Consider the following 55,217-nt stretch of genomic DNA (forward strand, 5'->3'; position numbering starts at 1 on the left):
TTCGTACACGGACGGCTTCAAGACGGCCGAGAGCGTGGGCAGCGCCGCCACGGCGGCGGTGGCCAACGTCAACGACGCGCCCACGGGCGGCGTCACCGTCAGCGGCACGGCCGAGCAAGGCCAGACGCTCACGGCGGTGACCAGCGCACTGGCCGACGCCGACGGGCTGGGCAAGCTCAGCTACCAGTGGCTGCGCGGCGGTACCGCCATCACCGGCGCCACGGGCAGTGCCTACAAGCTGGTGGAGGCGGACGTGGGCCAGGCCCTCTCGGTCAAGGTCTCGTACACCGACGGCTTCAAGGCTGCCGAGAGTGTCGCCAGCACGGCCACGGCCACGGTGAAATACGCCCATGACGTGCTCAATGGCGACGCCAACGGTGCCACCGTCAACGACACGCTCAGCGGCGGCCGCGGCGACAGCGCCCTCGACGGCAAGAACGGCAACGACAAGCTCGACGGCAACGCGGGCAACGACACGCTGTATGGCGGCGCGGGCAACGACACGCTCAACGGCGGCGCGGGCAACGACGTGCTCGTCGGCGGCACGGGGCTGGACCAGCTCACCGGCGGCAGCGGCCAGGACACGTTCCGCTTCACCGGCGCCTTTGCCGGCGGCACCAGCGCGGACACCCTCACCGACTTCACGTCGGTGGACGACAAGCTGGAGTTCGACCACGCCGTGTTCACCGCACTGGGCGCCGTGGGCCAGCTCGCGCCCGGGGCGCTGTGCCTGGGCAGCAAGGCAGCGGAGGCCGACGACCGGCTGATCTACAAGCAGTCCACGGGGGAGCTGTTCTACGACGCCGACGGCAGCAAGGCCGGCGCCGCGGTGCTCATCGCCAAGCTGGGCGCCAACACGGTGCTCAAGGCGGAAGACCTGTTCGTGTTCTGACGGGGCAAGGGCCGGCCCCCGCACGCGCGGCGGGCCGCCTCCGCCGGCCTTGATTTCCCCCTTGTAACAATGGTGTAACGACCGTCGTGGGGGTCGGGCTCCACCATGGAGCCTCGATCTCATGACCGGGCGCGCAAACCCGGTTCCCTCTTGCGAAGACGGTGAACATGAACCAAGACAAGGCACGGCAGTTCTGGACGACGGTGGCTGATCACGGCCCGGACCTGTGCGCGGTGCTCGATGCCTCTGCCACGGCGGCGGACTTCGAGCCCTCGATCACGCGCATCGGCCGCATCGTGGACACGCTGCGCAGCGCGGTGGCCGACATCGATCCGCTGCTGCGCGTGGGCGTGGACCAGGTGCCGGCCAACGACGGTGCGGTGCTGCGCATCGCCATCAGCTGCAACCACAACCCCGAAGGCATAGAGGCCGTGCAGGCGCTGGTGGCCGCGGCGCCGGCCATGCCGCCGCGCATGCGGGTGTGCGCCTTCTCGCAGCCCATTCCGCGCGAGGTGGCGGGACGCCTGGGCCCGCTGGACTTCCTGGGCCACGCGGTGTGCGTACAGGACGTGCGCTTCCTGGCCTCGCCCAACCCCGCGGGCGCGGGCACCTTCGACATCGCCTGCTACGTCCCGGAGGCGGCCGTCACGGACATGGACCCCGACGACGTGCCCGGCGCGCTCTTCGCCAATCTCGCCCTGAGCATGGGCATAGGCGAGCTGCGCCTGATGACGCGGGTGAACACCCTGGGCGTGGTGCTGGGCGACGACCCGCCGGCCACGGCCGTGAACGCCTGGGACCTAGTGGACCTCATGGACGCCGCCTTGGCGCACTGAGATGCCCGCGCGCCGGCATCACTGCGGCGCCCCATCCGGCGGCGGGAGCCGCAGGGTGGGGCGCCGCTGCTTCTTTACGGCGCCGGCATGAACACCACGTCCACCCAGTAGTTGGCGGACAGGTAGCTCGACGACGGGAACGCCACCGAGCTGCCGCCGTAGGCAAACACGCCGTTGCCCCCGCTCACGCCATTGCCCAGCAGATGCACGGGCCCGTTGTCCACGCCGGCGTTGGTGAAGAAGCTGCCGTCGAACGCGTAGCCGCCGTTGGGCGCGCGGTAGGACGCCACGTACACCGTGCCCGCGCTCACCGGGATGGGCGTGGCGAAGACGGCCTCCTGCCAGCCCGTGGCCGTTTCGTTGAAGAAAGTGGCCGTGCCCAGCAGCGTGCCGTCGCTGGTCCACAGCGCGCCCACGTGCGTGCCCGTGTTGGCCGGCCCCTTGTAGAAGCGCACGGCGGTGATGCTGCCGCTCCGGTCCACGCTGAACTTCACACCCAAGTTGACGGTATCCGCATCGTTGGCGCTGGCCGTGCTGGGCGTGGCCGAGGCGGCAAAGCCGCTGCAGGGGCAGGCCAGCGGCGTGACGGTGACGCTGCGGGTGGCCGGCACGGCGGCGAGGTTGCCGCTGTCGTCCACCGCGCGCACCTGCAGGCTGGCCGTGCCCGTGGCCGTGGGCGTCCAGCTGAAGCTCCAGGTGGCGCGGCCGGTGGCCGGATGCCAGGTGCTGCCGCCGTCGGTGGACACCTCCACCCCCGCCACCTGGCCGCCCACGTCCGCGGCCGTGCCGCTGACCGTCACGCTGCTGCCCGCGGCGACGCTGGCGCCGGCCGCCGGGGCGGCGATGGCCACCGTGGGCGCCGTGGTGTCGGTGGAGGCCGTGGCCGCCGCCAGCGGCGAGCGCAGCGCGCCGGGCTGCACGCCCATGTCGGCGAACAGGTTCACGGTGGCCTGCTGCAGGCTCTGGTCCACCGCGGCGTTGGTGCCGCGCGGCAGGTCGTGCGTGGCGTCCAGGCCCCAGCTCCACTGGATGGTGCCGGCGCCGAACACCCGCGCGCCGCCGGCGTGCCGGTACATCGTCAGCGCGTGCGTGAGCGTGCCGTTGCCGAAGGTGGAGCCGTTGTCCTGCAGCACGCCGTTGCTGGTGATGCTGGTCTGCGACAGGCGGAACAGCCCCGGCGGGCGTGCGCCGTTGTCTACGTCGGCATCCCACTCGTAGCCCAGCACGCCCGTGGGCAGCGTGGAGGTGAGCCCCGCCGCCGCCTGCGTGGCCACGGCCGTGTTGCGCCACAGGCGCAGCAGCCCCTCGGCCGGCGGCACGGTGATGCCGTAGTACACGCCGGTGTCGTTGTTCATGAACAGCGTGCCCGTGAGCGCGTTCTCCGGCCGGCCACCGTCGGCCGGGGGCGAGAAGCGCGCGTCGCGCCAGGTGCCTGTCCAGATGCCGGTGGGGTCGATGCGCGCGTTGGCATGCGTCTCCTTGTAGGACACCAGCGTGCGGTAGGGCGTGCCGGAGGCGTCGATGCTGGATTCCCAGCGCGTCTTCCAGAACACCTCGTTGCCGCTGAAGAAGGCCATGTGCATGCCCGCGGCGCGGGCGGCCTCCACGTTGGCGCGCTGCTGCGCAGACCAGTACTCGTCGTGCCCCACCGACAGGAACACCTTGCGGCCCTGCAGCACAGTGGCGCTGCGGTCGGTGTCCACGCCGCTGACGTAGGTGACGGCAAAGCCGTTGGCCTCCAGCCAGCGGACCATGGGGTACTCGTTGGCGAAGATCCAGTCCTGGCCGCCGTCCACCGTGCGCGTGTTGAACGGCCGGTTGTAGCTGACCTTGTAGGCGCGCGACGGGCTGGTGCCCGGCCCGCCCTGGTAGAGGCTGTTGCCGCCCCAGTTGTTGTAGGCCTGCCAGGTGGTGTCGGAGGTCTGGAACACCATGTCGGCGGCCGAGCCGTCGTCGCGCACCACGAAGGCGATGTGGCTGGCGCCACCCGTGTCGTTGCGCACCAGGCGGGCGATGTAGATGCCGGAGACGGCGGTCGAGGGCACGGTCCACGAACCGGAGACGGCCCAGTTGCCGCAGTCGATGAGGCCGCTGCCGGGCTGCGTCAGGCAGGACGGCTGGCTCTGCGGCAGCGTGGCCGACGGGTTGACCGTCGCCACCTTGCGCGCGCCGGCGCCGCCATACCAGCCCAGCCGGTAGATGTCGAAGCGGTAGCTGCTGGCCGTGGTGTTGACCTTGAAGCTCACCGTGCCGCCGCGGTTGACGCTGATGTCCGTGGCAAAGCCCTGGATGCTCGCGTCGCCCGCGCCGCTGATGTCCCATTCCGAGGCCGGGCTGCCCGTGAGGCAGTTCTCGGCCACGATGGCGTTGGCCGGGTTGGTGCAGTTGGCCGAGGGCGTGGTGCCGCCGCCACTGCTGCCGCCCGGCGTGAAGGCCACGTCCACCCAGTAATTGGTGGCCTGCCAGCTCTGCGACGGGAAGGTGGAGCCGCTGCCGTAGGCATAGAGCCCGTTGCCGCCGCTCACGCCGTTTTGCAGCAGGTGCACGGGCGCCTTGTCCACGCCCGCGTTGGCGAAATAGCTGTTGTCGCCCGCGTAGTGGCCGTTGGGCGCGAAGTAGGAGGCGACGTACACGGTGTTGGCCGTCACCGGCACGGGCGTGGCGAACTGCACCTCCTGCCAGCCGCCGGCCGTCTCGTTGCCGAAGGTGGCCGTGGCCAGCCGCGTGCCGTCCAGGCTCCAGAGGCTGCCGACGTGGGTGCCGGTGTTGCCCGCGCCCTTGTAGAAGCGCACGCCGGTGACGACGCCGTCCACGTCCACGCGGAACTTCACGCCCAGCTCCACCGGGCCCGGGTCGTCGATCGAGGCATTGGCGGGCGCGGCGCTGGTGCTCCAGCCGCTGCAGGGGCAGCTCTGCACGTTGGCTGCGGCCAGGGTGGTGAAGCTCCACGATGCGTTGGCCGCCAGGGGCACGCCGGCCGCGTCCTTGATGCGCGGGTCGGCCGCGCCGCCGCGCAGCGTGACGGTGTAGGTGGTGGAGCCCGCCAGCGGCGCCGAGGGCGTGAGCGTCACGGCGCGGGTGGCCGCGTTGTAGGCCACGGTGGCGCTCACCAGGGCGTTGGCCCCGTCGCGCAGCTCCACCGTGGCGGTGGTGACGGTGGCCGCGTCCAGCGCCTCGCTGAAGATGGCGTTCACGCTCGTGTAGACGCTCACGCCCGTGGTGCCGGCCGCCGGGTTGGCGGTGATGACGGTCGGGCCGCCGCTGTCCACGCCGTAGGTGGCGACCCAGTTGCCGCTGTCCGCGGCGAAGAAGGCGTATTCCACGCCCTTGACCACTTTGACGGTGAAGGGCACGGCCACGCCGCCGCGCGTGAGGCCCACCAGCACGTCGTTGCCCGCGCGGCGCGGCAACATGCCCTGCAGCCCCGTGGCCGCGGCGGCACGCGAGACGCCGAAGCTCAGGCTGCTGCCGTTCCAGCCCAGGGCGCTGAAGTAGGAGTCGTTGCGCGCATCCACCCAGGTGAGCAACTGCCGCGCGGAGATGACGGGCACGCCCCGCGCCTGTGCCGAGGCCACCACGGTCTGGGCCTCGGGGATCAGGTCCACGTCGGTGTGTGCGTTGACGACGTAGGCGCCGTAGTAGCCCTCGGTGCCCAGCGCGCGGTCCAGCAGCGTGTCCACGGTGTAGGGATAGCTCTGGCCGGACTCGTCGGTCATTTGCGTGGCGGCCTGGAAGACGTCCACGAAGCTGCCGTCGAGCCTCATGAAGCGCATGGGCATGGCCGAGCCGGTGAAGATGCCCGGCACGTCGCCCACCCAGCCCGGCGGCCAGAAGTAGTAGGTCGTGTCCATGCGCATGCCGTACTTGAGCTGCGTCTCGGCGCCGGTGGTCCAGTCGCTCCAGACGACGCAGTGATGGCGCTGCGTGATGGGCGAGGACACGCCGCCGAAGCGCGCCACCCAGTCGCCGCGCTCGCTGGCGTAGGTGGCGTCCAGCGAGGTGGCGTCGTAGTTGGCGCAGTTGGTGTCCACGTGCAGGCCGACCTCGAAGCCCTCCTGGTCGAACACCATGGCCTGGTAGGGGCTCAGCGGCGTGTCGGAGAACATGTAGGACGTGCCGCGCACGCATTCCCAGTTGGCCACCGAGCAGCCCGCGGGGCTCATGGACTTGAACCAGTTGAAGCGCCCCTCGGTGCCGTTGTTGCCGTGGTCGTCGCCGGTCATGACGACCACGGCCTTGTGCCCGTTGGGGAAGTACCAGAACCGCGGCAGCGGCTTGCGCGCGACGTTCATGGCGTTGATGAGGTTGGCCAGCAGCCGCTGCTGCTCATCGGCCTGCGGGATGGCGACCTTGGCCAGGTCCACCCAGTCGGCCTGCGGGTCGGCGGCGGCGCCGCCGAAGAACTTGTCGTCCGAACGCACGGGCGGCAGGCCGTCGCGTTCCTGCGTGGCCCAGGCCGGGTTGCCCTGGCGGGTGTAGACGATGGAGGTGGCCAGGTCGTAGGTGAAGGCCGCGGCCCGGCCCGCGCCCACGCTGCGCAGCGTCACGGCGGGGTGGGTCGTGGCGGCCGTGGCGCTGCTGTAGAGCGTGGCCAGCGCGGCGGCGCCGCTCAGCGCGTAGCGGTCGGCCACGCCGTGGTACTGCATGGTCTGGCCCGCGATGCCGTTGCCCACGCCGGTGGCGGTGTCCACCTGCAGGTAGGCCTCGGCCAGCGTGGCGCCGGTGGGCGTGAGGCCCAGCAGCGGGGCGAGCTGCGCGTCCGGCGCCATGGCGATGAGGTTGCCGCCGCCGTTGACCCAGGTGCTGAGCGTAGCCACCTGCGTGGCGGTGAGCGGCGTCTTGGCCAGCAGCACCACGTCGTAGCTGGCCAGCGTGGCGGCGGAAACGGTGGAGACGTCCGCGACGGTGAAGAGGTTGAACCCCTCGTTGCGCAGGATCTCGGCGTAGTAGGTGCCGAAATTGGAGGCGCCGTTGGTCAGCACCAGGATGGGCCCGCCCGGACCCTGGGCCGGATCGGCCGCCTGGGCCGGGCGCATCCAGCACAGCAGGCTCAGCAGGCAGGCCGCCAGCAACACCCAGGCCCGACTCATGGCCCGCCGACTCTCACGCACGGAAATGCAGTGCATCGCTTGATTCCTCCCTCGCCGGCTTATTGGTTCGTCGCCGGGCTTGCGCCCGGCAAAAACTCCTGGAACGAATGAAATGGCCCTGGTGAGCCTCCTGGCGTGGCTACAGCTTTTATGTATTTGGGCAAAAAAATCGGGACGAAGGCGTCCCGGAAATTCTCACCCGAATACCTCTCGAATCCCAGCCGGGTCTCGCTTGAATTCAGCTCGACTCCGTTTGAAAATAAATTTGTTACCTCAACGCCGTCAACACCCGCTTGGGCTGGGGAGCGACACCCCGCGGCGGTGCGGAAAAATAAATCGGCATGGAGCGTGGTTGAGAACGGGTTTTTTGGCGAACTCATCTGGTAAGGCTGAAGCACTTCAATATTCATGAGCCTGCCTTGCGGCAAGGGCCTGGCCGACCTATGGGCAGGCTCATGCCCCGGGGAGTTTCTCAGGGGCGACTGTGGAACCCCGGGCCGTCAGAAGGCCGAAACTCTCAGGAGAAATTCAGGCTTTTGCAGCTTGCAGGAGGGTGCACGCCTTGGCATGGTCGTTTTGTCATGCCGGGCTTGGTACTTTTATGGGGCCGCATTTCCCCATTAATTTCCCCATGCGTTGGAGGTATTGCCTAAATTACGGAAAAGCCGGCATGCAGCCTGTTTGCAAAGGTTTCTGCCAGCAAAAGAAATCAATGCGATTTTGTCGCGGGAATCAGCATGGCAATGGTTTGGGCAACAAGCAGGCATGACGTTCGCCGCCAAAGGCGAATGGCGCGGCCGCCGCAGCAACCCACGGGCGCTTTCCCTGGGGCACTGCCTCCATGGGCTTGCGGACTGGCAGCCGCGCGCCGCAGCCGCGACGCTTGTGCCATCGCCACGCTTTTGCAATGCCTTGGCGCGGCCGGGCTGCTGCCAAGCCACTGAAGAAGGACGTACCGACATGCCCTCCGACGCTTTCGATTTCGATTTCCTCAGCCGCCTTGCCCGGGACGAGCCGCAGGCCTTCGAGGCCCACCGTCAGGCACTGCTGGCCGCCGCGCTGGAGGACGTGCCCGCGCCGCACCAGGGTGCCGTGCGCGTGGCGCTGGCCCAGGCCCAGGTGCGCATGGCCGTCGCGCCCAACAGCTCGGCGCGACTGGTGGCGGCCTTTTCAGCCATGGGCGAGTCGCTGCTGGAGCTGCAGCAGGCCGTGGCGGCGCTGCACCGCGAAATGACGGCTTGCGCCGGCGCGCGCGCCGCCGCGGCCTGAGCCGCCGCAGCGCCGGCAAGCTGCTTTCCGACCTGTTCCCGTCTCAGTTTCCGATTCGTCCCCGGTCGGCGAATCGAAGTATCAAAAGCCTGCCCAAAACTGCGGCCGCCCAACGCCTTTTGCGCGGCATTTGAAACTCACAATTGCGGCGCCTGGCGCAGCAGCACGGTTTTGAGCGCGAAGCTGGAGTTGATGTGCGCCACGCCCGGGATGCGCGCCAGCGTGTGGGTGAGGAAGCGGTGGTAGGCGTCCAGGTCCGGCACCACCACGCGCAGGTTGTAGTCGGCCTCGCCCGTCATCAGGAAACAGCTCATCACCGCGGGCTCGGCGGCGATGGCGCTCTCGAACTGCTCGAAGGCTGCTTCCGACTGCTTTTCCAGCGTCACCGAGACGAACACGCTCATGGCGCCGGCCAGCCGCCGCTCGTCGAGCTGCGCGGCGTAGCCCAGGATGTAGCGCTGCTCCTCCAGCCGCCGCACGCGGCGCAGCGTGGGCGTGAGCGACAGGCCCACGCGCTCGGCCAGGTCGCGCCAGCTCAGCCGCGCGTCCAGCGCCAGCTCGCGCAATATCTTGAGGTCTATGCGGTCCAGGGTGTCGCCTTGGTTCATTCGTGCTGCGGCTGCGCAATGCGTGGTTCAAATGCACTATTGTGAACCGCTTGGACAGGCCAGTTTGGCGACATTTTGCGCGGACGTGGTGGAAAAATATTGGCTACGCGCGTTGGGACGGTTTCTGCTGGATTCGCCATATGCCGCCGGCGCGCGGACATTTCCCGCCAGGAACGAGCCATGAATTCGCAGCCCACCCAACAATTCGCCAGTGACAATTACGCCGGTGTTTGCCCCGAGGCCTTGCAGGCCATGGCCGAAGCCAACGACGGCTCGGCCCCGGCCTACGGCGAGGACGCGTGGACGGCCCGCGCCGCGGACGCCTTCCGGACCCTGTTCCAGACCGGCTGCGAAGTGTTCTTCGCCTTCAACGGCACGGCGGCCAATTCGCTGGCGCTGGCCGCGCTGTGCCAGAGCTACCACAGCGTCATCTGCTCGGACTCCGCGCACGTGGAAACCGACGAGTGCGGCGCGCCGGAGTTCTTCTCCAACGGCTCCAAGCTGCTGGTGGCGCGCGGCGAGGGCGGCAAGCTCACGCCGCAGGCCATTCGCGCCATCGCCACGGCGCGGCGCGACATCCATTTCCCCAAGCCGCGCGTCGTGACGGTCACGCAGCCCACGGAAACGGGGCAGCTCTACTCGCTGCAGGAGCTGCGCAACATCGCCGCCACCTGCCGCGAGCTGGGCCTGAGCCTGCACATGGACGGCTCGCGATTCGCCAACGCCTGCGCCGCGCTGGGTTGCGAGCCCGCCGACATGACCTGGCGCGCCGGCGTGGACGTGCTGTGCTTTGGCGGCACCAAGAACGGCATGGCCGTGGGCGAGGCCATCCTGTTCTTCCGCCGCGAGCAGGCCGAGGACTTCGGCTACCGCTGCAAGCAGGCCGGGCAGCTCGCTTCCAAGATGCGCTACCTCTCCGCGCCCTGGGTGCGCATGCTCGAAACCGGCGCCTGGCTGCGCAACGCCGAGCACGCCAACGCCTGCGCCCGCCATCTGGCAGAGGGCAGCCGCGGGCTGCCCGGCGTGGAGCTGATGTTCCCCGTGCAGGCCAACGCCGTGTTCCTGAAACTGCCGCCGGCCGTGGCCGAAGCGCTGCGCGCGCGCGGCTGGCGCTTCTACACCTTCATAGGCGGCGGGGCGCGCTTCATGTTCGCCTGGGACGCCCGGCTGCAGCAGGTGAACGCGCTGCTGGCCGACTTGCGCGACGCGGCGCTGGCAGCCGCGTAGGCCGCGCTCACGCGGCGCGGCGTGTCGCGACGGACAGCCGTAAAAAAATACCGGTCTGTCAATGCCGCGCTGCGCCAGACGGCTTGCTGAGCACGCAAATTTCTTCTTTGGCCCAAGCTCAAAGCGCAAGAAAGTGCTGTGGCATCTGATCTTTTTAGAAGGCGCACTACACTCGCTACCTGAGTCCGGCGCATATTTATTACTTCGTTTACACGTTGCGCGGGGTTTGGGTTCAAGCTTCAGACCGTCGCACAAGTGCCGAAAGCTAGGCACGGAGGGGAGAAAAGTGCAAATCGCTGGTTCCAGCTTACAGCCGCTGTTGACGCAGGCCTCGGGGCCTGCGCCCGGCGTGCGCGAGACGCAGCGCAGCGTCGACCAGCGCTCTGCCATGGCCACCACGGCCGGGCAGGCCTCGGTATCCGTGCACATTTCGGCTGCGGGCCGCGTGGCTGCCGCGGTGATGGGCACGGCCGGCCTGGCCGCCACGGCGCGCACGCAGGGCACGGCGCATGCGCTGTCGGTGGACAGCCATGGCCGCAGCCACGTCACGCTGGCGCCGCAGTCGCAGGCGATCCGCCGCATCGTCGAGCAGATGACGGGCAAGCAAATAGGCGCGTTCAACACCGTGGACCTGGGCGCGCTGGTGCAGACCGCCGGTGGCGCCGCCGCCGCGCAGGCGTCCGCGAGCGGTGAAAGCGCGGCCGCGGCGCAGGTGATTTCACAGCTCAACGCGCTGCTGCAGTTCTCGGCTTCCGGCATGGTCACGGCGCAGGACGGCGCCAAGATCGGGTTCACCGTGCTCATGGAGCTGGAGGACCGGGCCATGACCGTCCGCAGCCTCAAGGTGCGCATCAACCAGTTGGGCATGGCGCCGCCGGAGGTGAGCTATGACGGCCCGGCCTCCGACCTGGCCGGCCACGCCTTCACCTTCGACCTTGGGCAGGCGGCCAGCGAAGGCCAGGAAGGCCCGCAAATCTTTGGCTCCGGCGTGGTGGCTTTCGAGGACATCGCCGACCCGGCCGCCTCGGCATCCGCCTGAAGCCCCTGCTGAAGCGCTTCTCCGCCTGAAACCGGCTCCCGGCTGACGCCGGCACCTGCGCAAGCGGCGCGCCGCCGCCCGCGAGCCCCGGGCCCGGCCCAGGCTTTGCCCCATGTCCCGCCATGGCGCCTGCCCAAAGGCGCCCGCGGAGACACGTCATGGCCGGAACCCTGCCTGCAAGCACCAGCACCGCTTCGTCTGCGCCCGGCGCCAGCGCCGCCATGCCGAGCTACACCGTGCCGCTGGCGGTGCTGACCCTGCTGTTCTTCATCTGGGGCTTCATCACCGCGCTCAACGACATCCTCATCCCGCACCTGCGCGCCGTGTTCACGCTGAGCTACGTGCAGGCCATGCTCATCCAGTTCTGCTTCTTCGCGGCCTACCTGGTGATGTCGGTGCCGGCGGGGCTGCTGGTCAAGCGGTTGGGCTACAAGCGCGGGATCATCGTGGGCCTGACGGTCGCCGGCCTCGGCTGCCTGCTGTTCACGCCCGCGGCCAGCCGCGCCGCCTACCCGCTGTTCCTGGGTGCGCTGTTCGTCCTGGCCTCAGGCATCACGCTGCTGCAGGTGGCGGCCAATCCCTACGTCACCGTGCTGGGCCGCCCGGAAACCGCCTCGTCGCGGCTGAACCTCACGCAGGCCTTCAATTCGCTCGGGACAACGCTGGCCCCCTTCGTCGGCTCCCTGCTCATCCTGGCCGTGGCCGTCAAGCCGGCCGAGGAACTGCAGCGCATGGACGCCGCGCAGCGCGCGGCCTACGCGGCGCAGCAGGCCTCCTCGGTGCAGACGCCCTACGTCGCCCTGGCGCTGGTGCTGTTTGCCATCGCCGTGGTCATTGCGCTGTCGCGGCTGCCGCGCATCGAGGAGCCCGCCGTGCCGGCCGAGGCGCCGCCGGATGCGGGCGGCGCCGTCTACCACCAGCGCGACAGCGCCTGGCAGTACCGCCACCTGGTGCTGGGCGCGCTGGGCATCTTCCTGTACGTGGGCGCCGAGGTCTCCATCGGCAGCTTCCTCGTCAACTTCATGGGCCAGCCGGAGGTGGCGGGGTTGCCGGAGGAGGTGGCGGCGCGCTGGCTGTCGCTGTACTGGGGCGGCGCCATGGTGGGCCGCTTCGTGGGCGCGGCGGTGCTGAAGAAGGTGCGGCCCGGCCGGCTGCTGGCCTTCAACGCGCTGGTGGTCACGGCCCTGCTGCTGCTGGCCATGTTCACCGCGGGCCCGGCCGCCATGTGGGCGCTGCTGGCCATAGGCCTGTTCAACTCCATCATGTTTCCCACCCTCTTCAGCCTGGCCATCGAGGGCTTGGGCCGCCACACTGGCGAGGGCTCCGGCGTGGTGTGCATGGCCATCGTGGGCGGCGCCATCGTCCCGGTGGTGATGGGCTTCTTCGCCGACCGCATCGGCCTGCTGCACGCCTTCTTCGTCCCGGCGCTGTGCTACCTGTACATCGCCTGGTACGGGCTCAAGGGGCATTACGCCGATTTCACCGCGCGCGAGCCGGTGCCGGCGCACCGCGGCTGACGCGCCCCGCGCTGCGTCGCGTGGGGGGTGTTAGACCGTCTAACACCCTGGCGCCGTCCCCGCGGGCCGGCGCGGCTGCACGGACTTCAACGCCGCTGGGCACCATGGCGGCATGATTCCCTTCTCCGTTCTCGACCTCAGCCCCATCGTGGAGGGCGGCGACGCCGCCCAGTCCTTCCGCCACACCGTGGAGCTCGCCCGGCACTGCGAGCGCCTGGGCTTCAAGCGTTACTGGCTTGCCGAGCACCACGGCATGCCCGGCATCGCCAGTGCGGCCACCGCCGTGCTGCTGGGCCACGTGGCCGGCGCCACGCGCTCCATCCGCGTGGGCGCGGGCGGCGTGATGCTGCCCAACCACTCGCCCCTGGTCATTGCCGAGCAGTTCGGCACGCTGGCCACGCTCTACCCGGGCCGCATCGACCTGGGCGTGGGCCGCGCGCCGGGCTCCGACGCCGCCACCGCGCGCGCCCTGCGCCGCGCCCGCGGCGCCGAGGCGGCCGACCAGTTCCCTCAGGACGTGGCCGAGCTGCTGGCCTACTTCGAGCCCGCGCGCGCCGGCCAGGCGCTGCGCGCCATCCCCGGCGAGGGCCTGCGCGTGCCAGTGTGGGTGCTGGGCTCCAGCCTCTTCGGCGCGCAGCTCGCGGCCCTGCTGGGCCTGCCCTACGCCTTCGCCTCGCACTTCGCGCCGCAGCAGCTCATGCCCGCCGTGGAGCTGTACCGCAGCGAATTCCGCCCCTCGCGCCACCTCGACGCGCCCTACGTGATGCTGGGCTTCAACGTCTTCGCCGCCGACAGCGACGAGGAAGGCGCCCTGCTGGCCAGCTCCATGCAGCAGGCCTTCGCCAGCCTGTACGCCGGCCGCCCCGGCCGGCTGCCGCCGCCGGTGGCGGGCTTCATGGACCGCCTGCCCATGGCCGAGCGCGTGTTCGTGGAGCGCTCGCTCGCCTGCTCGGCCGTGGGCTCGCCGGCCACGGTGCGCCGGGCGCTGGAAGATTTCATCGCCCGCACGGGCGCCGACGAACTCATGCTCACCTCGCAGGTCTTCGACCACGCGGCACGGCTGCGCAGCTACGGGATCGCGGCCGAGGTCGCCGGCATGGCGCCCGCCGCCGCCTGACCGCTTTCTCTCTCCCTGGAGATCCCCGCATGGCGCCCATGAAAGTCATCTTCGACACCGACCCCGGCGTGGACGACGCCATGGCGCTGGCGCTGCTGGCGCGCTCGGCCGACGTGGAGCTCCTGGGCGTGTGCACCGTGTTCGGCAACGGCACGCTGGACACCACCACGCGCAACGCCCTGTACCTGGCCGAGCTGCTGTCCCTGCGCTGCGGGGTGCACCGCGGCGCGGCGGCGCCGCTGGATGGCGGCCCGGTGCATCCGCCGGTGGAGGTGCACGGCCGCAACGCGCTGGGCGACGTGCCCTTGCCGCCGCATCCCGCGCGGGCCGAATCCGGCATTGCCGCCAGCGACTGCCTCGTGCAGGCGCTGCGCCGCCACCCGGGCGAGGTCAGCGTGCTGGCCGTCGGACCGCTGACCAACCTGGCGCTGGCGCTGCGCGCGGCGCCGGACGTCGCGGCGCTGGCGCGGGAGGTGGTGGTGATGGGCGGCGCCTTCGGCCACCACGGCCACACCGGCAACGTCACGCCGCATGCCGAGGCCAACATCTATGCCGACCCGCAGGCCGCCGACGAGGTGTTCGCCGCCGCCTGGCCCGTGAGCATCGTGGGCCTGGACGTCACGCACCAGGTGGTGATGGACGGCGCCTACCTGCGCGCGCTACGCGAGCACGGCGGCGGGCTGGGCCGTTTCCTCTGGGACATCTCCCGCGTCTACCAGGCCTTCCACCACGACACGGGCGTGCCTGACGGCTTCTACGTGCACGACTCCACCGCGGTGGCGCGGTTGCTCGTCCCCGGGCTGTTCGGCACGCTGCGCGCGCCCGTGCTGGTGGACCGCGAGGGCGCCACCCGCGGCCGCACCCGGCTCGCGGGCCCGGGCGAGGGCACCGGCCGCCCCGTGCAGACCGTGTGCCGCGAGGTGGACGCCGCCGCGCTGCTGGATTTCTACAACCGGCGCATGCGCGCGGGCGAGGGCGAGAGCTCTTAGCGCCTGCGGCGCCCAATCGGGTCCTGGCGCATGCGCAGGTAGTCCTCCAGCCCGGCCCGGGAGGCCGGCGGCAGTTGCGTGAAGCGCAGCCCGGCGAGGAAGCCGCCTTCACGGCCGCTGAGCACGATGCTGGCCACCTGCGCCTCGGCCGTCACCTCGCGCGCGCCGCTGGGCGAGGCGGGGACGAGCAGGCGCAGCCGGCAGGTGGTGTCCACGGGCAGGTTCAGCGGCAGCAGCAGCAGCATGCCGCCTTCGCTGATGTCCATCGTCCGGCCCTCGACGATCTGGCCGCCGGCCAGCATCAACTGCACCGTGGCCGCGAAGCGGCTGCGGTCGTGGCGACGCGCGGCGGCGCCCTTGGCACCTTTGGAATTGCGGGCAGCGCCGCCAAGCGGAAATGACATTGGGCGGCGAGCGTACTCAATGAGCCGGGAGGACTCCATTTTTTTGCCGCGGCGCCGGGCACTTGTGTCCTGAACGTCAACATCGGCCGCTCCTGTGGCGGCGGCGCACGGGGCGGCGGCAGGCCTGTGGCAGCATCGCCGCGCACGCCGCCTGGGGCGAGTGCTTGAGGTGCTTGGGCAGTCAGGAGAGTTGCAGTTGGTTCCCCATTACGGTCCGATGCTGGACCCGCTCACGCTGCTGTTTTCGTTGGGCGTGCTGGGCCTGCTGATGGCGGCGGTGTTCCTGAGCCTGGCGCGGACCATGCCGGCGCAGGCGCCGGCGCTGCGGACTTGGAGCAAGTCCATGGCCGTGGCCGGGGGCACGTTCGTGCTGCTGTTCCTGCGCGGGCACGCGCCGCCGCTGCTCACCTTCGTGCTGGCCAACGTGGTGGTGTTTGCCGTGCCTTACTGGATGTATCGGGCCCATGCGCTGCTCCTGGACGGCGGGCCGCGGCAGCGCCCGATGCTGGCGCTGTGGGTCCTGGGTGCCGCCGCCGTGCTGGCCACGCATGCCGCGGGGCTGCCGCGCAAGGTGGCCTTCATCACCATCTCCGTCGTGTTCTGCCTGATGCTGGGTGCGACGGCGGCGCTGCTGCTGCGCAGCCTGCGCACTCGGCGCTCGCCCTCGGCGCTGACGGCGCTGCTGGCCTTCGGCGGCCTGTCGCTGGCCTTTGCCGCGCGCGCGGGGCTTGGGCTGCTGGCCAGCGGCGAGCAGCTCACGCCGCAGGCGCAGTCTATGGCCCAGCTCTTCACGCTGGTGCCGGGGGTGGTGCTGATCGTGATCTGCTCGGTGTGCTTTCTCTCCCTGGTCCACGAGCGCCACCGCGCCGGCGAGCTGCAGCGGCTGGCCACGCAACTGCAGGCGCAGGAGGAGCTGGTGGCCCGCCGCACCGCCGAGCTGCGCGCGGCCAACGCGGCGCTGGTGCAGCGCGCCCGCACCATCGTGGACCTCTACGATCGCGCCCCCTGCGGCTACGTCTCGCTCTCGCCCGGGGGCACGGTGCTGCAGGCCAACCAGACGCTGCTGCGCATGTTGGGCCGCGACCACGCCGAGCTCGCCGGCCAGGACCTGGGGGCCCTGCTCACGCCGCCAAGCCGCGCCACGCTGCCCGCGCTGCTGGTGCTGGCCCTGGCGCAGGGCGAGGCCACGAACCGGGAGCTGGACTTCAAGCTGGCCGGCGGCGGCACGCTGCCCGTGCTGTTCAGCGTGGTGGCCGTGCCGCAAGTCGAGGGCGAAGGCGCCTCGCTGCGCGCCACGCTGGTGGACGACGGCGAGCGCCGCCAGCGCGTGCAGCAGATGCAGGCGCTGCAGCAGGAGCTGGCGCGCCGCGCCGAACAGGCCGAGGCGGCCACGCGGGCCAAGAGCGCCTTCCTGGCCCACATGAGCCACGAGATCCGCACGCCGCTGAATGCCGTCATCGGCCTGAGCCAGTTGCTGCAGCGCATGCCGCTGCAGGAACGGGGCCCGGAGTTCGTGGGCCACATCCGCCAGGCCGGCGAGCAATTGCTGGCGCTGACCAACGACGTGCTGGACCTCTCGCGCATCGAGGCCGGCGAGATGGCGCTGGAGCAGCTGGCCTTCGAGCCGCTGCCGCTGCTGGAGTCCGCGCTGGCCCTGGTGCGCCCCCAGGCCGAGAGCAAGGGCTTGCTGCTGGAGCTGCACGTGGCGCCGGAGCTGGCGCCGCGCCTGGTGGGCGACCCGCTGCGGCTGCGCCAGGTGCTGCTCAACCTGCTGAGCAACGCCGTGAAGTTCACCGAGGCAGGCCGCGTCAGCCTGAGCGTGCACGTGCTGGCGCGGCAGGAGTGGCAGTCGCTGCTGCGGCTGGACGTGGCGGACACGGGCATGGGCATCGGCCCACAGCACCAGGCGCGCATCTTCGAAGCCTTCAGCCAGGCCGACAGCTCCATCACCCGGCGCTTCGGCGGCACGGGCCTGGGCCTGTCCATCGTCCGCCGCCTGGTGGACCTGATGGGCGGCAAGCTGGCGCTGCAAAGCCACCCGGGACAGGGCAGCGTCTTCAGCGTGGAGCTGACCTTGGACCACGGCTGACCGGCCGTGCAGCGGCGGGCAACGCCTTCAACTCCGCGTGATATGAAGCTTGCACATACCTGACGTGCAGAACTTTCAATTGCTTAATTGGGTGGAAACCCTAGGATTCATCCCATCGAAGTTGAAGTTCACAAGAGGTACCGACATGACCGCCATCACCGCCTCCGCCTACAGCCGTACCGCTCCCCGTGGTGCCGTGATCGCCGCTGAAGTTTTCGTCCGGCTGCTCGAAGGTGCGCGCGAAGCCTGGGTGCGCATCGCCCGCCGTCCGGCCCCGACCGCGGGTGACCGCGTGATGCCCAGCGCCTTCCCGGCGTAAGGGCACGGCCACGCGGCGCGGGCCGCCCGCCCCTGCAAGGGGCCAGGGTGCGCCGGCCGCGGGTTTCCAGTTCATGTGTTCACGGACCCCTGGCGGGTCCGTTTTTTTGCCTGTCACCGGCGCTGTTTCAGCGCCCCAGGCCGGGAGCCCGGCCGACCGGCCGGGTGCTGCCGCTTACTCCTGGTTCAGCAGTATCCAGACCTTGGGCGCCATGGGCCCGCGGTCGCCGCGGCCGTACTCGTAGGACACGCGCATGCCGGGCGTCAGGCGCTGCGCCTCGCCGGGCTGCAGCGAGCTGAACGGGAAGAAGATATTGTCCCCGCCCGCCTCCGGCTGAATGAAGCCGTAGGTTTCCTTGAGATTGGCAATGCGCCCGCGCTGGACGGAGCCAATATCCGGCGGCGGTACCACCGCGGCGGCCGGCGTACCCAGCGCCGAGGCGTGTGAAACCGGCTGTGCCGTCAGCAGGGCGGATTGGCGATATTCAGGGCGAGCATCCGGCCTGGAATCCGAACGCGGCTCGCTACGGTTTTCCTGGCGGAATTCAGCGCGAAATTCGGGGCGGTGAAACAGGCCGTTGACCAGCGGATCATTCTCATGGTCCGGGGCGTCGATGACCTCGTCCATCTTCACCGGGTAGGTGGCCTCGTTGTAGAGCAGCTGCGAGGTGCGGGTCTCGCGCAGGTTGCCGTTGTTGTCGGTGAAGCTGAAGTCCCAGCCCACCAGCATCACGCGCGTGCCCAGCGTGTTGAGCTTGCGCACCAGCGGCATGAAGTCGCCGTCGCCCGCGATCAGGGCCAGCACGTCGAAGCGCTTGTAAATGGCCATCTCGAAGGCTTCGAGCGCCAGCCACACGTCCACGCCCTTTTCGCCGTCGCGGCCCTTGGGCAGGTAATGGGTGGTGACGCCTTCGTACATGAGCACGTCTTCGAAAGAGCGCTCCTGGAAAAGAATATCCCGCTCCTCGGCTTCCCGGGCTTTCATGCGGCCGCGAAAATAATGCGCGTCCACGATTTGCGTGAATTTCACGTCCACGCCTTCCTCGGCGGCGGCATGGGCACGAATGAAATTGTGCAGCCCCTCGATGCTGATTCTTGCCTTTCTGGAGTGGGCGTTGGAGTAATAATTGCTGACGCGCCTGAAGAAATTGCCGTCGTAGAAAATTCCGATGCGCGAGAGTTTCGAATTGCTGGGTACCATAGAAAAATTTATAAATGGGACATTCAAATAAAGACCGCTGAAGCTGATTTGCAAACCTTTTCAAGCCGCGAGCCGCGCGGCTTGTGAATCGCGTGGCGGACAGCCTAGCGGCCCGCGTACTGGGCCACCGTTTCCCAGAAGCCCTGTACCTGGACGACCACCGAGGCGGCGTCAGGCGCGATTGTCATCCATGACGAGCCACCCGGCGCATACAGGGGCGTTGGCTGCAATGAAAAAAATCCGGCCATGAACATGGTCAGCACGTGAAGTGTCCGATGGGGACGAGCAAGGTGCTTCATCACGGCCTCCACACAGGGCACGCCAGGGCATGAGCCCATGATGGACCGGTGCCCGGCCGGCTCCAAGGTGGTGCGGACCAGGAAAAATCCGGCCATGCCTGGGGAGGTTCCTGGGGGCGTCGCCGGCCGGTGTCGAGGGTGGCTTGGCCCGCGGCTTGCGGACACTGCGAGCGGGGTGCGGACGGCGCGCCGGTGGCCGGGTAAGGTGGGGTGGCCGGGCACGAAATTGGCTCCTGGGCGGCGGCACCGCCGCCGCCATGGGAGCGGCGCTTGGCGGCCGGCACGACATCCATCACTGCCCAAGGAGACAAGCATGACCAACGACGAGTGGGAACAGCGCCTGGTGAATTCCGCCACGCTGCAGGAGCAGGGCACGGGCTGCGCGGCGTGCGCAGGCACCGGCGGCTGGCCGGGCCTGGGCGGTGGCCTGGGCCACTGGGTGCCCTGCAAAGCCTGTGACGAGACGGGGTTGCAGGCCGCGGCGGCAGGGCTGTCGGCCGATGGGCTGTCGGCGCGCGCTTGAACCGGACTTGAGCCGCGGCGCGCGGGCGGCACGGCAGCAAGCTGCCGTGCAATCCGCCGCGCCGTTGGGGCGGGCGGCCGTTGTCCGCCCAAAGCCGCGTTCCGCCGGGCCACTATGCTGGCGCCCCCTCCCGGCGAATCACACATGGAACGCGTTGCTGTACTGGACTTCGAAACCACCGGCCTGAGTCCCGGCATGGGCGACCGGCCCACCGAGGTGGCCATCGCGCTGGTGGAGCAGGGGCGCATCGTGGAGCGTTTCCAGAGCCTGATGAACCCGGGCCGGCCGATTCCCGCCTTCGTCACGCAGCTCACCGGCATCAGCAACGCCATGGTGGCCGCCGCGCCCCCGGTGGCCGAGGTGATGCGCGAGGCGGCCCGCTTCGTGGGCGCGCTGCCCGTGGTGGCGCACAACGCCTCTTTCGACCGCAAGTTCTGGGTGGCCGAGCTGCAGCGGCTGTCGCTGCCGGCGGAGGCCTCTTTCGCCTGCACCATGCTGCTGTCGCGGCGCCTGTACCCCGACTGCGCCAGCCACAAGCTGGGCGCGCTGATTCAAACGCTGGGCCTGCCGCAGACCGGCCGCGCCCACCGCGCCATGGTGGACACCGAGATGGCCGCGCACCTGTGGTGCCGCATCCGCGACGACGTGGCCCGGCGCTGGCGGCTGCCCGCGGTGAGCCACGCGCTGCTGGCGCGCGCGCAGGCCACGCCCAAGGGCAAGCTGGAGCGCTTTTTCGCCGAGCAGCAGGCCTGCGAAGCCTGAGCGGCCGGGTCAGGCAAGCCTTCCGCCCGGGTGGGCGCGGACGGCGGCTTTTGAAAAAATGGCGTCTTGCGCAAGTTCCCTGGAGCGTTTGCCATGACCGAACCCTCGCCGGCTTCCAGCGGTTGTTCCCGCCCGTTCCGCGTTTTCCTGTCGCTGGCCCTGGCGGCCTTGGTCGCGGGCTGGTCCGCACTGCGCCTGAACGGACTGCACGGCGTGCTGCCGTCGCTGGCCACGCTGGCCGCGGCCGGCGCCGCGGGCGCCATGGCCTGGCGGCTGGCCGCGCGCTTCCTGCTGTTCTTCGTTTTGGCCATGGCGCCCGCGCTGGTGCTGCTGGCGCTGGGCGCTGCTGAGCCATTGGCTGCCTTGAGGGCTGCGCGCCGCGCAGTGGGCGAGCGGCGCTTCAGACTTTATTTTTCTCGATGAATTACATCGCAAAAAACGCATTTTCTCGAACAGTCTTCCTGTGAAGAATGGCTTCACCGGCGGACGTTGCGTTCTCAAGCAGCGGCTGCCGGCAAACGGCGCGCCGTGGCCCGCACGGCGCGCTTCACCGACGATGCAAGCAAGGAGCACAGATGGGCCTGTTCGACATGTTCAAGAGCGATTCCGGCGACAAGATGACCCCCCACAAGGCGCTGGCCACCAGCCTGCTCTACATGATGGCGGCCGATGGCGAGATGGACCACGAGGAGATCGGCCACCTGCTGTCCATGCTCGGCGGCCAGGACAACGGCAACGGCACGATCGGCGTGGGCGCCCAGAACCAGGCGCTGCTGGACAGCGCGGTGAAATACCGGCGCACGCACTCCATTGACGAGTTCCTGCGCGAGGCCACGCCGGTGCTCACCGACGCGCAGCGCATGTGCGTGCTGCTCAACCTGCTGGATTCCTCGCTGTCGGACGGGCAGCCCGAGCCCGAGGAGCAGGCGCTGTTCGCCAAGTTCCTGCAGGCGTTCGACGTGTCGGAGACGCGCTTCAAGCCCTTCTTCGAAGTCATCCTGCTCAAGAACGACCGCAGCGTCTTCACGCAGGACAACCACCCCAAGAACCAGCCCGGCTACCACGTACGCCTGAGCGTGCCGGGCGGTTGATCAGGCAACGGGCGGGCGCGCGACCGCAGCGCGCAGCCCGCCCAACGCGAATATCCAGAACTGTTCGGCCAGGACGGCCGCGTCCTGCCGGAACAGCGGCTGCACCGGCGTGGCGCGCTCGCGCCCGGCCACCAGCAGCATCAGGCACGGGGCGATCACGCCCAGCACCAGCGCCGGCAGCCGCGCGTCGCCCGGCAATACGCCGGTGATCTCGCTCACCACCGCCGACAGCAGCTCGAACTTGGGCTGCGCCTCCTCGCGGACGAACTGCTCCCACAGCGGCGAGGGTGCCAGCAGCTCGCGCGCCCACACGCGCATGGGCCAGTTGCCCGCGTCGGCCAGCACGTGGCCCATCAGCTCGCGCAGGAAAGCGCGCAGCTTTTCCTCCGGCGGCAGCCCGCTGCGGGCCAGCTCCCGCAGGAAAGCCAGGCTCACGATGCGCTGGTGCACCTCGCGCAGCACCTCCAGGTACAGCCCGTCGCGGCTGCCGAAGTGGTAGTTGACCGCCGCCATGTTCACGCCCGCGCGCTCGCAGATGGCCTTGCCCGTCGTGTCGGCGTAGCCGCGCTCCGCGAACAGCGCTCCCGCCGTCTCCACCAGCCCCGCGCGCGTGACCGCGCCGTCCGTGCGCGCCTTGCGCTCCAGCCGCGCAGCCTCGGCGCGTGTCTTGCGCGCCGCTTGGGCCGCGGCCTTGCGCGGCGGCCGCGGCGGCGTTGCAGAAGTCGTTGAAGAAGCCATGACGAAAACCAAACCGTAAACGTCCGGCACTTTAATTCAAATGCAAATTTGAATTAGACTTTTCGCGTCGGTGTCCACCCTGATCCTGTTGCCATGGCCAAGAAGAAAGCTGCCTTGCTGGTGCTCTTGTTGCTGCTGCTCCTCGCGGGCGTGCTGGCGTGGCGGCAGGCCCGCGCGCCAGCGGATACGTCCGCGCTCACGCTGCACGGCAACGTGGACATACGCCAGGTGTCTCTCGCCTTCCAGAGCAGCGAGCGCGTGGCCGAGATGCGCGTGGAGGAGGGCGACGTGGTGCAGGGCGGCCAGGTGCTGGCCGTGCTGGAAACGCGCACCGCGGCGCTGCGGCTGCAGCAGGCGCAGGCGCAGGTAGGGGTGCTGGAGCAGGGGTTGCTGGCGCTGCGCCACGGCAGCCGGCCGGAGGAGATCTCGCAGGCCGGTGCGCAGGTGGCCGCCGCGCAGGCCGAGGCCGAGCGCGCGCGGTTGCAAGTGCAGCGGCTCGAAGGCGCCGCCGCCGCCACCGAGGGCCGCGGCGTGAGCCCGCAGGACCTGGACAACGCCCGCGCCCAGGCGCGTGTGGCCCAGGCGCGGCTGGACGCGGCGCGCCAGGCCGAGCGCCTCACGCGCGTGGGCCCGCGCACCGAGGACATCGCCCGCGCCGAGGCGCAGTTGCGCGCCGCGCAGGTCGAGGTCGCGCTGCTGTTGCACCAGATCGAGCTGGCCGAGCTGAAGGCGCCGCGCACGGCCGTCGTGCGTGCGCGGCTGCTGGAGCCGGGCGACATGGCCTCGCCCTCGCGCCCGGCCTACACGCTGGCCCTCACCGACCCCAAGTGGGTGCGCGCCTACGTCGGCGAGCCGCAGCTCGGCCGCCTGCGCCCCGGCATGGTCGCCAGCGTCAGCACCGACGCCGCGCCCGCGCAGCCGGTGGCCGGCCGCATCGGCTTCATTTCCTCGGTGGCCGAGTTCACGCCCAAGGCCGTGCAGACCGAGGAGCTGCGCACGGACCTCGTCTATGAGATCCGCGTGCTGGTGGACGACCCGCAGGACCGCCTGCGCCTGGGCATGCCCGCCACCGTGCGCATTCCTTTGGACGAGACCGCCGCCGCGCCTGCCCAAGCCGCGTCCAAGGCCTCGCAATGAGTGCCGGCGCCCCGGCCGTCCAGGCGCGCGGCCTCTGTAAGAGCTTCGAGGACCGCGCCGCGCGGCGCACCGTGCACGCGCTCTCCGGCGTGACGCTGGACGTGGCCCATGGCGCCATCACGGCGCTGGTCGGCCCGGACGGCGCGGGCAAGACCACCTTCATGCGCCTGGTGGCCGGCCTCATGCGCGCGCAGGCCGGCGAGCTGCGCGTGCTGGGCCTGGACGTGGCGGCCGACGCGCAGGCGGTGCAGGACCGCATCAGCTACATGCCGCAGCGCTTCGGCCTCTACGAGGACTTGAGCGTCCAGGAGAACCTGGACCTCTACGCCGACCTGCACGCCGTGCCGCGCGAGGAGCGCCGCCGCCGCTTCGACGAGCTGCTGCACATGACGGACCTGGCGCGCTTCACCACCCGCCCCGCCGGCAAGCTCTCCGGCGGCATGAAGCAGAAGCTGGGGCTGGCCTGCACGCTGGTGCGCTCGCCGGAGCTGCTGCTGCTGGACGAGCCCACGGTGGGCGTGGACCCGCTGTCGCGGCGCGAGCTGTGGGACATCGTGCAGCGGCTGGTGGAACGGGAGCGGCTGTCCGTGCTGCTGGCCACCTCCTACATGGACGAGGCCGAGCGCTGCAGCCAGGTGCACGTGCTGCACGAGGGCCGGCTGCTGGCCGCGGGCAGCCCCGAGGCCTTGCGTGCCCCGGCGCAGGGCCTGTGCGCCGTTGCCACGCCCGCCGCAGGCGAGCCGGCGCGTACGCTGCAGGCGCGGCTGCTGGATCGGGCCGACCGGGTGGTGGACGCGGTGCCGCAGGGCGGCGAGGTGCGGCTCATCCACCGTCCCGGCGTGGACGCCGCGGCGCTGGGCTTGTCGCCTGATCAGCTTCGCCCCGTGCCGCCCCGGCTCGAAGACGGCTTCATGCGGCTGCTGCGCGAGCGCGGCGATGGGCAGGCCGAGGCGAACGCGGTTGAGATCGAAACCAGCGCCTCCCCGGCGCCGCCGCGTGGCGACGGCCAGCCCGCCATCGAGGTGCAGGACCTCGTGCGCCGCTTCGGCGATTTCGTGGCCGTGGACCGCACCACCTTCAGCGTGCGGCACGGCGAAATCTTCGGATTGCTGGGGCCGAACGGCGCGGGCAAGACGACGACCTTCCGCATGCTCTGCGGCCTGCTGCCCGCCAGCAGCGGCTTGGCGCGCGTGGCCGGGCTGGACCTGCGCCGCGCCCGCGCCGCGGCGCGCCAGCGCATCGGCTACGTGGCCCAAAAGTTCTCGCTCTACGCCAACCTGTCCGTGCACGAGAACCTGCGCTTCTTCGGCGGCGCCTACGGGCTGCACGGGCGGCGCTTGCCGCAGCGCATGGACGCGGTGCTGGGCCAGTTCCAGTTGCGCGGCCTGGAGGCGCAGCCCGCCGGCCAGTTGCCCGGCGGCGTGCGCCAGCGCCTGGCCATGGCGGTTGGGCTGCTGCACGAGCCGGAGATCCTGTTCCTGGACGAGCCCACCAGCGGCGCCGACCCACTGGCGCGCCGCGGCTTCTGGCGCCGCATCACGGCGCTGGCGGCCACGGGCATCACCGTGGTCGTGACCACGCACTTCATGGAAGAGGCCGAGTACTGCGACCGCATCGTCATCCAGGACGGCGGCCGGCTGCTGGCCCTGGGCACGCCGGCCGAGGTCCGCCGCCAGGCCGGCGAGACGCCCGCGCGCCGCCTGGACATGGAGCAGGCTTTCATCAGCATCGTCGAAAACGCCCGCGCGCTGAAGGAAGCGGCATGAGCGCGGCGCCCAAAGCTTCGCCCTCCAACGGCGGCCGCGACGGTTCCATCCGCCGCCTGCGCTCGCTCGTGCGCAAGGAATTCCGCCAACTGCTGCGCGACCGCAGCAACCTGCTCGTTGGGTTGGGTTTGCCCATCGTGCTGATCCTCATCTTCGGCTACGGCCTGACGCTGGACGTGCGCAACGCCCGCCTGGTGCTGGCACTGGAGGACGCCTCGCCCGCGGCGCATGACATGGCCGCCGCCTTCGACGGCTCGCGCTTCATGTCCGCCGTGCGCACGCGCTCGCTGGCCGAGGCGAAGGCAATTTTTGAAGCCCACGAGGCCGATGCCCTGGTGCACCTGCCCGCTGATTTCTCCCGGCGCCTGGCCGCCGGCGACGCGCAGCTCTTCGTGCTGCTGCAGGGCGGCGACCCCATACGCGCCTCCGCCCTGCGCGGCTACGTCGAGGGTGCCGTGGCCGTGTGGGCGCAGAAGCGGCAGGACCGCCTGGGGGGCCGGCCCGGCAACGCCGGTGTCGTCGTGGTGGACCGCCTCTGGTTCAACGCGGCCAACAACAGCACCTGGTACCTGGTGCCGGGCCTGATCGTCTTGATCATGACCCTGGTGGGCACCTTCCTCACCGCGCTGGTCATGGCGCGCGAGTGGGAGCGCGGCACGCTGGAAGCCCTGTTCGTCACGCCCGTGCGGCCCACGGAAGTGCTGCTGGCCAAGACCATCACCTACTTCGTGGTTGGGCTCTTTGGCCTGGCGCTGTGCCTGGTGGCGGCGCGCGGCCTGTTCGGCGTGCCGCTGTACGGGTCGCTGCTCGTCCTGCTCGTGGCCGGCATGCTCTACATGGTGGTGTCGCTGGGCATCGGCCTGCTGATCTCGGCCCTCACCAAGAACCAGTTCGTGGCCAGCCAGATCGCCATCCTCGCCAGCTTCATGCCGGCGCTCATGCTCTCCGGCTTCGTCTTCGACCTGCGCAACGTGCCGCTGGCCGTGCGCATCGCCGGCCACGTGCTGCCGGCCACCTACTTCATGGAGCTGGTGAAGACGCTGTTCCTGGCCGGCGACCAGTGGGCGCTGATCGCCAAGGACGGTGCCATCCTGGCCGCCTACGCCGTGGGCCTGCTGGCGCTGGCACGCGCCGTCACGCGCAAGCGGCTGGACTGAAGGGAGCGCCGGACATGCTTGCCGCTTTCATGGACGGGCTGCGCCGCCTGCTCAACCTGTGCAGGAAAGAATTCCTTGCCGTGGTGCAGGACCCGGCCAGCCGCGTGGTGCTCGTCGTTCCCGTCATCCTGCAAAGCCTGCTCTTCGGCTATGGCGCGACCTTCGACCTGACCAACGTGCCCTACGCCGTGCTGGACCAGAGCCGCGGCGAGGCTTCGATGAGGCTGCTGGCACGGCTGGACGGCACGGGCGCCTTCCACCGCGTGGCCACGCTGCAGGCGCCGCGCCAGATCGCGCAGGTGGTCGATGCCGGGGATGCGCTGCTGGTGCTGCACTTCCCGGCCGACTTCGAATCGCGCCTGGCCGCCGGCCAGGCGGCGCCGCTGCAGTTGATCCTGGACGGGCGCAACTCCACCACGGCGGGCAACGCGGCGGCGCAGGTGCGCGCCATCGTGGCCGACTTCAACGCCGGCCTGCCCGGCGCCGCGCCGCCGGTGAGCGTGGTGTCGCGCGCCTGGTTCAACCCCAACCTGGAGACGCGCTGGAACATCATGCCGGGGCTGATCGCCTCGCTGAGCATGCTGCAGGTGATGATGCTGTCGGCCCTGTCGGTGGCGCGCGAGCGCGAGCAGGGCACCTTCGACCAGCTCCTGGTCACGCCCTGCACGCCGGGGATGATCATGGTGGGCAAGGCGCTGCCGTCCATGGCCATCGGCCTGCTGCAGTCCACGCTCATCCTGCTGGTCACGCGCTTCTGGTTCCACGTGCCCATGGCCGGCAGCGCGCCGGCGCTGCTGCTCGGGCTGCTGCTGTTCACGCTGGCGGTGGTGGGCATGGGCCTGTCCATCTCGGCCCTCTCGGCCAACATGCAGCAGGCCATGCTCTACACCTTCGTCCTGCTCATGCCCCTGGTGCTGCTGTCGGGCCTCGCCACCCCGGTGCACAACATGCCGCAGGCCTTCCAGATCGCCACGTACGTGAACCCGCTGCGCTTTGCCATCGACCTCGTGCGCCGCGTCTACCTGGAGGGCGCGACGCTCACCCAGGTCTGGCAGGACCTGCTCCCCTTCCTGGGCGTCGCCGCCGTCACGCTGCCGCTGGCGGGCTGGCTGTTCCGCAACCGCCTCGTCTGAGCGACTGAAGAAGAGAAGGCCATGAAGATTGCCCGCTCAACCCTCCGCCCGTCCCGCCGCGCCTGGCTGGCCGTGGCTGCCGCGCTGGCGCTGGCCGGCTGCGCCGCGGTGGGGCCTGACTTCGAGCCGCCCGCGCCGCCGGCCCCGCAGCAGCGGCCCAGCAGCGCGCCGGATTTGTTGAGGGGCCTGCCCGTCAACGAAGAAACGCTGCCGCAGCGCTGGTGGACGGTGTTCGGCGATCCGGCGCTGGATGCGCTGCAGGACCGCCTGCTGGCCGGCAGCCACGACCTGCACAGCGCCGCGCTGCGCTTTGCGCAAAGCCGGCTGCAGCAGGCGGTGGTGGCCTCGCAGGCCGCGCCGCACGTGGACGCCAGCGCACGCGCCACGCGCCAGCGCCAGAGCGAAAGCGGTGCCGAGACGCGGCTGGTGCAGGCCCTAGGCGGCGCCAACCGCGCGGCGCTCACCGAGGTGCTCGCGTCGCCCTTTCCGCTGTACCAGGCGGGGTTCGATGCGTCCTGGGAGCTGGACTTGTGGGGGCGGGTGCGGCGCAGCATCGAGTCCGCCGACGCGGGCGTGGAGGGCGCGGCGGCGCTGCTGGCGCAAACGCGCCTGGCCCTGGGCAGCGAGCTGGCGCGCGCGTATTTCCAATGGCGGCTGGCGCAGCGCCAGCAGGCCTTGCTGGCCGAGCAGGTGGCCGCCGCCCGTGACGCGCTGGGCCTGCTGCAGGCGCAGGCTGCGGCCGGGCTGATGGCCGAGGACGAGCCCTTGGCGCAGCGCACCCGCGTGGCCGAGCTGCAGGCGGCGCAGGCGCCGCTGCGTGCGCGCGAGGCGGCCCTGGCGAACCAGATCGCCACGCTCACCGGCGGGCTGCCCGGCAGCCTGGGTGACGCGCTGGCGCCGCTGCCGCTGCCCGCCGTGGACGCGGCGCCCGCGCTGCCGGACCTGTCGCTGGGCCTGCCTTCCGAGCTGGCCCGCCGCCGCCCGGACGTGCGCGCGGCCGAGGCGCAGTTGCATGCCGCCACGGCCGACATCGGCGTGGCCGTGGCCGACCTGTACCCGCGCATCGCGTTGGGCGCCAGCGTGGGCCTGCAAAGCGTGGAAGCCGGCCGCTTTGGCGACTGGGGCTCGCGCACCTGGCAGGTCGGCCCCGTGCTGAGCCTGCCGCTGTTCGACCGGGGCCGCCGCCGCGCCACGGTGGAGCTGCGCCGGCTGCAGCAGCAGCAGGCCGCGGTGGCCTACCAGCAGGCCGTGCTGAAGGCCTGGCAGGAGGTGGACGACACGCTGCTGGACTACGCCGCCGAGCGCCGCCGCCACGCCGAGCTGGCGGCGCGGCTGGACGACCGCCGCGCCGCCTGGGCCCTGGCCCAGGGCCGCCGCGCCCATGGCCTGGGCAGTGAACTGGCGCCGCTGCAGGCCCGGCTGGCCTACCTGCAGGCGAGCGCCGACCTGGCCGAGAGCCGGGCGCGGCTGCACACGGGGCTGGTGGCGGTGTTCAAGGCGGTGGGGGGCGGGGTGGAAAGCGGCTCGTAGGCCGGCCCGGCGTGGCCCCCTGAACGTGGTGTTAGACGGTCTAACACCCCCGTTGGGCGCGGCCGGTCCGTGCGCTGCAGGCCGCGGAACCCGCCGCAGCGGGCGCGCGCCGCCTCAATGCACCAGCTGCCGCGCCGGCACTTCGGGGCCGTGCTTCTCGTCCGCCGCCGCGGTCGTCGCCGGCAGCCGCTCGCGCAAGCGCCGGCGGACGAGCTGGATGTGGCTGCGCAGGTCGTAGAGCTGGTCGGCGTAGGACAGGGGGATCTGCACACGGCCCACGCGGGCCTCGATGTCCTCCAGCTCGCGCAGCAGCTCCAGCGCCGGGCGGCGCTCCACCGCCTCCTCCACGACGCGCAACTGCCCGTACCAGCGGAACACGCGCGAGCGCACGCGGAACTGGTAGAGCGGCGGAACGACCTTGGACAGCGGCAGCAGCACCGCCACGATGGCCACCAGCGCAAACCACATCCGGTCCAGCAGATTGGCCAGCCAGAAGGGCAGGTAGCGCTGCAGCCACGGCGTGCCCGTCTTGTAGAAGCGCTGCGCCTCGGCCGCCAGCGGCCACTCGGTGTTCTGCGCGCTGGGAAAGTCGCCCTTGTGCTGGAACCAGCCCGGCTGCCCGTGCACCTGCTGCGCGGCCTGGACGAAAAGCTGCATCAGCGCCGGGTGCAGCGACTCGCGCGCCACCAGCGTGGCCGTGGGGGCGATGAGATGCACGTCCTGCGCCGGCGTGTCGCTGGCCAGGTCGGCCACGCCGCGCGGCAGCACCACGTGGCTGATGAACGGGAAGCGCCGCGCGTAGGCCTCGGCCTGCGACAGGCTGGCCAGCCGGATGCCCGGCGTGCGCAGCAGCATCTGCACCATGTGCGATTCCGGCGCCGAGGCCATCACCAGCGCGTCCACCCGCCCCGCCAGCAGCTCGACCACGGCCGGCGTGAGCGGCTGCTTCCCCAGCGTGAGCGCCGAGGGCGCCACGCCGTTGGCCTGCAGCAGCCGCTCCATCAGCGGCGGCACGCCGCTGCCGGGGGCGCCGACGTTGAGCTTCCAGCCCGCCAACTGCGCCAGGCTGGTGAGCGCGGGCGGCTCGGCGGCGCCGGACGCGGCACGTGCCGGCTTGGGCAGCAGCCGCCGCGCCGAGTCGTCGCGGTAGAACAGCCACAGCGGCTCGTAGAACACGCTGCCCAGGGACAGCAGCCCGTCGTCCTGCACGTCGGCCGCGCCGCCCTGCGCGAAGCCGATGTCCACGCCGGAATCCGGATCGCGCAACAGCGCGGCGTTCTCGGCCGCCCCCTGCGTGGTGCGTATCTCCACCCGTATGCCGTGCTTCTCCAGCAGCGCCGCGTAGCGGTGGCCGAACTCGGTGTAGGCGCCCTGCGGGGCGCCGGTGGCCAGCGTCACGTGGCGCGGTGGCGTCGGGTCCAGCACCCAGTACGCCAGCGCCAGCAGCAGCAGGCCCAGCAGCAGGAAGGGCCCGGCCGTGATGGCCAGGTCGCGAAGCGTCAATAGCGAGTTCTTGAGGGCAGCGGACATGGGCGCCACCATACCCGGCCGCGTGCCGTGCACCCTTGCCGGTGCCACGCGCCCGCGCCGCCCGCCGCTGGCGGGCAGGCCGCTCACGCGCTAGGCCAGCAGCGTGGCCGCGTGGTGGCGCAGGTGGTCTTCCACGAAGGTGGCGATGAAGTAGTAGCCGTGGTCGTAGCCCTCGTGGCGGCGCAGCGTCAGCGGCTGGCCGGCTTGGGCGCAGGCGACTTCGAACAGGTGCGGGTGCAGTTGCTCGGCCAGGAATTTGTCGGCCAAACCCTGGTCGATAAGCAGGGGCGGCAGCCGCCCGCCCGCGGCGATCAGCTCCGTGGCGTCGTGCGCCGCCCAATCGGCGCGGTTGCTGCCCAGGTAGCCGGTGAAGGCCTTTTCGCCCCACGGGCAGCGCGAGGGCGCCGCGATGGGCGCGAAGGCCGACACGCTCTGGTAGCGCCCCGGGTGGCGCAGCGCCAGCGTCAGCGCGCCGTGGCCGCCCATGGAGTGGCCGAACAGGCCCACGCGGTCGTCGCGCGCGGGGAAGTGGGCGGCCACGAGCTCGCGCAGCTCGCGCGTCACCCAGCTCTCCATGCGAAAGCGCGCGGACCAGGGCGATTGCGTGGCGTCGAGGTAGAAGCCGGCGCCGTGGCCGAAGTCCCAGGCCGCGTCGGCGCCTTCGATGCCGGTGTCGCGCGGGCTGGTGTCCGGCGTCACCAGCATCAGGCCCAGCTCCGCGGCCACGCGCTGCGCGCCGGCCTTGATGGCAAAGGTTTCCTCCGTGCAGGTCAACCCGGCCAGGTAGTACAGCACCGGCACCGGGCCGTTCTTGGCCTGCGGCGGCACGTACACGCCGAACTTCATGGGCGCGCCGATGACGGCCGAGTCGTGCTTGTAGAAGCCCTGGGTGCCGCCGAAGCAGCCGTGTTCGCTGAGCGTCTGCATGGCGCTCAGAACTCGACGACCGAGCGGATGGACTCGCCGCGCTTCATCAAGCCGAAGCCCTCGTTGATGTCTTCGAGCTTGAGCTTGTGGGTGATGAGGCTGTCGATGTCGATCTTGCCTTCCATGTACCAGTCCACGATCTTGGGCACGTCGGTGCGGCCGCGCGCGCCGCCGAAGGCCGAGCCTTCCCACTTGCGCCCGGTGACGAGCTGGAAGGGCCGCGTGGAGATTTCCGCCCCGGCCTCGGCCACGCCGATGATGAGGCTGCGCCCCCAGCCCTTGTGCGTGCACTCCAGCGCCTGGCGCATGGTGGTGGTGTTGCCTATGCACTCGAAGCTGTAGTCGGCGCCGCCGTCGGTGAGCTGGACGATGGCGTCCACCACGTTGCCCACGTCCTTGGGGTTGATGAAGTGCGTCATGCCGAACTTGCGCGCCATTTCCTGGCGCCCGGGGTTCAGGTCCACGCCGATGATCTTGTCCGCGCCCACCATGCGCGCGCCCTGGATCACGTTCAGGCCGATGCCGCCCAAGCCGAACACGACCACGTTGGCGCCCGCTTCCACCTTGGCGTTGAAGAGCACGGCGCCCAGTCCCGTGGTGACGCCGCAGCCGATGTAGCAGACCTTGTCGAAAGGCGCGTCGGGGCGGATCTTGGCCAGCGCGATCTCGGGCACCACGATGTGGTTGGCGAAGGTGGAGGTGCCCATGTAATGGAGGATGGGCTTGCCGTCGAGGGAGAAGCGGCTGGAGCCGTCGGGCATCAGGCCCTTGCCCTGCGTGGAGCGGATGGCCTGGCACAGGTTGGTCTTGCGCGAGAGGCAGAACTTGCACTGGCGGCATTCCGGCGTGTAGAGCGGAATGACGTGGTCGCCGGGGCGCAGGCTGGTCACGCCCGCACCCACTTCCATCACCACGCCCGCGCCCTCGTGGCCGAGGATGGCGGGGAACAAGCCTTCCGGGTCGGCGCCGGAGAGGGTGTAGTAGTCGGTGTGGCAGATGCCGGTGGCCTTGACCTCCACGAGCACCTCGCCGGCGCGCGGGCCTTCCAGGTCCACGGTCTCGATGGTGAGCGGTTCTCCGGCCTTCCAGGCCACGGCGGCGCGAGTCTTCATAGCGGGGTGCTTCCTTGTTCGGGGTTGGGCCGCGACGCGGCGGACGCCGCCGCTTGCCTGGGCAAGGCGGGCCACGTCGTCGGGGACGGCGGCCCATTGTTCGAGACCAGGGCCCGCCTGTAAATGGAAGAATGGCGACTTCAGAATTCCTCAGGCTGGAACAATCTGGCGCGAGCGCCCAGGGGCGGAAACAAGGTGTCGAATCAACTGGAGCTGCTGCGCATCTTTCTCACGGCGGCCGAGTGCGGGAGCTTTCGCGAAGCGGCGCTGCGCTTGGGCGGTTCGCCGCAGACGGTGACGCGCGCCGTCAAGGAGCTGGAGGAGCACTTCGGCGAGCTGCTGTTTCACCGCAGCACGCGGCAGGTGCGCATCACGGCCTTCGGCGAGCAGCTCGCGGCGCGCTCGCGCCCGCTGCTGGCGGACGTGGAAAGCCTGTTCAGCACGCCGGGGCGGGTGCCGGCGGCCTCGCAACTGGCGGGGCGGGTGCGCATCACGGCGCCGCGCGTGCTGGGCCGCGGCGCGCTGGTACCGGCGCTGGCGGGGCTGGCGGCGCAGCACCCGGGGCTGGCGCTGGACGTGCGGCTGTCGGACGTGTTCGCCGATGTGGTGGACGAACAGATCGACGTGGGCGTGCGCATCGGCTTTCTGCGCGACAGCCGCCTGGTGGCGCGCAAGGCCGGCGAGGTGGCCTTTTCGCTGGTGGCCACGCCGGCGCTGGTGCGGCGCCTGGGCGCGCCGCAGCGGCTGGAGGACTTGTCGGCGCTGCCGGTCACGGCCCTGCTGGACCCCAACACGGGCCGCACCTGGAGCTGGTACTTCGCCAGCGGGCGGCAGTTCACGCCGGGCAGCGACACCTTCGTAACCGACGACCCGGACGCGGAAGTGGGCGCCATCCTGGCCGGTCTGGCCGTGGGCCAGTTGCCGGACTACCTTGCGGCGCCGCTGCTGCGCTCAGGCGCGCTGGTGGCGCTGCTGCCGCAGCTCGCGCCGCCGCCCTGGGACGTATGGGTGTACCGGCCGCAGCGCGGCCCGGTGCCCGCGCGGGTGCGGCTGGTGTTCGACCACATCGTGGCCGCCGTGGCCGATCACGGCCGCGCGCTGCGCGAGGGCTGAAGGCCGCCTTCAGCGGCCGAGCTGCGCCAGCGCGGCCTGCAGGCCGGCCACGCCGCCCACGCGCTGGTCGTTGATGAAGATCTGCGGCATCTGCCGCACGGACGGGCCGCAGCGCTCGTAGAAGGCCAGGCGCTGGGCCTCGTCGTCGATCTGTATGACTTCGAAGGGCAGGCCCTTGCTCTGCAGCAGCTTCTTGGCGGTGTCGCACTGGGGGCAGGCGCTCTTGCTGTAGACGACGATCTTCAGGTTCATGGTGCGGGGGGTGGACGCGGAAAAAGGCGGCGAGTATCCCAGCATCCGGCGCGCGCGCAGACCGGTCCGGGCTGCCTAAAGTCGCAGTGCGCGGGGTGGCGAGAAGCCGTGCCGCTGGGCGTGGCGCTCGGGTGGGGCGAAAATACGCGTTTTGAGTCCGGACACCGACGTTTCCTCATCCATGAAGCAGAACCAAGCGCCCGCCGCGCCCGCCCCCGCCGCCGAGCAGCGCGGCCCCAAGAAGCAAGCGATGGAATCGTCGCTGGCCGCCGCCTTCGACCGCATGGCCCAAAAGAGCGGCTTCGACAACTGGAAGCAGCTCGACCGCGAACAGCCCCTGCCCAAGCGCGAGGCTGCGCCCAACCCCCGCTCCAACCCCGACCACAAGCCCGAGCCGCCCAAGATTTCCGGCAAGCAACTGGCCACGGGCCAGAGCGGGGACGTGTCGTTCTCCGACTTCATGAAGGGCACGCAGCCCCTGGGCCCCACGCCCAAAGCCCCGGCCAAGAAGTAAGCCGAGGCCGGCGCCCGCCGCCTCTGCGCGGCGGCAGCGCCGCGCGGCGCGCCTTGAGCCGCCGCTCCACGCGCTCCAGGCGCGGCGCGATGACCTGCGCCATGCGCTGCAGCCGCGCGCGGCCCCCGAAGTTCCACTGTCGCTCCGGCCCGTTGGGCGGCTAAAGTGGCCGCCCCGTGCTCGTGCATGCGGCGCCTTGGCGTACAGATGCACCGAGCGGTTCACCCTGCGCCACGGAGCCGTGATGCCCGTAACCGCGTCTCTTGCCGCCGCCCGCTGGTCCCGCGTGGCCTTGCTGGGCTCCATCCTCGTCCCGGCACTGCTGTTCGTGGCCGTGGCCCACTTTCGCTACGGCGAAAGCTTCAAGGAGGCGCAGCACCGCGCCGCGCTGGCGGCGCACGTGGTGCAGGAGCACGCCGCGCGCGTGGCCGAGACCAACGACGTGCTGGCCCGGCTGGCGCTGGCCGCGGTGGCGGGCTTGTCCAACGAGGAGATCGCCGCGCGGCGCACGGCGCTGCACCAGCAGTTGAAGGCCGGCACACGCGGCCTGGGACAACTGCAGTCGCTGTGGCTGTGGGACGAGCGCGGCGCGCCGCTGGTCAGCAGCCGCGTGGCCGTGCCGCCGGCCTGGCTCAATGTGGCCGACCGCGAATACTTCGATTGGGCGCGCGATTCGGCCGAGGCGCGCGAGGGCCGCTGGTTCGTGTCGCGGCCGCTGGTGAGCCGCACCACCGGCGAGCCCTTTTTCGACTTCACCCTGCGCCGCCAGGACGCGCAGGGCCGCTTCCAGGGCGTGCTGTCGGTGTCGCTCTACCCGGACTACTTCAAGTCCTTCTACGAGGAGATCGCCCGCGGCCAGCCCGGGCTGAGCATCGCGCTGCTGCGTGCCGACGGCGCCGTCATCGCGCGGCTGCCCGCCGTGCCGCTGGGCACGGCGCTGCAGGCCGAAAGCCGGCTGCTGGCGCCCATGCGCGCCGGAGCCGAGAAGGGCACCCTGGCCGGCACGTCCACCATCGACCAAGTGCCTCGCCAGCTCGCCTTCCGCCGCGTCGGCGAGCTGCCGCTGTACGTGGTGGCGGCCTTCGACGACGCCATCGTCGTCGCCGCCTGGCGGCGCGAGATGGCGCTGCTGGCGGCCTTCCTGCTGCCGCTGGCCCTGGGCCTGGCCGCCGTGAGCTGGCGCGCCGCGCGCGGCCGCGGCCGCGAGGCGCGCGCCGTGCAGGCGCTGCAGGACGAGGTGCGCCAGCGCATCCGTGCCGAGACGGCGCTCGTGCAGGCGCAAAAGCTGGAGGCCCTGGGCCACATCACCGGCGGCGTGGCCCACGACTTCAACAACCTGTTGATGGTGGTGCACACCAACAACCAGCTCGTCCGCCGCCTGCTGGCGGTGGGCCAGTCGCCGGACAACGCGTTGTCGGCCATAGACCGCGCCGTCACCACCGGCGCGCAGCTCACGCGGCAGTTGCTCACCTTCGCGCGGCGCCAGCCGCTGCAGGTCATCTCCATACGGCTGCGCGACGCACTGCCGCCGCTGCTGAGCCTCATCCAGACCTCGGTGGGCCGCCCGGTGCAGGTCAGCGGCAACGTGGGCGCCGACGTGGGCTGCGTGTTGGCCGACCGCGCGGAGCTGGAGCTGGCGCTGATCAACCTGGCGCTCAACGCCCGCGACGCCATGCCGCAGGGCGGGCGGCTGTTGGTGAACGTCACGCGCCAGGCGGGCGGCCAGGGGGCGTCGCCGCGCGTGGCCATCACGGTGTCGGACAGCGGCAGCGGCATCCCGGCCGAGCTGCGCGACCGCGTCTTCGAGCCCTTCTTCACCTCCAAGCCGCCGGGGCAGGGCACCGGGCTGGGCCTGGCGCAGGTCTACGGCTTCGCCACGCAGGCCGGCGGCAGCGTGCAGCTCGACAGCGAGCCGGGGGAAGGCACTTCCGTGACCATCTACCTGCCCGCGGCCGACGACAGCGTCGAGCCGCCGGCCGACGAGCCACAAACCCTGCCCTCGCTCAGCGGCACCGTGCTGCTGGTGGAGGACAACGACGAGATCGCCAGCGCCCTGGCGCCGCTGCTGCAGCAAAGCGGCGCACGCGTGCTGCGCGCGGGCGACGCGCAGGCCGCGCTGCGCGAGCTGGCGCAGCCGCAGGCGCGCGTGGACGTGGTGCTCAGCGACATCGTCATGCCCGGAGCGCTCAACGGGCTGGACCTGGCGCTGCAACTGCAGCGCACGCACCCCTTGCTGCCCATCGTCCTGATGACGGGCTACACCTCCCAGCTGCACAAGGCGCTCAGCCACGGCTTCCAGGTGCTCCCCAAACCCTGCTCGCCCGTGGCGCTGTGCCGGGCACTGGCCGACGCGGCGCACCGGCACCCCGCAGACGTCTCGGTGCAGGATTGACCCGCGTGCCAAATGCACGCTTTGTTCAGAACAAATATCTATAAATAAATTTCTCCCGCTGGCGCTTGAATTTATATTGGGTCTTCGGAAAAACCCGAAGAACCTTGTTTCCTGGAAAGCCCTTCATCACAAATCGGCCACAATTTGCGTCAGTTTCGTGTCAGTTGTGTATCTGTGTGGGCTTGGACATATTTTGTCCAAAGGCATGCTTGACAGTGCTGTAACAGATCCAAATCGTGCTTTCGTCATGCTTTCAACATCTCGTGGTGAATGGGTCGTTGCCCAATTATCGGAGATGCGGGCTGCTTGATAAGTGGCCACTCGATGGCATTTCATGTTCGGAAAACATGAAATTCCGATAACGAGCCCATAAAACCATTCACGCATCATGACGCAGCACACTCGACTGGGCACTTCAGCCCGCCTGGCTCTGGCTTTTGGTACCGTGGCCGCTATTGGCCTGAGTATTTCTGCCTATTCCTTGTCCACCATGAAAAGCCTGGATGGCAAAGTCGATGAGCTGGCCCACAACCGGTTGGTCAAAATTGCCGAGTTCAGCGAGATGCTGGACAATTTCGACGGCGTGGCGCGCTCTGCCCGCAATTATTTGATCAGCGACGACAAGAATTTTCAGGCCGGTGAGCGGGAAAAGATCAGGCATTACCGCGAAAAGAATGCGGCCCTGCTGGTCGAGTTTGACAAAGTCATCGTCATACCGCGAGGCAAGGAACTGCTGAAAACCATTGAGGACAACCGGGGGCAGTTTGTCACTGCCGTGGACAAGGCCCTCGAATTGGCCGACCAGGGCAACAAGGCCGAGGCCGGCAAGCAGTTGCTTGGGCCCGCGCGCGAGTTGCAGCACGTCATCTTCAAGGCGGTCATGGAGTCGCGCGACATGCAGCAGGACATGGCCAAGGAGCTGGCCCGCGAATCCGAAGCCACCGTGCAGACGGCCATGAGCGTCATGGGCGTGCTGGCGCTGCTCATGGCCGTGATCGGCGGCGCGGTGGCCTGGGTGACGGCCCGCGGCCTGCGCAAGGCGCTGGGTGCGGAGCCGGCGGAGCTGGCCGACATCGTGAACCGCGTGGCCGACAGCGACCTGAGCCAGCCGCTGAGCGTGCCGCCGGACGCGCCGGCCAGCGTGATGGCCGCCGTGGCGCGCATGCAATCGTCACTGTCGCAGGTGGTGGCTACCGTGCGGCAGGGCGCGGAAAGCGTGGCCTCGGCCAGCTCGCAGATCGCCCATGGCAACCAGGACCTGAGCCAGCGCACCGAGGAGCAGGCCTCGGCGCTGCAGCAGACCGCCGCCGCCATGGACGAGCTGGGCAGCACCGTGCGCCACAACGCCGACAACGCCGGCCAGGCCGACCAGCTGGCCCAGGGCGCCTCGTCCGTGGCGGTCCGGGGCGGCTCGGTCGTGCAGCAGGTGGTGAACACCATGCAAGGCATGGAGGAGAGCTCGCGCAAGATCTCCGACATCATCGGCACCATCGACGGCATCGCCTTCCAGACCAACATCCTGGCGCTCAACGCGGCCGTGGAAGCCGCGCGTGCCGGCGAGCAGGGCCGCGGCTTCGCCGTCGTGGCCGGCGAAGTGCGCACCCTGGCGCAGCGCAGCGCGCAGGCGGCCAAGGAGATCAAGGCGCTCATCACCGACAGCGTGCAGCGCGTGGGCGAGGGCTCGGCGCAGGTGGCGCAGGCCGGCCAGACCATGGAGGAGGTCGTGGGCGCGATTCGCCGCGTGACGGACCTCATGGGCGAGATCAACGCCGCCAGCGCCGAGCAGCACAAGGGCGTTTCGCAGATCGGCGAGGCGGTGTCGCAGATGGACCAGGTCACGCAGCAGAACGCGGCGCTGGTGGAGGAAAGCGCCGCCGCCGCCGAGAGCCTGCGCCTGCAGTCGCAGCGCCTGGTGGACGCGGTAGCGGTGTTCCGCCTGGGCCACCAGGGCGGCGCCGCCATGGACCCGGGCGAGCGGCCCGCACCGGCCGCGTTCGCGCCCGTGAAACCGCTGCCGCAGGCCACTGCCGCCACGCGCCGCGCCTGCGGCCAGCCCTCCAGCGTGGCGCGCACCGGCTTGCGCACCAGGCCGGCACCTGCCCAGGCACTGGCCGCCCCGCGCCAGCACGCCGTGGCCGAGGGGGGCGACGACGAATGGACCAGCTTTTGAGGGCTGAACCCCTCTGGGCCTGTTCCTGGCCGATCCCCGGCTGATGCTTGTCGATTCCCGACGGATCCCGGCCCGCGCCTGGGCGCGGGCCGCGGCGGCCAGCGTCTACCAGGCGCCTTGCTGCAACGCCTCGTCCACCAGCTCGCGCAGTTCGCGCGCCACCGCGCGCGCGGCCTCGCTGCCGGCATGGCGGGGCGCGGACACCAGTGACAGCACACGCGGAATCGAGGGCCGCACCAGGCGGGCTGCCGACATCAAGCCGCGGTGCAGCTCATCCTGCACCGCCTGGCGCGGCAGCACGGTGCACAGGCCCGCATCCAGGATCAAGGCCTTCATCACCAGCAGCGAGTCGGACTCGGCCACGACGCGCAGCTTCACCCCGGTGTGGCGCGAGGCTTGGTCGAAAGGCGCGCGCCCGTTGGGCCGCGTCGCCAGCACCAGCGGCCGCTCGGCGAGCTGGCGAAAGCTCAGCGCCTGATCCGGCGCGAACATGCCGGCCGGGCCGATCACCAGGCTCTCCAGCACGCACAGCCGCTCCTCGCCGCGGCGCACCTGACGGCCGAAGCGGTTGATCACCGCGAGGTCTATGCGCGCGTCGGCCACCTGCTCCTCCAGCGCATTGCTGAAGCCCTCCACGAACTGCAGCTGCACGCGCGGCAGCCGCTCGGCCACACGCTGGTAGAGCCGGCCCACCAGCGGTTGCGCCACCGACGGCACCACCCCCAGGCGCACCACGCCGCCGGGCTGGTTGCCGGTTTCGGCGGCTTCGGTGGTGGCGCGCAGCATCTCGTCCATCGCGGCGCGCAGCCGCGGTGCCAAGCGCGCCGCCGACGGCGTGGGCGCCACGCCCCGGCCCGTGCGCTCGAACAGCCGGCAGCCCAACTGCGCCTCCAGCGCCGCAAGGTGCCGGCTCACGACCGACTGCGCCACCTCGATGTGTGCCGCCGCGCGCGAGATGTTCCCCAGCTCCATCACAGCCAGGAAAGCTTCGATGCGGTGCAGGTTCAGCTCAGGCGTAGGCATGCTTGGGAAGCATAGCTGAAATGACACGGCATATCTTTTTGTGACGGCCGCCGCTTCCTAGACTGCGTCGCATCCCTTCACACGAGGACGACCATGACCAAGGAGACGAGGCCCGTTGCCGCACGGCGGCGCGAGCTGTTGCGGCAACTGCTGCCCGCGGGTGCGCCGCGCCTGTGGTGCCCGCTGCTGACGCACTACCGCGACGACGGCTCGCTCGACCTGGAGCGCACGGCCCGCCAGCTCGACGCGATACGCCCCCACGTCGGCGGCCTGCTGCTGGCCGGCTCCACCGGCGACGGCTGGGAGCTGGACGAGGCGCAGCGCCAGCGCCTGGTGGCCGAGATGCTGCCGCTGGCCCGCGAGCGCGGCTTCGCGGTGTTGCTGGGCGTGCTCAAGCCCACGGCGCAAGGCATGCGGCAGGCCATGGCCGCCACGGTGGCCGCGCTGTGCGCGCAGGCCGGCACCGACGACCCGACCGAGGCCTTCGCGCGCTGCGGCGTGGCGGCCCTCACGCTGTGCGCGCCGCACGGCCAGGCGCTGTCGCAGGACGAGCTGGGCAGCGCGCTCGACGAGCTGCTGGCCAGCGGCGTGCCCGTGTCGCTCTACCAGTTGCCGCAGGTCACGGGCAACCGCATCGCTGCGGCCACTTATGCCGCGCTGGTGGCGCGCCACGCCAACTTGCTGATGCTCAAGGACACCAGCGGTGAGGACACGCTGGCCCAGGCCGCGGACGACGCCGACGGCGTGCTGCTGCTGCGCGGCGCCGAGGGCGGCTATGCGCGCCACCCCAAGGCGGGCGGCGGCCGCTACGACGGCGCCTTGCTGAGCACCGCTAATGGCCTGGGCGCGGCGCTGGGCGGCGTGCTCGATGCGCTGTGCGCCGGCCGGCGCGAGCAGGCGCAGGCGCTGTCGGCCCGCATCGAGGCCGTGGTGGAGCCGGTGTTCGCCGCGGCCGCCGCGCTGCCGGTGGGCAACGCCTTCACCAACGCGAACAAGGCGCTGGATCACGTCATGGCCCATGGCGAAGCGGCGGGCATGGCCCAGCCGCCGCGCCTGCACGCCGGCACACGGCTGCCGCGCGAGTTCGTCGCCACCGCCGCCGCCGCGCTGGCCCGCCAGGGCCTGGCGCCCGCGCGTGGCTACCTGCAAAACCGAACCGGAAGCTCCGCATGAAGATCACCCGCATCACCGCCATCCCGCTGTCCTATCGCCTGCCGGAAGGGCAGACCGTCAAGGTCGGCGTGGGCGCCACCATCAAGCGCGACGCCATCGTCGTCCGCGTCGAGACCGACGAGGGGCTCACCGGCTACGGCGAGGCCCACCCGGGCCGCAGCCCCGGCGCCGTTGCCGCGCTGGTCAACGCCACGCTCAACCCCATGCTCGTGGGCATGGACGCCTGCGACGTGGTGGGCGTGTGGTCGCGCGTGCACCGCATGCAGCTCTCCAGCCACGGCCTGGGCGCCGGCGCGGCGCTGGCCCTGTCGGGCATAGACCTGGCCCTGTGGGACATCCGCGGCAAGGCCGCGGGCATGCCGCTGTACCGGCTCCTGGGCGGCAGCCGCAAGCGGATGCCGGCGTATGCCGGCGGCATTTCGCTGGGATTCCAGCCGGTGCCGCAGCTGGTGGAGGAGGCGCGCGGCCACGTCGCCGCGGGCTACCGCGCGCTCAAGCTGCGCTTGGGCGACAACCCGCGCGACGACGCCGCGCGCGTGCGCGCGGTGCGCGAGGCGCTTGGGCCGGACGTGGACATCCTCACCGACGCCAACACCGCCTGGTCGCTGGCCGACGCGCGCCGCGTGATCCCCACGCTGGCCGAGGCGCGCGTGGGCTGGCTGGAGGAACCCTTCAGTGCGCTGGATTTCGGTGCCTACCGCATCGCCGCCACGCTGGCGCCGTCGCTGCCCATTGCCGCCGGGGAGAACCACTACACGCGCTGGGACTTCGCCCGGCTGCTGGAGGACAGGGCGGTGACGCTGTGGCAGCCGGACCTCTCGAAGACCGGCGGCATCACGGAGGCGCTGCGCATCGCGGCCATGGCCTCGGCCTTCGGCATCACGGTGCACCCGCACTGCTCGGCTACCGGCATCAACCACGCGGCGACGCTGCACTTCCTGGCCGCGCTGGACAACGGCGGCTACTTCGAGGCCTGCGTCTCGCGCTTCAACCCGCTGCGCGACATGTTCGGCGTGCCCTTCGCCCTAGGCGCCGACGGCTGCGTCGAGCCGCCTGAGAAGCCGGGCATAGGCATGGACGTGGACGAAAAGGTCTTCGCCGAATTCCCCGCCATAGACGGGCCGGGCTACGTGGTCAAGTTCTGAGCCCCGGGGCGCCGGCCCCCGGTCGCCATGGCGCGGCCGCGGCGACCGGAGCCCGACTACAACGACACAGGAGACACCCATGCTCAAGCGTTCCCTGCTGCTCGCCGCCGCGAGCCTTGCTGCCCTCGCGGGCCTGGCCGGCACCGCGCCCGCGCTCGCGCAAGGCGCCGGCGCCTACCCCGCCAAGCCCATCAGGATCGTCGTGCCCTATCCGCCCGGCGGCTTCAACGACACGCTGGCGCGCACCATCAGCGTGAAGCTGCAGGCCGCCTGGGGCCAGCCCGTGGTGGTCGAGAACCGGCCCGGCGGCGCAACGGTGATAGGCCTGGACCAGGTCGCCAAGGCCGCGGCCGATGGCTACACGCTGGGCATCGTGCCCTTCTCGTTCGCGGTCAATCCCTACATCTTCGCCAAGTTGCCCTACGACTCGCAGAAGGACTTCGCGCCCATCACGCTGGCGGCAACCACCGCCAACCTGCTGGTCGTCCACCCCTCGCTGCCGGTGCACTCGGTCAAGGAGCTCATCGCGATGGCCAAGGCCAAGCCCGGCACGCTGAGCTACGCCTCCACCGGCATCGGCAGCTCCAACCACCTGTCCATGGAGAAATTCAAGCAGATGGCGGGCGTGGACATCACGCATGTGCCCTACAAGGGCAGTGGCCCGGCGGTGACGGACCTCATAGGCGGGCAGGTGCAGGTGATGTTCGACAACATCTCCAACGTGCTGCCGCACATCAAGTCCGGCAAGATGCGGGTGCTGGCGGTGACGACGCCGGCGCGCTCGCCGCTGCTGGCCGACGTGCCCACCGTCGCCGAGGCCGGCGTGCCTGGCTACGAGGTGAGCGTCTGGTTCGGCCTGGCGGCGCCGGCAGGCACGCCCAGGGCCGTGGTCGACAAGCTCAACGCCGAGATCGCCGGCGCGCTCAGGCAAGCCGACGTGAAGGCGCAGTTCGCCGCGCTGGGCGTGGAGGCGGTGGGCAGCGGCGTGGAGCCCTTTGCCGCACACATCGCGGCGCAGCGCGCGATGTGGTCCAAGGTCGTTCGCGACGCCGGAGTGACGCCGGAATGAGCGCCCCGGCGCGGCCGCTGCGAAGGGGGCGCCCATGAGCGCGCGGCCCGTGGTCCTGCTGACCGGCCCCATGGACCCGGCCGGCGAAGCCCGCATCGCCGCGGTGGCCGAGGTCCGGCTGGCCGGCGACACGTCGGCCGCGACGCTGCGCCGGCTGGTGGCGCAGGCGGACGTGCTCGTCGTCCGCTCGGCCCTGCCGGCCGACTTGCTGGAGCACGCGCTGCGCCTGCGCGGCATCGTCCGCCACGGCGTGGGCGTGGACATGATCCCGGTCGAGGCGGCCAGCGCGCGCGGCATTCCGGTGGCCAACGTGCCGGGCTCCAACCGCCACGCGGTGGCCGAGCACGTCATGGGCGCGATCCAGCTGCTGCGCCGCGGCAGCGCGCTGATGGACCAGCGCCTGCGCCGCGGCGGCTGGGAGGCGGCCCGCGCGCTGGCCGACGGCGCGCGCGAGCTGCACGGCGCGACGCTTGGGCTGGTCGGTGTGGGCGACATCGGCCGCCGCGTGGCCGAGATCGCGGCCTTCGGCTACGGCATGAAGGTGCTGGGCCACCAGCGCCGGCTGGACGCCTTGCCGCCCTTCGTCGAGGGTTGCGGGCTGGACACGCTGTGCGAGCGCTGTGATGCGCTGGTGCTGGCCTGCGCGCTGACCGAGGGCTCGCGCGGGCTCATCGATGCGCGGCGGCTGGGCCTGCTCAAGGCCGATGCGGTGCTGGTCAACGTGTCGCGCGGCGCAGTGCTGGACGAGGCGGCACTGCTGCACGCGTTGGCCACCGGCCGGCTGCACGGGGCGGCGCTGGACGTTTTCACCACGCAGCCGCTGCCCGCGGGCCATCCGCTGCTGGCGCTGCCCAACGTGCTGCTGTCGCCGCACGCTGCCGGCCTGACGGTGGAGAGCATGCGCCGCATGAGCGAGGGCACGGCGGACGCGGTGCTGTGCCTGCTGCAAGGGCGGCGGCCGCCGCATTGCGTCAATGTGGCGGCCTTGCCGCCCGTGGGCTGAGCCCGGACTCTTGGCGTCCACCAGCGTATCTACTTCGGTTGCAGGAGCGGATGGCGGCCGCTTGGAGCACGGCATCGCCGCAGGGCCATGAGCACTTCAATAACAGTTATGTGAAGTTGCTGATGCAACGAAAAAGCGTGCAGGGCCTGGCCTGCACGCCTTTTTTGCGATGCACCCTGCGGTTCCCGGCGCTTGGCGGCGCCTGTCGGCGAGTATTGCTTCGCATCGGTCCCACTGAGCTCTCTCATTCACAACATACGCGTTTGGCCCACAAACAAAAGGCTCCCGTTCCGGCCACTGCCCCCCACCGCTGAACAGCCTGATTTCCCTTTTGTCTTCTTCAACCTATCTCAGAAGCGCAAGCAAAGCGCCGTACCGATCGTGGCCTTGCGAAAACGGCGTGCCAAGGAGGGCTGACGTTGCCGGTTCAATCGCGTATGTTGTTTTGAGCTGCGCGAGGCGCCGTCCTGGCGCCTGCATTCGCCCGCCTCAATGCGCATGCGGCTCCTCGGCGCTGACCTTTTCCCAGCCGTTGTAGACGAGGTTGAGAATGACCGCGGTGACGGCCGCCAGCAGGATGCCGCTGTGCAGGATGGGCTCCAGCGCGTGGGGCATCTTGTTGAAGAAGCGCGGCGAGATTTCCGGGATCAGGCCCACGCCCAGGCTGATGGCCATGATGTAGAGGTTGTGGCGCTTGGCGCCGCGCACCTCCACGGCGTGCAGGATGCGTATGCCCGTGGCCGCCACCATGCCGAACATCACGATGCCCGCGCCGCCCAGGACGAACTGCGGCACCGAGGCGACGGTCAGCGCCAGCTTGGGCAGCATGCCCAGCGCCAGCATGATGAAGCCGCCGGCCACGCACACGTAGCGGCTCTTCACACCGGTGACGCCCACCAGGCCCACGTTCTGCGAGAAGGAGGTGTGCGGGAAGGTGTTGAGCACGCCGCCGATGAGCGTGCCCAGCCCGTCCACGCGCAGGCCGCGCGCCAGGTCCTCGCGGGTGATGGGCTTGTTCGTCAAGTCGCTCAGCGCCAGGAACATGCCCATGGACTCGATCATCACCACCACCATCACCACGCACATCGTCGCAATGGCCACGGCGTCGAACTTGGGCGCACCGAACATGAAGGGATAGACCGCGCCCACCCAGGGCGCCTCGGCGATGCCGGCAAAGCTCACCTGGCCCAGCGACAGCGCGATGAGGAAACCGACGATCAAGCCCAGCAGCACCGACACGTTGGCGAAGAAGCCGCGGACGAAGCGCGTGATCAGCACGATGGACAGCAGCACCGCCAGCGCCACGCCCAAGTAAAGCGGATCGCCGAAGTTCGGGTTGGCCGCGCCGCCGCCGGCCCAATTGGCGGCCACGCGGATGAGCGACAGGCCGATGGTCGCGATGATCACGCCCGTGACCACCGGCGGAAACAGCGGCAGCAAGCGGCTGATGAAGGGCGCGATCAGCGTGGCGAACACGCCCGAGGCCATGACCGCTCCGAAGATGCCCGGCAGGCCGAGATCGGGGTTGGCCGCCATGGCCAGCATGGGGCCGACGGCAGCGAAGGTCACGCCCATCATCACCGGCAGCCGGATGCCGAAGCGCCAGAAGCCGATGGCCTGGATCAGCGTGACGATGCCGGAGCACAGCAGGTCGGCGTTGATGAGCAGCGCGATCTGGTCCTTGGGCAGCTTCAAGGCGCCGCCGATGATCAGCGGCACCGCCACCGCGCCGGCATACATCACCAGCACGTGCTGCAAACCCAGCACGGCCAGCTTGCCCGCGGGCAGTACCTCGTCCACCGGGTGGACGGCCTTGGGATCCTCCTGTGGGTCGGTCGCGGCGGCCATGGCAGGGGCCGCTCCAAGCGTGTCAGCGTTGGACATCCGTGTCTCCTGGGGGTGGGCTGCCCGCGGCGCCTTTGGGCGGCGCCTGCATGGGAGGCAGCCCTTGTGGGTGGACTGCGAGAAGCGGCGGCCGCTTACTGGGCCTGGGCGCCGGCTTCGAACCAGCGGCCCAACAGGGCACGCTCGGCGTCGGTGATCTGCGTGGCGTTGTTCAGCGGCATGGTCTTTTGCACCACGGCCTGCTGGTAGATGCCTTGGGCGTTGACCTTGATGAGGTCGGCCGTGTGCAGCGCGACGTTTTTGTTCTGGAGCTGCGCGTTGTGGCACATGGAACAGCGCTGCTCGACGATGGCCTGCACCTGCTGGAATTTCACCGGCTCCGCAAGCTGCGCGGCGGCCATGCCGGCGGCCTCGCGCGGCGGAGGGGCCAGCCACAGCGCCATGCCGACCAGGGCCAGCGAGCCCACCACGGCGTGCTCCCACGGCGTGCGCTTGCCCAGCACGTGCGCCTTGTGGCGCGAGACGAAGCTGTGGCGGATCAACGCGCCGGCCAGCATCAGCAGCACCAGCACCAGCCAGTTGTTCTTGGCCTGATACAGCCAGCCGTAGTGGTTGGACAGCATGGCGATCAGCACCGGCAGCGTGAAGTAGGTGTTGTGCACGCTGCGCTGCTTGCCGCGCTGACCGTGCACCGGGTCCACGGGCTGCCCGGCGCGCAGTTGCGCCACCACGGTGCGCTGGCCCGGGATGATCCAGAAGAACACGTTGGCGCTCATGGACGTGGCCATCATCGCGCCCACCAGCAGGAAGGCCGCGCGGCCCGCGAACAGCTGGCAGGCCAGCCAGGCCGCGAACACCACCAGCGCGAAGACCAGCACGCCGACGATCAGGTCACCGTTCTTCCTGCGGCCCAGCGTGCGGCAGATGCCGTCGTACAGCAGCCAGAAGGCCGCGAGGAAACCCAGCGCCGCACCGATGGCCGCGCCCGCGGACCAGTCGTGCACGCTCTTGTCCACCAGGAAGGTCCCGGCGTTGAAGAGGTACAGGACCGTGAAGAGGCCGAACCCCGTGAGCCACGTCGAGTAGCTCTCCCAGTACGACCAGTGCAGGTTCTCGGGCAGCGGCAGCCACTTGGGCGCCACCATGTACTTGTTGGAGTGGTAGAAGCCGCCGCCGTGCACGGCCCACATCTCGCCGTCCACGCCCTTGTTCTTCAGGTCCGAATGCGTGGGCGCGCCGAGGCTGTTGTCCAGCATCACGAAGTAGAAGGAGGCGCCGATCCAGGCGATGGCGGTGATGACGTGGGCCCAGCGCAGCAGCAGGTTGGCCCAGTCGACCAGATAGGAGATGTCCATCTGAAAACTGCAGGGAGATGGCCGGCGCCCAGGTGTGCTCCGGCCCATCCCCTCACCACAGCGGGCTCTGTGAGGAGCGATAGTCGCAACCTGGACAACAAGCATGGCGCTTGGGCCGGGCTCCGCGGCGACTTGGACCAAAGTGTATACAAAGCGGCATGCCATCCGGCTCGCGTAAACCCGTAGAGCCCGCCCCGGGTTCCGGAATAGCGCCTATTCCTGTTCAGGCCTTGCCTGAAAAATCCCTTGCCGAATCGATGTTTTTAAAGGTGCGTCCTCAACCTGTGGTGGCGTGTTGCACCTTGTAAACGTGCCCTGTGGAGGGCTTGCTGGCGGCGTTACCGGCCGCGCCGTGCGGCCAGCAGCGCCGCCCAGGAGCACAGGATGAAAGGCGCCGTAAACGCGGGAATGCCGGCGCCCTGCGCGGCCAGGGACAAGGCCGTGGCGCCCGTTGCCGCCGCCAGGCACGCCGGCAGCGAGGCTCGCGCGCCCAGGGCCAGCGCGCACAGCACGGCATTGAAGCCGGCCAGGCCGGCCGACAAATCGCCCGCGGGCCGCTCGGCCAGCGTGCCCAGGGCCAGGCCCAGCGCCGAGGCGGCCAGCACCCGCAGCGCCAGGCGCGGCGACTCCAGCGCGATGGCCGCCACGGCGCACAGCGCCGCCGGTACGCTCTGGACGAACACCACCTGGCCCAGGCCGTGCAACAGGCCTGCGCCCAAGCCAAAGCCGTCGGCAGCGGGAGACGGCTGCGGCTGCAGGCTCCACTGCGGCGCCAGCGCCATCACGATCCACGCCGTGAGCAGGAAGGGCACCGTGTACGCCGGCACCGGCCAGCCGTGCACGCCGCGCCACAGCACGCCGGCCAGCGTGGCCGCTACCGCGGCCCAAACCAGGGCCAGGAAGGGCGGCGCGTACAGCACCTGCAACGCCATCGCCGCCAGCGCGGCGTTGTAGCCGTGCAGCCCGGCGCGCACCTCCTCGCGCGGGCGGCCCAGCAGCCAGGCCAGCGCCGCGCCCAGTGCGCTGCCCAGCAGCGCCACGCCGGCCAGCCGCGGCGAGGCCAGCAGCACGCCGGCGCCCACCAGCAGGCCGGAAGCGGCGCGCCTGAGCAGAAAAATCTGGGCCAGGCCGCGCAAGGTGATGCGCAGCGCACAGGGAAACGACGTGGACATGGCTGTTCAAACGGCTTGCCAGAGACGAAGCCAAGGCCTGCACGCGTTGAGGGCATGCCGGCCTCGGCCTGCAATTTGTGCGCAGAACTGTATACAGTTTGCCGTTTTCGCAGTACCGCCCAGGAATTCCGCGTTCCGCCCAACGCCATGCCTCACCCCTTGCCGCTTTCACGCCAGGAGCCGCCGCCCCGGGTGGCTTGTTCCGGCTGCCACCTGCGCAGCCTTTGCCTGCCGCAAGGCCTGCACGCCACGGCGGCGGCCTGGCTGGACGGGATGGTCAGCGCACAGCTCGCCGTGCCCCGCGGCCAGGCGCTGCTGCGGGCCGGCGCACCGCTGGAGTCGCTCTACGCGGTGCGCACGGGCTTCTTCAAGACCCGCGTCACGGCGCAGGACGGGCGCGAGCAGGTGGCGGGTTTTCAAATGGCGGGCGACCTGCTGGGCCTGGCCGGCATCGCCAGCGGGCGCCACACGGTGGACGCGGTGGCGCTGGAGGACTCGCAGGTCTGCGTCATCCCCTTCGGACGCCAGTTGGGCGTGGGCGCGGACGTGCAGGCGCTGCAGCAGCAGTTGCTGCGCATCATGAGCCGCCTCATCGTCCACGACCACGGCGTGATGCTGCTGCTGGGCAGCCTGGGGGTGCGCGAGCGGTTGGCCGCCTTCCTGATACGGCTGACGCAGCGGCTGCAGGCGCTGGGCTATTCGGCCTCGGCCCTGGTGCTGCGCATGACGCGCGAGGACATGGGCAGCTACCTGGGCATGAAGGAGGAGACGGTCAGCCGCGCCTTCACATGGCTGCAGGCCCAGGGGCTGCTGGAGGTGCGGCAGCGTGAGATCCGCATCCTGGACCCGCAAGGCCTGCAGCAGGTGGCGGCCGCAGGCAGCCGCTGAAGCTCACGCCGCGCCCGCCGCCGTGCCCTCATCAAGCCGGCGGCCGGAAGCGCAACTGGTGCTTCTGGCCCAGCGCCGGCACCTTGGCCAGGTCGCGCGGGAAGACGGTGATCTCGCGCGCCGCTTCGCGGAAAAAACCCTCCATGGTCGCCGGCGCGTCCAGCACCAGCACGCGCGCGGGCGTGCTGGACGCGCCCTTGAACGCGTGCAGCGTGCCGCCGGGGGCATAGATGAAATCACCCTGCGTGAAGAGCCTGGACTCGTCGCCCAACTGGAAGCGCACGTCCCCTTCGAGCACGTAATACGCCTCGTCCCAGTCGTGGTCGTGCGGGGGCGGCCCCATGTCCAGCGGCAGCGTCACTTCCATCATCGAGAAGCGCCGCCCCATGTGCGCGCCCTCGCACAGAAAGCGCACCTGCGTGCCCAGCACCGGCAGGCGCTCGCCCTCGCCGGCCTTCACCACGACCGCCTGCCGGTCCGCCACCGTTGCATTCACCAGCGTCGCTTCGTCCATGTGCGCCTCCTGCGGGAGTGATACGATGTCATGCACTATGACAAGAAGGCAGAGCGCATGTCAAGCCGTCCCACCTTGACCGAACGGCACACCGATGCCACGCAGCAGCTCATCCTGGCCTCGGCCGTGGAGCTGCTGGCGCAGGCGGACGTCAACGACGTCACCGCGCGCGCCGTGGCGCGGCACGCGGGGATTTCGGAGCGCACGGTCTTCCGCTACTTCGCCTCGCGCGACGCCTTTCTGGACGCCGTGGCCGGCGCCGCGGCGCAGGGGCTGCAACTGCCGCCACCGCCGGCCAGCGTGCAGGCGCTGCGCGAGTACCCGGCGCGGCTGTATCCCTGCTTCGAGGACAAGGCGGCGCTGGTGCAATCGGTGCTGCACACCGAGCTGTTCAAGCGGGTGCGGGAGAAGGTGATCAGCCAGCGCTGGCCAAGCCTGGATGCGCTCATCGACAGCCATGCGCCGCAGTGCAGCGCCCACGAGCGCAGGCTCGCCGCCATCCAGGTGCGCTACTACCTGAGCGCCACGACCTGGCACTACCACCGCTTCCATTTCAATTTGTCGCCCAAGGAGACGGTCGAATGCGCGCAGGCCGCGCTGCGGCTGTGCCTGGACGGCTTGAATCCCGGTGCTGGCGCGCCGATCAAATAGAAATAAGAAATAGCGAGCAATCGCGCCGGCAGTGCCCCGGGCTCAACTTCTTCACGGGAATGCCGATAACAGGGGGTTTTTTCGTTCTTCGCAAGCCATGGCGTCCACCATTCCCCAGCTCGATCGGCTTCTCGGCATCATCCAGGCGCAATCGCAGCTGTCGGATGCGGAGTTGGACCTGGATGCCTTCATGCAGCGCGTCGTGGACAGCATGCAGTCCCTCACCGGCGCGGCGGGGGCCGTCGTCGAGTTGGTCGAGGACGACGAGATGGTCTACCGCTGCGCGAGCACCTCGTTTTCGGCCCATGTGGGGCTGCGGCTGAAGCGGGAAGGCAGCCTCTCCGGCCTGAGCGTGGCCCGCCTCGAAATCCTGCACTGCGCCGACACCGAGGAAGATCCGCGGGTGGACCGCAACGCCTGCCGGCGCATCGGTGTCCGCTCCATGGTCTGCACGCCGCTGTTCTGCGCCGGCGAGGCGGTCGGGGTGTTGAAGATCCTGGCACGGGAGCCGCACGGCTTCGACGACGCCGCGGTGCAGACCTTGGAGCTGATGGCCGCCACCCTGGGCGGGGCACTGGGCCGCCAGCTGGCCTATGAGCAGCGCCTGCAGATGGCGGCCCAATTGCATATGAGCGAGGCGCGGCTGCGCGCAATGCTCCTGCACGCCAACGACGCCATCGTGTCGATGGACGACCGCGGCCTGGTGACCGAGTGGAACCCCGCCGCCGAGCGCTTGTTCGGCTGGCGCCTGGAAGAAGCGCTTGGGCAGCCGCTGTCCTCGCTCATCGTGCCGCCGGCGCTGCGCCAAGACCACGATGACGGTCTTGCCGGCTTCCTGTCCCGTGGAGGCGCGGCCATGGCGAACCGCCTTGAGCTTCCCGCAGTCCGCCGCGACGGGCAGGAGATGACCATAGAGCTCAGCTGGAGCGGTGCCCAGGTGGGCGGCACGTGGGAGTTCACCGGCTTCATGCACGACATCAGCGAGCGCAAGCGCCTGGAGGCCACGCTCAACACCATGGCGCTGCACGATGCGCTCACCGGCCTGCTCAACCGGCGCGCCTTCATGAAGGCGCTGGACCAGGTGGTGCACCATCTCCAGCGCCATGGCACGCCCGCAGCGCTGTTGTTCCTGGACCTGGATGGATTCAAGCGGCTCAACGACACGCAAGGGCACCAGGCCGGCGACCAGGCCCTGGTGGCGGTGGCGCAGGCGCTGCGCGGTGTCGTTCGCAAGAACGACATCGTGGGGCGGCTGGGCGGCGACGAGTTCGTGATCCTGGCCGATGGCATTGGCGACCTCCAACAAGCGGGCGCCATGGCGCACAAGCTGCTGCAGGAGGTCAAGGCTGCCGTGCCTTCCTCGGGGCTGTCCTGCAGCATCGGCGTCGCACTGGCCTGCCCTGCGCTCACGCCGGATCAACTGCTGCAGCAGGCCGACGACGCGATGTACCGCGCCAAGCAGCGGGGACGGGACGCCGTGGCCTTCCATGGAGAAGAACGCGCGGGCTGCGGGAGCCGAAGCCCGGTCGGCGAACCTTCTGCATTGGCCTGAGCATCGCAGCCGTGCCCTAGGCGCCGGCCCGCCACGCACGCCTCAGCCGCCGGCCAGCGCCCCGGCCGCCTGGCCCGCCAGGGCCTGGATGATCAGCTCGCGCAGCCGGCGCTGCGCCGGGTTGCGCGCGGCGCGGCGCCACGCCAGGTAGATCTCCGCCACGACGTCCTTGCGCCACAGGTCGCGGAACACGACGTTCTCGAAACGCAGGTAGCTGGCCGAGGCCGGCACGATGGCCAAGCCTGTGCCCGCCTGCACCAGGGCCATGATGGTGTGCGTCTGGCCGATGTGGTGCACGTAGTGCGGGCACACGCCCGACGCCGCGAACAGGCTTCGGATCTTGTCGTGGAAGTACTTGCCCTCCTTCTCGGAGTACATGACCAGCGGCTGCTGCTCCACATCGGCCTGCGCGATGCGGTCTTTGCGCGCCAGCGCATGGTCCAGCGGGATGGCCAGGCGCATCGGCTCGCGCACCACGCAGTGGTAGTCCAGGTCGGCCTCGGAGTGCAGCGGCCGCACCAGGGCCAGGTCCAGCGCCTCGGCGGCCAGGGCCTTCAATTGCTGCACCGACACCATCTCCTCCAGCACGATGTCCACGCCGGGCAAGGCCTCGTGCGTCAGGCGCAGCAACTGCGGGATGAGCGCATAGCCCGCCACCGCCGTGTAGCCGACGACGACGCGGCCGGCGTCGCCTTGCGCCGTGAGCCGTGCGTTGGCCGCGGCCTGGTCGGCCAGGCGCAGGATTTCCAGCGCGTCCCGGTACAGCGCCGCGCCGGCCGGGGTGGGCCGCACGCTGCGGCTGGTGCGCTCCAGCAGCCGCGTGCCCACCGACGCCTCCAGCAACTGGATCTGCCGGCTCAGCGGCGGCTGGGTCATGTGCTGGCGCGTGGCCGCCTTGCCGAAGTGAAGCTCCTCGCACACGGCGACGAAACAGCGCAGCTGAAACAGGTCCATCAATTCAATCCATGCATCGAACGATCCAAATTTGAGCTTAGACCTTTATAGGTTGGCTTCCTACACTGGTTGTACGACGACTGGAGCGGCCAAGTACCGCACCCGCGGACGTTTCAGCCCAGGTTCAAGCAGGAGACAACTTGATGACACCGCGCTTCGCGCTGCCGCTGCTCGCAGCCGCACTGACCCTTGCCGCCGCGGGAGCGGCCACCGCGCAATCCACGGCCTGGCCCACGCGGGCCGTGACCCTGGTCGTGCCCTTCCCGCCTGGAGGCGGCACCGACACGGGCGCGCGCATCGTGGCCGAACAGCTCAGCCGCCGCCTGGGCCAGCCCGTGGTGGTGGAAAACAAGGGCGGCGCCGCCGGCCAGATCGGCGCGGACCTGGTGGCCAAGGCCAAGCCGGACGGCTACACGCTGCTCATGGGCAACGTGGGCACGCAGGCGATCAACCCGGCGCTCTACAAGAAGCTGCCCTACGACGCGGACAAGGCTTTCCAGCCCATCACGCTCGTGGCCGAGCTGCCGATGGCCATGATGGTCAACCCCGGCGTGCCGGCGAAAACGGTCAAGGAGTTCATCGCCTACGCCAAGTCCAAGCCCGGGCAGCTCAGCTACAGCAGCTCCGGCGCAGGCGGCGGGCCGCACCTGGCGGCCGAGATGTTCAAGGACAGCGCGGGCACGTTCATCATCCACGTGCCCTACCGCGGCGGCGGCCCGGCCGTGTCGGATCTCATCGCCGGCCACGTGCAGCTTTCCTTCATGACGGTGTTCGAGGCCAGCGGCCACATCAAGGCCGGCAAGCTGCGCGCGCTGGCCGTCACCAGCGACAAGCGCGTGCCCGCGCTGCCGGACGTGCCCACGCTGGCCGAGGCCGGCGTGCCGGGCTTCAACAGCGTGTCCTGGATAGGCCTGCTCGCGCCGGCCGGCACACCGGCGGACGTGGCCGACAAGCTGGCCGCCGAGGTGCGCGCCGTCATGGCGCAGGACGAGGTGAAAAAGAAGTTCTCCGAGCTCGGCGCCGTCCCTGCCACCGGTACGCCCGCGGCGTTCGCCAAGCTCATTGGCGAGGACCGCAAGCGCTACGCGCAAATCATCCAGGACCGAAAGATCACGGTCGAGTAAGCGCAGCAGCACGCGGAGGTTTCCCATGTCGTACAGCACCCCTTGGCGCGGCCTGGTGGCCGCAGCGGGCGCGCTCGCCCTCGCGGCCGGCGCGCAGGCGCAGCAGGCCTTCCCCAGCAAACCCATCACCATCGTCGTCCCGGCCTCGCCGGGCGGGGCCATAGACATCGCCGCGCGGCTGATAGGCGCGCGCTTCACCGCGGTCTGGGGCCAGCCGGTGAACATCGAGAACAAGGGCGGCGCGGCCGGCATGCTGGGCTCGGACTTCGTGGCCAAGGCCGCGCCGGACGGCTACACGCTGGCGCTGGTGGCCAGCAGCCACGCCATCAACCCTAGCATGTACAAGAAGCTGCCCTTCGACACCGTGAAGAGCTTCGAGCCGGTCGTGCAGACGCACGTGGTGCCGCTGATGCTGGTGGTGAACAAGGACATCCCGGCCCGGAACGTCGGCGAGCTCGTCGGCTACCTGAAATCTCACACCGGCCAGGCCAGCTACGCCTCCAGCGGCAACGGCGGCGCGCCGCACATGTCGGCCGAGCTGTTCAAGAGCATGGCCGGGGTGGACGTGGCGCACGTGCCCTACAAGGGCAGCACGGCGGCGCATCCGGACCTGATCGCGGGCCGCACGGCCTTCATGTTCGACACGGTGGCCGCCGTGGCGCCGCAGGTGAAGGGCGACAAGCTGCGCGCGCTGGCCGTGACCACGCCCAAGCGCTCGGCGCTCTTCCCCGAGTTGCCGACCATGGCCGAGGCCGGCTTGAAAGGCTACGAGACCAGCACCTGGGGCGGGCTGCTCGCGCCGGCGGGCACGCCCAAGGATGTGATCGCCAAGCTCAACGCCGAGGCCAACAAGGCGCTGGCCGCGCCGGACGTGCGCGACAAACTGGCCGCCGCCGGCATCGAGCCCGCGGGCGGCACGCCGCAGCAGTTCAAGGATTTGATCCAGTCCGAAATGGCGCGTTGGTCACAGGTGGCCAAGACGGCGGGCATACAGGCTGAATAAATCC

The 55,217-nt window shown here is 70.3% G+C and carries 49 protein-coding genes; 32 read left to right on the forward strand and 17 right to left on the reverse strand.

All coding sequences use genetic code 11. The features are described 5' to 3' along the window. Both SM757_RS24760 and SM757_RS24765 read left to right on the forward strand, forming a co-directional pair. On the forward strand, positions 1-892 hold an 892-nt coding region (locus tag SM757_RS24760; RefSeq protein WP_407655803.1), incomplete at its 5' end, for a calcium-binding protein. Positions 893-1,059: 167 nt separating this feature from the next. Continuing rightward, complete coding sequence (locus SM757_RS24765; RefSeq protein WP_066343500.1) at positions 1,060-1,728, forward strand: hypothetical protein; 669 nt, start codon at positions 1,060-1,062, stop codon at positions 1,726-1,728. A gap of 74 nt (positions 1,729-1,802) precedes the next feature. On the opposite strand, the gene SM757_RS24770 is transcribed toward SM757_RS24765, so the two are convergent. Continuing rightward, on the reverse strand, positions 1,803-6,818 hold the full coding sequence (locus tag SM757_RS24770; RefSeq protein ID WP_322467443.1) for a N,N-dimethylformamidase beta subunit family domain-containing protein: 5,016 nt from the start codon (positions 6,816-6,818) through the stop codon (positions 1,803-1,805). Between the two features lie 59 nt (positions 6,819-6,877). Further along, positions 6,878-7,228: a hypothetical protein gene (locus SM757_RS24775; protein ID WP_322467444.1), complete on the reverse strand. Its 351-nt coding sequence runs from the start codon at positions 7,226-7,228 to the stop codon at positions 6,878-6,880. 550 nt (positions 7,229-7,778) lie between these two features. Between SM757_RS24775 and SM757_RS24780 the strand changes: the two genes are divergently transcribed. After that, on the forward strand, positions 7,779-8,087 hold the full coding sequence (locus tag SM757_RS24780) for a DUF3135 domain-containing protein (RefSeq protein ID WP_066341150.1): 309 nt from the start codon (positions 7,779-7,781) through the stop codon (positions 8,085-8,087). A 137-nt stretch (positions 8,088-8,224) separates the two neighbouring features. Here the strand turns inward: SM757_RS24780 and SM757_RS24785 are convergent, their stop codons facing one another. Next, entirely contained in the window at positions 8,225-8,695 is a 471-nt protein-coding gene (locus SM757_RS24785; RefSeq protein ID WP_066341147.1) for an Lrp/AsnC family transcriptional regulator, read from the reverse strand. A gap of 180 nt (positions 8,696-8,875) precedes the next feature. Here SM757_RS24785 and SM757_RS24790 point away from each other — a divergent pair, with 180 nt between their 5' ends. From SM757_RS24790 to SM757_RS24810, 5 genes are all read left to right on the forward strand, one after another. Then, a complete protein-coding gene (locus tag SM757_RS24790) occupies positions 8,876-9,922 on the forward strand; it encodes a threonine aldolase family protein (protein WP_322467445.1) in 1,047 nt (348 codons plus the stop codon). A 319-nt stretch (positions 9,923-10,241) separates the two neighbouring features. After that, a complete protein-coding gene (locus SM757_RS24795; protein ID WP_322467446.1) occupies positions 10,242-10,961 on the forward strand; it encodes a hypothetical protein in 720 nt (239 codons plus the stop codon). Positions 10,962-11,119: 158 nt separating this feature from the next. After that, complete coding sequence (gene fucP / locus SM757_RS24800; RefSeq protein ID WP_322467447.1) at positions 11,120-12,478, forward strand: L-fucose:H+ symporter permease; 1,359 nt, start codon at positions 11,120-11,122, stop codon at positions 12,476-12,478. Between the two features lie 112 nt (positions 12,479-12,590). Then, positions 12,591-13,595, forward strand: a complete 1,005-nt coding sequence (locus tag SM757_RS24805) for an LLM class flavin-dependent oxidoreductase (RefSeq protein ID WP_322467448.1) — start codon at positions 12,591-12,593, stop codon at positions 13,593-13,595. A 29-nt stretch (positions 13,596-13,624) separates the two neighbouring features. Further along, positions 13,625-14,584 carry a nucleoside hydrolase gene (locus tag SM757_RS24810; RefSeq protein ID WP_322467449.1) on the forward strand — a complete coding sequence of 320 codons (960 nt, stop codon included), beginning with the start codon at positions 13,625-13,627 and terminating at the stop codon, positions 14,582-14,584. Here the strand turns inward: SM757_RS24810 and SM757_RS24815 are convergent. After that, complete coding sequence (locus SM757_RS24815; protein WP_066341137.1) at positions 14,581-14,988, reverse strand: PilZ domain-containing protein; 408 nt, start codon at positions 14,986-14,988, stop codon at positions 14,581-14,583. The genes SM757_RS24810 and SM757_RS24815 overlap by 4 nt on opposite strands. 196 nt (positions 14,989-15,184) lie before the next feature. Between SM757_RS24815 and SM757_RS24820 the strand changes: the two genes are divergently transcribed. After that, on the forward strand, positions 15,185-17,077 hold the full coding sequence (locus tag SM757_RS24820) for a sensor histidine kinase (RefSeq protein WP_322467450.1): 1,893 nt from the start codon (positions 15,185-15,187) through the stop codon (positions 17,075-17,077). Positions 17,078-17,222: 145 nt separating this feature from the next. Further along, positions 17,223-17,396, forward strand: a complete 174-nt coding sequence (locus SM757_RS24825) for a hypothetical protein (RefSeq protein WP_157119182.1) — start codon at positions 17,223-17,225, stop codon at positions 17,394-17,396. 174 nt (positions 17,397-17,570) lie between these two features. Here SM757_RS24825 and SM757_RS24830 read toward each other — a convergent pair whose 3' ends face one another. Both SM757_RS24830 and SM757_RS24835 read right to left on the reverse strand, forming a co-directional pair. Continuing rightward, on the reverse strand, positions 17,571-18,596 hold the full coding sequence (locus tag SM757_RS24830) for an NYN domain-containing protein (protein ID WP_066341133.1): 1,026 nt from the start codon (positions 18,594-18,596) through the stop codon (positions 17,571-17,573). Between the two features lie 104 nt (positions 18,597-18,700). Further along, entirely contained in the window at positions 18,701-18,895 is a 195-nt protein-coding gene (locus SM757_RS24835) for a hypothetical protein (RefSeq protein ID WP_157119181.1), read from the reverse strand. 313 nt (positions 18,896-19,208) lie between these two features. Here SM757_RS24835 and SM757_RS24840 point away from each other — a divergent pair, with 313 nt between their 5' ends. The 4 genes from SM757_RS24840 (at position 19,209) to SM757_RS24855 (ending at position 21,271) form a co-directional block, all read left to right on the forward strand. Further along, on the forward strand, positions 19,209-19,418 hold the full coding sequence (locus SM757_RS24840) for a hypothetical protein (RefSeq protein WP_066341129.1): 210 nt from the start codon (positions 19,209-19,211) through the stop codon (positions 19,416-19,418). Between the two features lie 144 nt (positions 19,419-19,562). Next, positions 19,563-20,180 carry a 3'-5' exonuclease gene (locus tag SM757_RS24845; RefSeq protein ID WP_322467451.1) on the forward strand — a complete coding sequence of 206 codons (618 nt, stop codon included), beginning with the start codon at positions 19,563-19,565 and terminating at the stop codon, positions 20,178-20,180. 93 nt (positions 20,181-20,273) lie between these two features. Continuing rightward, positions 20,274-20,603 (forward strand): hypothetical protein, encoded by a 330-nt coding sequence (locus SM757_RS24850; protein ID WP_322467452.1) that lies wholly within the window; start codon positions 20,274-20,276, stop codon positions 20,601-20,603. Positions 20,604-20,755: 152 nt separating this feature from the next. Continuing rightward, entirely contained in the window at positions 20,756-21,271 is a 516-nt protein-coding gene (locus SM757_RS24855; protein ID WP_066341119.1) for a TerB family tellurite resistance protein, read from the forward strand. Here SM757_RS24855 and SM757_RS24860 read toward each other — a convergent pair whose 3' ends face one another. After that, positions 21,272-22,009, reverse strand: a complete 738-nt coding sequence (locus tag SM757_RS24860) for a TetR/AcrR family transcriptional regulator (RefSeq protein WP_084267812.1) — start codon at positions 22,007-22,009, stop codon at positions 21,272-21,274. Between the two features lie 93 nt (positions 22,010-22,102). Between SM757_RS24860 and SM757_RS24865 the strand changes: the two genes are divergently transcribed. The 5 genes from SM757_RS24865 to SM757_RS24885 are packed head-to-tail and all read left to right on the forward strand — an operon-like array spanning position 22,103 to position 28,732. Continuing rightward, entirely contained in the window at positions 22,103-23,146 is a 1,044-nt protein-coding gene (locus tag SM757_RS24865; protein ID WP_322467453.1) for an HlyD family efflux transporter periplasmic adaptor subunit, read from the forward strand. Further along, complete coding sequence (locus tag SM757_RS24870) at positions 23,143-24,912, forward strand: ATP-binding cassette domain-containing protein (protein WP_322467454.1); 1,770 nt, start codon at positions 23,143-23,145, stop codon at positions 24,910-24,912. The genes SM757_RS24865 and SM757_RS24870 overlap by 4 nt, the downstream gene beginning before the upstream one ends. Further along, positions 24,909-26,069 (forward strand): ABC transporter permease, encoded by a 1,161-nt coding sequence (locus SM757_RS24875; protein ID WP_322467455.1) that lies wholly within the window; start codon positions 24,909-24,911, stop codon positions 26,067-26,069. Before SM757_RS24870 ends, SM757_RS24875 begins: the two co-directional genes overlap by 4 nt. Before the next feature lie 14 nt (positions 26,070-26,083). Beyond that, complete coding sequence (locus tag SM757_RS24880; RefSeq protein ID WP_322467456.1) at positions 26,084-27,202, forward strand: ABC transporter permease; 1,119 nt, start codon at positions 26,084-26,086, stop codon at positions 27,200-27,202. 21 nt (positions 27,203-27,223) lie between these two features. Next, the gene (locus tag SM757_RS24885; RefSeq protein WP_322467457.1) at positions 27,224-28,732 is read left to right on the forward strand and encodes an efflux transporter outer membrane subunit; all 1,509 of its coding nucleotides are present in this window, start codon (positions 27,224-27,226) and stop codon (positions 28,730-28,732) included. A 114-nt stretch (positions 28,733-28,846) separates the two neighbouring features. On the opposite strand, the gene SM757_RS24890 is transcribed toward SM757_RS24885, so the two are convergent. The 3 genes from SM757_RS24890 to SM757_RS24900 form a co-directional block, all read right to left on the reverse strand. Then, entirely contained in the window at positions 28,847-30,262 is a 1,416-nt protein-coding gene (locus tag SM757_RS24890) for a TAXI family TRAP transporter solute-binding subunit (RefSeq protein WP_066341152.1), read from the reverse strand. A gap of 90 nt (positions 30,263-30,352) precedes the next feature. Further along, entirely contained in the window at positions 30,353-31,189 is an 837-nt protein-coding gene (gene fghA / locus SM757_RS24895) for an S-formylglutathione hydrolase (RefSeq protein ID WP_322467458.1), read from the reverse strand. A gap of 5 nt (positions 31,190-31,194) precedes the next feature. After that, complete coding sequence (locus SM757_RS24900) at positions 31,195-32,301, reverse strand: S-(hydroxymethyl)glutathione dehydrogenase/class III alcohol dehydrogenase (RefSeq protein ID WP_322467459.1); 1,107 nt, start codon at positions 32,299-32,301, stop codon at positions 31,195-31,197. Between the two features lie 195 nt (positions 32,302-32,496). Here SM757_RS24900 and SM757_RS24905 point away from each other — a divergent pair, with 195 nt between their 5' ends. Next, positions 32,497-33,414, forward strand: coding sequence for a LysR family transcriptional regulator (locus SM757_RS24905; RefSeq protein ID WP_322467460.1), 918 nt, complete (start codon positions 32,497-32,499; stop codon positions 33,412-33,414). Positions 33,415-33,423: 9 nt separating this feature from the next. Here SM757_RS24905 and SM757_RS24910 read toward each other — a convergent pair whose 3' ends face one another. Beyond that, positions 33,424-33,666, reverse strand: a complete 243-nt coding sequence (locus SM757_RS24910) for a glutaredoxin family protein (RefSeq protein WP_066341100.1) — start codon at positions 33,664-33,666, stop codon at positions 33,424-33,426. Between the two features lie 181 nt (positions 33,667-33,847). On the opposite strand from SM757_RS24910, the gene SM757_RS24915 reads away from it, so the two are divergent. The 3 genes from SM757_RS24915 (at position 33,848) to SM757_RS24925 (ending at position 38,742) form a co-directional block, all read left to right on the forward strand. Continuing rightward, on the forward strand, positions 33,848-34,180 hold the full coding sequence (locus tag SM757_RS24915; protein ID WP_066341098.1) for a hypothetical protein: 333 nt from the start codon (positions 33,848-33,850) through the stop codon (positions 34,178-34,180). Positions 34,181-34,424: 244 nt separating this feature from the next. Beyond that, on the forward strand, positions 34,425-36,572 hold the full coding sequence (locus tag SM757_RS24920) for an ATP-binding protein (protein WP_322467461.1): 2,148 nt from the start codon (positions 34,425-34,427) through the stop codon (positions 36,570-36,572). Between the two features lie 388 nt (positions 36,573-36,960). Next, a complete protein-coding gene (locus tag SM757_RS24925; RefSeq protein WP_322467462.1) occupies positions 36,961-38,742 on the forward strand; it encodes a methyl-accepting chemotaxis protein in 1,782 nt (593 codons plus the stop codon). A 105-nt stretch (positions 38,743-38,847) separates the two neighbouring features. Here SM757_RS24925 and SM757_RS24930 read toward each other — a convergent pair whose 3' ends face one another. Further along, positions 38,848-39,765, reverse strand: a complete 918-nt coding sequence (locus SM757_RS24930; RefSeq protein ID WP_066343055.1) for a LysR family transcriptional regulator — start codon at positions 39,763-39,765, stop codon at positions 38,848-38,850. Positions 39,766-39,858: 93 nt separating this feature from the next. Here SM757_RS24930 and SM757_RS24935 point away from each other — a divergent pair, with 93 nt between their 5' ends. The 4 genes from SM757_RS24935 to SM757_RS24950 all read left to right on the forward strand — a co-directional run bounded on the left by SM757_RS24935 (position 39,859) and on the right by SM757_RS24950 (position 44,155). Next, positions 39,859-40,938: a dihydrodipicolinate synthase family protein gene (locus tag SM757_RS24935; RefSeq protein WP_322467463.1), complete on the forward strand. Its 1,080-nt coding sequence runs from the start codon at positions 39,859-39,861 to the stop codon at positions 40,936-40,938. After that, entirely contained in the window at positions 40,935-42,083 is a 1,149-nt protein-coding gene (locus tag SM757_RS24940) for a mandelate racemase/muconate lactonizing enzyme family protein (protein ID WP_322467464.1), read from the forward strand. The genes SM757_RS24935 and SM757_RS24940 overlap by 4 nt, the downstream gene beginning before the upstream one ends. A 79-nt stretch (positions 42,084-42,162) precedes the next feature. Then, positions 42,163-43,152: a tripartite tricarboxylate transporter substrate binding protein gene (locus tag SM757_RS24945; protein WP_066343051.1), complete on the forward strand. Its 990-nt coding sequence runs from the start codon at positions 42,163-42,165 to the stop codon at positions 43,150-43,152. A gap of 34 nt (positions 43,153-43,186) precedes the next feature. Continuing rightward, positions 43,187-44,155 carry an NAD(P)-dependent oxidoreductase gene (locus tag SM757_RS24950; protein WP_322467465.1) on the forward strand — a complete coding sequence of 323 codons (969 nt, stop codon included), beginning with the start codon at positions 43,187-43,189 and terminating at the stop codon, positions 44,153-44,155. Between the two features lie 489 nt (positions 44,156-44,644). On the opposite strand, the gene SM757_RS24955 is transcribed toward SM757_RS24950, so the two are convergent. The 3 genes from SM757_RS24955 to SM757_RS24965 all read right to left on the reverse strand — a co-directional run bounded on the left by SM757_RS24955 (position 44,645) and on the right by SM757_RS24965 (position 48,527). Then, a complete protein-coding gene (locus tag SM757_RS24955; protein ID WP_322467473.1) occupies positions 44,645-46,003 on the reverse strand; it encodes a nucleobase:cation symporter-2 family protein in 1,359 nt (452 codons plus the stop codon). A gap of 131 nt (positions 46,004-46,134) precedes the next feature. Beyond that, positions 46,135-47,355, reverse strand: a complete 1,221-nt coding sequence (locus SM757_RS24960; RefSeq protein WP_322467466.1) for a urate hydroxylase PuuD — start codon at positions 47,353-47,355, stop codon at positions 46,135-46,137. Positions 47,356-47,693: 338 nt separating this feature from the next. Further along, positions 47,694-48,527 (reverse strand): urea transporter, encoded by an 834-nt coding sequence (locus SM757_RS24965; RefSeq protein ID WP_322467467.1) that lies wholly within the window; start codon positions 48,525-48,527, stop codon positions 47,694-47,696. Between the two features lie 147 nt (positions 48,528-48,674). Between SM757_RS24965 and SM757_RS24970 the strand changes: the two genes are divergently transcribed. Further along, positions 48,675-49,415 carry a helix-turn-helix domain-containing protein gene (locus SM757_RS24970; protein ID WP_322467468.1) on the forward strand — a complete coding sequence of 247 codons (741 nt, stop codon included), beginning with the start codon at positions 48,675-48,677 and terminating at the stop codon, positions 49,413-49,415. Positions 49,416-49,446: 31 nt separating this feature from the next. Here the strand turns inward: SM757_RS24970 and SM757_RS24975 are convergent, their stop codons facing one another. Next, on the reverse strand, positions 49,447-49,929 hold the full coding sequence (locus SM757_RS24975) for a cupin domain-containing protein (RefSeq protein WP_322467469.1): 483 nt from the start codon (positions 49,927-49,929) through the stop codon (positions 49,447-49,449). 57 nt (positions 49,930-49,986) lie between these two features. Between SM757_RS24975 and SM757_RS24980 the strand changes: the two genes are divergently transcribed. Together SM757_RS24980 and SM757_RS24985 are read left to right on the forward strand one after the other, a co-directional pair. Continuing rightward, positions 49,987-50,580 carry a helix-turn-helix domain-containing protein gene (locus SM757_RS24980; protein WP_322467470.1) on the forward strand — a complete coding sequence of 198 codons (594 nt, stop codon included), beginning with the start codon at positions 49,987-49,989 and terminating at the stop codon, positions 50,578-50,580. Positions 50,581-50,677: 97 nt separating this feature from the next. Further along, entirely contained in the window at positions 50,678-52,132 is a 1,455-nt protein-coding gene (locus SM757_RS24985; protein ID WP_066343120.1) for a diguanylate cyclase domain-containing protein, read from the forward strand. A gap of 42 nt (positions 52,133-52,174) precedes the next feature. Here SM757_RS24985 and SM757_RS24990 read toward each other — a convergent pair whose 3' ends face one another. Further along, on the reverse strand, positions 52,175-53,086 hold the full coding sequence (locus SM757_RS24990; protein WP_322467471.1) for a LysR family transcriptional regulator: 912 nt from the start codon (positions 53,084-53,086) through the stop codon (positions 52,175-52,177). Positions 53,087-53,229: 143 nt separating this feature from the next. Between SM757_RS24990 and SM757_RS24995 the strand changes: the two genes are divergently transcribed. Together SM757_RS24995 and SM757_RS25000 are read left to right on the forward strand one after the other, a co-directional pair. Further along, the gene (locus tag SM757_RS24995; RefSeq protein ID WP_066343116.1) at positions 53,230-54,210 is read left to right on the forward strand and encodes a Bug family tripartite tricarboxylate transporter substrate binding protein; all 981 of its coding nucleotides are present in this window, start codon (positions 53,230-53,232) and stop codon (positions 54,208-54,210) included. A 25-nt stretch (positions 54,211-54,235) separates the two neighbouring features. Then, positions 54,236-55,213 carry a tripartite tricarboxylate transporter substrate binding protein gene (locus tag SM757_RS25000; RefSeq protein WP_322467472.1) on the forward strand — a complete coding sequence of 326 codons (978 nt, stop codon included), beginning with the start codon at positions 54,236-54,238 and terminating at the stop codon, positions 55,211-55,213. Positions 55,214-55,217 lie beyond the last annotated feature (4 nt).

Source organism: Azohydromonas lata, assembly GCF_034427735.1.
Taxonomy (GTDB): Bacteria; Pseudomonadota; Gammaproteobacteria; order Burkholderiales; family Burkholderiaceae_C; genus Azohydromonas; species Azohydromonas lata.

Excerpts from the sequence above, each read along its gene's own strand:
- SM757_RS24975 (WP_322467469.1), bottom strand. The coding sequence starts at position 49,929 with ATGGACGAAGCGACGCTGGTGAATGCAACGGTGGCGGACCGGCAGGCG.
- SM757_RS24770 (WP_322467443.1), bottom strand. The coding sequence starts at position 6,818 with ATGAGTCGGGCCTGGGTGTTGCTGGCGGCCTGCCTGCTGAGCCTGCTG.
- SM757_RS24965 (WP_322467467.1), bottom strand. The coding sequence starts at position 48,527 with ATGTCCACGTCGTTTCCCTGTGCGCTGCGCATCACCTTGCGCGGCCTG.
- SM757_RS24900 (WP_322467459.1), bottom strand. The coding sequence starts at position 32,301 with ATGAAGACTCGCGCCGCCGTGGCCTGGAAGGCCGGAGAACCGCTCACC.
- SM757_RS24925 (WP_322467462.1), top strand. The coding sequence starts at position 36,961 with ATGACGCAGCACACTCGACTGGGCACTTCAGCCCGCCTGGCTCTGGCT.
- SM757_RS24805 (WP_322467448.1), top strand. The coding sequence starts at position 12,591 with ATGATTCCCTTCTCCGTTCTCGACCTCAGCCCCATCGTGGAGGGCGGC.
- SM757_RS24990 (WP_322467471.1), bottom strand. The coding sequence starts at position 53,086 with ATGGACCTGTTTCAGCTGCGCTGTTTCGTCGCCGTGTGCGAGGAGCTT.
- SM757_RS24825 (WP_157119182.1), top strand. The coding sequence starts at position 17,223 with ATGACCGCCATCACCGCCTCCGCCTACAGCCGTACCGCTCCCCGTGGT.
- SM757_RS24930 (WP_066343055.1), bottom strand. The coding sequence starts at position 39,765 with ATGCCTACGCCTGAGCTGAACCTGCACCGCATCGAAGCTTTCCTGGCT.
- SM757_RS24835 (WP_157119181.1), bottom strand. The coding sequence starts at position 18,895 with ATGAAGCACCTTGCTCGTCCCCATCGGACACTTCACGTGCTGACCATG.
- SM757_RS24940 (WP_322467464.1), top strand. The coding sequence starts at position 40,935 with ATGAAGATCACCCGCATCACCGCCATCCCGCTGTCCTATCGCCTGCCG.
- SM757_RS24920 (WP_322467461.1), top strand. The coding sequence starts at position 34,425 with ATGCCCGTAACCGCGTCTCTTGCCGCCGCCCGCTGGTCCCGCGTGGCC.
- SM757_RS24850 (WP_322467452.1), top strand. The coding sequence starts at position 20,274 with ATGACCGAACCCTCGCCGGCTTCCAGCGGTTGTTCCCGCCCGTTCCGC.
- SM757_RS24830 (WP_066341133.1), bottom strand. The coding sequence starts at position 18,596 with ATGGTACCCAGCAATTCGAAACTCTCGCGCATCGGAATTTTCTACGAC.
- SM757_RS24970 (WP_322467468.1), top strand. The coding sequence starts at position 48,675 with ATGCCTCACCCCTTGCCGCTTTCACGCCAGGAGCCGCCGCCCCGGGTG.
- SM757_RS24915 (WP_066341098.1), top strand. The coding sequence starts at position 33,848 with ATGAAGCAGAACCAAGCGCCCGCCGCGCCCGCCCCCGCCGCCGAGCAG.
- SM757_RS24780 (WP_066341150.1), top strand. The coding sequence starts at position 7,779 with ATGCCCTCCGACGCTTTCGATTTCGATTTCCTCAGCCGCCTTGCCCGG.
- SM757_RS24875 (WP_322467455.1), top strand. The coding sequence starts at position 24,909 with ATGAGCGCGGCGCCCAAAGCTTCGCCCTCCAACGGCGGCCGCGACGGT.
- SM757_RS24980 (WP_322467470.1), top strand. The coding sequence starts at position 49,987 with ATGTCAAGCCGTCCCACCTTGACCGAACGGCACACCGATGCCACGCAG.
- SM757_RS24955 (WP_322467473.1), bottom strand. The coding sequence starts at position 46,003 with ATGGCCGCCGCGACCGACCCACAGGAGGATCCCAAGGCCGTCCACCCG.
- SM757_RS24775 (WP_322467444.1), bottom strand. The coding sequence starts at position 7,228 with ATGAATATTGAAGTGCTTCAGCCTTACCAGATGAGTTCGCCAAAAAAC.
- SM757_RS24985 (WP_066343120.1), top strand. The coding sequence starts at position 50,678 with ATGGCGTCCACCATTCCCCAGCTCGATCGGCTTCTCGGCATCATCCAG.
- SM757_RS24810 (WP_322467449.1), top strand. The coding sequence starts at position 13,625 with ATGGCGCCCATGAAAGTCATCTTCGACACCGACCCCGGCGTGGACGAC.
- SM757_RS24840 (WP_066341129.1), top strand. The coding sequence starts at position 19,209 with ATGACCAACGACGAGTGGGAACAGCGCCTGGTGAATTCCGCCACGCTG.
- SM757_RS24860 (WP_084267812.1), bottom strand. The coding sequence starts at position 22,009 with ATGGCTTCTTCAACGACTTCTGCAACGCCGCCGCGGCCGCCGCGCAAG.
- SM757_RS24870 (WP_322467454.1), top strand. The coding sequence starts at position 23,143 with ATGAGTGCCGGCGCCCCGGCCGTCCAGGCGCGCGGCCTCTGTAAGAGC.
- fghA (WP_322467458.1), bottom strand. The coding sequence starts at position 31,189 with ATGCAGACGCTCAGCGAACACGGCTGCTTCGGCGGCACCCAGGGCTTC.
- SM757_RS24960 (WP_322467466.1), bottom strand. The coding sequence starts at position 47,355 with ATGGACATCTCCTATCTGGTCGACTGGGCCAACCTGCTGCTGCGCTGG.
- SM757_RS24995 (WP_066343116.1), top strand. The coding sequence starts at position 53,230 with ATGACACCGCGCTTCGCGCTGCCGCTGCTCGCAGCCGCACTGACCCTT.
- SM757_RS25000 (WP_322467472.1), top strand. The coding sequence starts at position 54,236 with ATGTCGTACAGCACCCCTTGGCGCGGCCTGGTGGCCGCAGCGGGCGCG.
- SM757_RS24885 (WP_322467457.1), top strand. The coding sequence starts at position 27,224 with ATGAAGATTGCCCGCTCAACCCTCCGCCCGTCCCGCCGCGCCTGGCTG.
- SM757_RS24890 (WP_066341152.1), bottom strand. The coding sequence starts at position 30,262 with ATGTCCGCTGCCCTCAAGAACTCGCTATTGACGCTTCGCGACCTGGCC.
- SM757_RS24855 (WP_066341119.1), top strand. The coding sequence starts at position 20,756 with ATGGGCCTGTTCGACATGTTCAAGAGCGATTCCGGCGACAAGATGACC.
- SM757_RS24945 (WP_066343051.1), top strand. The coding sequence starts at position 42,163 with ATGCTCAAGCGTTCCCTGCTGCTCGCCGCCGCGAGCCTTGCTGCCCTC.
- SM757_RS24950 (WP_322467465.1), top strand. The coding sequence starts at position 43,187 with ATGAGCGCGCGGCCCGTGGTCCTGCTGACCGGCCCCATGGACCCGGCC.
- SM757_RS24785 (WP_066341147.1), bottom strand. The coding sequence starts at position 8,695 with ATGAACCAAGGCGACACCCTGGACCGCATAGACCTCAAGATATTGCGC.
- SM757_RS24865 (WP_322467453.1), top strand. The coding sequence starts at position 22,103 with ATGGCCAAGAAGAAAGCTGCCTTGCTGGTGCTCTTGTTGCTGCTGCTC.
- SM757_RS24910 (WP_066341100.1), bottom strand. The coding sequence starts at position 33,666 with ATGAACCTGAAGATCGTCGTCTACAGCAAGAGCGCCTGCCCCCAGTGC.
- SM757_RS24880 (WP_322467456.1), top strand. The coding sequence starts at position 26,084 with ATGCTTGCCGCTTTCATGGACGGGCTGCGCCGCCTGCTCAACCTGTGC.
- SM757_RS24935 (WP_322467463.1), top strand. The coding sequence starts at position 39,859 with ATGACCAAGGAGACGAGGCCCGTTGCCGCACGGCGGCGCGAGCTGTTG.
- SM757_RS24765 (WP_066343500.1), top strand. The coding sequence starts at position 1,060 with ATGAACCAAGACAAGGCACGGCAGTTCTGGACGACGGTGGCTGATCAC.
- SM757_RS24790 (WP_322467445.1), top strand. The coding sequence starts at position 8,876 with ATGAATTCGCAGCCCACCCAACAATTCGCCAGTGACAATTACGCCGGT.
- SM757_RS24845 (WP_322467451.1), top strand. The coding sequence starts at position 19,563 with ATGGAACGCGTTGCTGTACTGGACTTCGAAACCACCGGCCTGAGTCCC.
- fucP (WP_322467447.1), top strand. The coding sequence starts at position 11,120 with ATGGCCGGAACCCTGCCTGCAAGCACCAGCACCGCTTCGTCTGCGCCC.
- SM757_RS24815 (WP_066341137.1), bottom strand. The coding sequence starts at position 14,988 with ATGTCATTTCCGCTTGGCGGCGCTGCCCGCAATTCCAAAGGTGCCAAG.